At 71.6% G+C, this 55978-nt stretch carries 54 protein-coding genes and 1 pseudogene (2 of these 55 only partly in view); 19 read left to right on the top strand and 36 right to left on the bottom strand.

The features are described 5' to 3' along the window. The 4 genes in view from whiA to uvrC are tightly spaced (each overlapping or abutting the next) and all read right to left on the bottom strand, a layout consistent with a single transcriptional unit that may run on beyond the window. Positions 1-131 carry the 5' end (the start) of a DNA-binding protein WhiA gene (gene whiA, locus ACFVQG_RS15795; RefSeq protein ID WP_383382214.1) on the bottom strand. 859 nt of this gene lie to the left of the window's left edge, so only the first 131 of its 990 coding nucleotides appear in the window; the start codon lies at positions 129-131; its stop codon lies off the left edge, out of view. Further along, a complete protein-coding gene (yvcK, locus tag ACFVQG_RS15800) occupies positions 122-1213 on the bottom strand; it encodes a uridine diphosphate-N-acetylglucosamine-binding protein YvcK (RefSeq protein ID WP_383382217.1) in 1092 nt (363 codons plus the stop codon). The genes whiA and yvcK overlap by 10 nt, the downstream gene beginning before the upstream one ends. Beyond that, complete coding sequence (gene rapZ, locus ACFVQG_RS15805; RefSeq protein WP_383382220.1) at positions 1210-2349, bottom strand: RNase adapter RapZ; 1140 nt, start codon at positions 2347-2349, stop codon at positions 1210-1212. Before rapZ ends, yvcK begins: the two co-directional genes overlap by 4 nt. Then, positions 2346-4526: an excinuclease ABC subunit UvrC gene (gene uvrC, locus ACFVQG_RS15810; protein ID WP_383382223.1), complete on the bottom strand. Its 2181-nt coding sequence runs from the start codon at positions 4524-4526 to the stop codon at positions 2346-2348. Before uvrC ends, rapZ begins: the two co-directional genes overlap by 4 nt. Positions 4527-4875: 349 nt before the next feature. On the opposite strand from uvrC, the gene ACFVQG_RS15815 reads away from it, so the two are divergent. Further along, a complete protein-coding gene (locus ACFVQG_RS15815) occupies positions 4876-5823 on the top strand; it encodes a hypothetical protein (protein WP_383382226.1) in 948 nt (315 codons plus the stop codon). 78 nt (positions 5824-5901) lie between these two features. On the opposite strand, the gene ACFVQG_RS15820 is transcribed toward ACFVQG_RS15815, so the two are convergent. Further along, positions 5902-6327, bottom strand: coding sequence for a Rieske (2Fe-2S) protein (locus ACFVQG_RS15820; protein WP_383382229.1), 426 nt, complete (start codon positions 6325-6327; stop codon positions 5902-5904). A 161-nt stretch (positions 6328-6488) separates the two neighbouring features. Between ACFVQG_RS15820 and ACFVQG_RS15825 the strand changes: the two genes are divergently transcribed. Together ACFVQG_RS15825 and ACFVQG_RS15830 are read left to right on the top strand one after the other, a co-directional pair. Beyond that, a complete protein-coding gene (locus ACFVQG_RS15825; RefSeq protein ID WP_383382232.1) occupies positions 6489-7637 on the top strand; it encodes a LacI family DNA-binding transcriptional regulator in 1149 nt (382 codons plus the stop codon). Next, positions 7634-8545 carry a carbohydrate kinase gene (locus tag ACFVQG_RS15830; RefSeq protein ID WP_383382237.1) on the top strand — a complete coding sequence of 304 codons (912 nt, stop codon included), beginning with the start codon at positions 7634-7636 and terminating at the stop codon, positions 8543-8545. Before ACFVQG_RS15825 ends, ACFVQG_RS15830 begins: the two co-directional genes overlap by 4 nt. 40 nt (positions 8546-8585) lie before the next feature. On the opposite strand, the gene ACFVQG_RS15835 is transcribed toward ACFVQG_RS15830, so the two are convergent. Then, positions 8586-9446 carry a helix-turn-helix domain-containing protein gene (locus ACFVQG_RS15835; protein WP_383382242.1) on the bottom strand — a complete coding sequence of 287 codons (861 nt, stop codon included), beginning with the start codon at positions 9444-9446 and terminating at the stop codon, positions 8586-8588. A gap of 100 nt (positions 9447-9546) precedes the next feature. Here ACFVQG_RS15835 and ACFVQG_RS15840 point away from each other — a divergent pair, with 100 nt between their 5' ends. Then, complete coding sequence (locus ACFVQG_RS15840) at positions 9547-10119, top strand: YceI family protein (protein ID WP_383382245.1); 573 nt, start codon at positions 9547-9549, stop codon at positions 10117-10119. Between the two features lie 71 nt (positions 10120-10190). On the opposite strand, the gene uvrA is transcribed toward ACFVQG_RS15840, so the two are convergent. Next, a complete protein-coding gene (gene uvrA, locus ACFVQG_RS15845) occupies positions 10191-13151 on the bottom strand; it encodes an excinuclease ABC subunit UvrA (RefSeq protein ID WP_383382248.1) in 2961 nt (986 codons plus the stop codon). A 224-nt stretch (positions 13152-13375) separates the two neighbouring features. On the opposite strand from uvrA, the gene ACFVQG_RS15850 reads away from it, so the two are divergent. Both ACFVQG_RS15850 and ACFVQG_RS15855 read left to right on the top strand, forming a co-directional pair. Beyond that, positions 13376-14062 carry a maleylpyruvate isomerase family mycothiol-dependent enzyme gene (locus ACFVQG_RS15850; RefSeq protein WP_383382251.1) on the top strand — a complete coding sequence of 229 codons (687 nt, stop codon included), beginning with the start codon at positions 13376-13378 and terminating at the stop codon, positions 14060-14062. Positions 14063-14141: 79 nt separating this feature from the next. Continuing rightward, positions 14142-14798: an MBL fold metallo-hydrolase gene (locus tag ACFVQG_RS15855; RefSeq protein WP_383382254.1), complete on the top strand. Its 657-nt coding sequence runs from the start codon at positions 14142-14144 to the stop codon at positions 14796-14798. Between the two features lie 222 nt (positions 14799-15020). Here the strand turns inward: ACFVQG_RS15855 and aroQ are convergent, their stop codons facing one another. Then, positions 15021-15479 (bottom strand): type II 3-dehydroquinate dehydratase, encoded by a 459-nt coding sequence (aroQ, locus tag ACFVQG_RS15860; protein ID WP_383382257.1) that lies wholly within the window; start codon positions 15477-15479, stop codon positions 15021-15023. A 295-nt stretch (positions 15480-15774) separates the two neighbouring features. Here aroQ and ACFVQG_RS15865 point away from each other — a divergent pair, with 295 nt between their 5' ends. Continuing rightward, a complete protein-coding gene (locus ACFVQG_RS15865) occupies positions 15775-17076 on the top strand; it encodes an MFS transporter (protein ID WP_383383789.1) in 1302 nt (433 codons plus the stop codon). 17 nt (positions 17077-17093) lie between these two features. Here ACFVQG_RS15865 and ACFVQG_RS15870 read toward each other — a convergent pair whose 3' ends face one another. The 7 genes from ACFVQG_RS15870 to ACFVQG_RS15900 form a co-directional block, all read right to left on the bottom strand. Then, positions 17094-18194 (bottom strand): calcium:proton antiporter, encoded by a 1101-nt coding sequence (locus ACFVQG_RS15870; protein WP_383382260.1) that lies wholly within the window; start codon positions 18192-18194, stop codon positions 17094-17096. A gap of 69 nt (positions 18195-18263) precedes the next feature. Next, positions 18264-18566, bottom strand: a complete 303-nt coding sequence (locus ACFVQG_RS15875; protein ID WP_383382263.1) for a hypothetical protein — start codon at positions 18564-18566, stop codon at positions 18264-18266. Between the two features lie 130 nt (positions 18567-18696). Next, positions 18697-19698, bottom strand: a complete 1002-nt coding sequence (locus ACFVQG_RS15880) for a TerC/Alx family metal homeostasis membrane protein (RefSeq protein WP_383382266.1) — start codon at positions 19696-19698, stop codon at positions 18697-18699. Positions 19699-19986: 288 nt separating this feature from the next. Further along, on the bottom strand, positions 19987-21969 hold the full coding sequence (locus tag ACFVQG_RS15885) for a TerD family protein (protein ID WP_383382269.1): 1983 nt from the start codon (positions 21967-21969) through the stop codon (positions 19987-19989). Positions 21970-22033: 64 nt separating this feature from the next. Beyond that, entirely contained in the window at positions 22034-22612 is a 579-nt protein-coding gene (locus tag ACFVQG_RS15890; protein WP_383382271.1) for a TerD family protein, read from the bottom strand. Between the two features lie 198 nt (positions 22613-22810). Continuing rightward, positions 22811-24946: an excinuclease ABC subunit UvrB gene (gene uvrB / locus ACFVQG_RS15895; protein WP_383382274.1), complete on the bottom strand. Its 2136-nt coding sequence runs from the start codon at positions 24944-24946 to the stop codon at positions 22811-22813. A gap of 40 nt (positions 24947-24986) precedes the next feature. Beyond that, positions 24987-25856 carry an MHYT domain-containing protein gene (locus tag ACFVQG_RS15900; RefSeq protein WP_383382279.1) on the bottom strand — a complete coding sequence of 290 codons (870 nt, stop codon included), beginning with the start codon at positions 25854-25856 and terminating at the stop codon, positions 24987-24989. Between the two features lie 302 nt (positions 25857-26158). Here ACFVQG_RS15900 and ACFVQG_RS15905 point away from each other — a divergent pair, with 302 nt between their 5' ends. Beyond that, entirely contained in the window at positions 26159-26725 is a 567-nt protein-coding gene (locus tag ACFVQG_RS15905; protein ID WP_383382282.1) for a methylated-DNA--[protein]-cysteine S-methyltransferase, read from the top strand. Between the two features lie 36 nt (positions 26726-26761). Here ACFVQG_RS15905 and ACFVQG_RS15910 read toward each other — a convergent pair whose 3' ends face one another. Further along, positions 26762-27190 (bottom strand): VOC family protein, encoded by a 429-nt coding sequence (locus ACFVQG_RS15910; protein ID WP_383382285.1) that lies wholly within the window; start codon positions 27188-27190, stop codon positions 26762-26764. Between the two features lie 99 nt (positions 27191-27289). On the opposite strand from ACFVQG_RS15910, the gene ACFVQG_RS15915 reads away from it, so the two are divergent. Next, positions 27290-28198 carry a pseudouridine-5'-phosphate glycosidase gene (locus tag ACFVQG_RS15915; protein WP_383382288.1) on the top strand — a complete coding sequence of 303 codons (909 nt, stop codon included), beginning with the start codon at positions 27290-27292 and terminating at the stop codon, positions 28196-28198. Positions 28199-28395: 197 nt separating this feature from the next. Continuing rightward, positions 28396-29298: a carbohydrate kinase family protein gene (locus tag ACFVQG_RS15920; RefSeq protein WP_383383792.1), complete on the top strand. Its 903-nt coding sequence runs from the start codon at positions 28396-28398 to the stop codon at positions 29296-29298. A 162-nt stretch (positions 29299-29460) separates the two neighbouring features. Here ACFVQG_RS15920 and ACFVQG_RS15925 read toward each other — a convergent pair whose 3' ends face one another. Continuing rightward, entirely contained in the window at positions 29461-30255 is a 795-nt protein-coding gene (locus tag ACFVQG_RS15925; protein ID WP_383382291.1) for a methyltransferase domain-containing protein, read from the bottom strand. A 207-nt stretch (positions 30256-30462) separates the two neighbouring features. On the opposite strand from ACFVQG_RS15925, the gene ACFVQG_RS15930 reads away from it, so the two are divergent. Further along, complete coding sequence (locus ACFVQG_RS15930; protein WP_383382294.1) at positions 30463-31590, top strand: magnesium and cobalt transport protein CorA; 1128 nt, start codon at positions 30463-30465, stop codon at positions 31588-31590. 30 nt (positions 31591-31620) lie between these two features. On the opposite strand, the gene ACFVQG_RS15935 is transcribed toward ACFVQG_RS15930, so the two are convergent. After that, entirely contained in the window at positions 31621-32049 is a 429-nt protein-coding gene (locus ACFVQG_RS15935; RefSeq protein ID WP_383382297.1) for a CBS domain-containing protein, read from the bottom strand. 119 nt (positions 32050-32168) lie between these two features. After that, the gene (locus ACFVQG_RS15940) at positions 32169-32801 is read right to left on the bottom strand and encodes a uridine kinase (protein ID WP_383382300.1); all 633 of its coding nucleotides are present in this window, start codon (positions 32799-32801) and stop codon (positions 32169-32171) included. Between the two features lie 167 nt (positions 32802-32968). On the opposite strand from ACFVQG_RS15940, the gene ACFVQG_RS15945 reads away from it, so the two are divergent. Next, the gene (locus tag ACFVQG_RS15945; RefSeq protein ID WP_383382303.1) at positions 32969-33448 is read left to right on the top strand and encodes a DUF1772 domain-containing protein; all 480 of its coding nucleotides are present in this window, start codon (positions 32969-32971) and stop codon (positions 33446-33448) included. A 131-nt stretch (positions 33449-33579) separates the two neighbouring features. Beyond that, on the top strand, positions 33580-35067 hold the full coding sequence (locus tag ACFVQG_RS15950) for a glutamate synthase subunit beta (RefSeq protein WP_383382306.1): 1488 nt from the start codon (positions 33580-33582) through the stop codon (positions 35065-35067). 109 nt (positions 35068-35176) lie between these two features. On the opposite strand, the gene ACFVQG_RS15955 is transcribed toward ACFVQG_RS15950, so the two are convergent. The 3 genes from ACFVQG_RS15955 to ACFVQG_RS15965 form a co-directional block, all read right to left on the bottom strand. Then, positions 35177-35980: an SAM-dependent methyltransferase gene (locus ACFVQG_RS15955; RefSeq protein WP_383382308.1), complete on the bottom strand. Its 804-nt coding sequence runs from the start codon at positions 35978-35980 to the stop codon at positions 35177-35179. Between the two features lie 104 nt (positions 35981-36084). After that, complete coding sequence (locus tag ACFVQG_RS15960) at positions 36085-36339, bottom strand: DUF397 domain-containing protein (RefSeq protein ID WP_194047442.1); 255 nt, start codon at positions 36337-36339, stop codon at positions 36085-36087. Further along, complete coding sequence (locus ACFVQG_RS15965) at positions 36340-37200, bottom strand: helix-turn-helix domain-containing protein (protein WP_383382311.1); 861 nt, start codon at positions 37198-37200, stop codon at positions 36340-36342. A 269-nt stretch (positions 37201-37469) separates the two neighbouring features. On the opposite strand from ACFVQG_RS15965, the pseudogene ACFVQG_RS15970 reads away from it, so the two are divergent. The 3 genes and pseudogenes from ACFVQG_RS15970 to ACFVQG_RS15980 form a co-directional block, all read left to right on the top strand. Continuing rightward, positions 37470-38132: pseudogene (locus tag ACFVQG_RS15970) on the top strand (ATP-binding protein); the annotation flags it as partial. 281 nt (positions 38133-38413) lie between these two features. Continuing rightward, on the top strand, positions 38414-38848 hold the full coding sequence (locus tag ACFVQG_RS15975; protein ID WP_383382314.1) for a hypothetical protein: 435 nt from the start codon (positions 38414-38416) through the stop codon (positions 38846-38848). A gap of 242 nt (positions 38849-39090) precedes the next feature. Further along, the gene (locus ACFVQG_RS15980) at positions 39091-41094 is read left to right on the top strand and encodes an ABC transporter ATP-binding protein (protein ID WP_383383794.1); all 2004 of its coding nucleotides are present in this window, start codon (positions 39091-39093) and stop codon (positions 41092-41094) included. Between the two features lie 6 nt (positions 41095-41100). Here the strand turns inward: ACFVQG_RS15980 and ACFVQG_RS15985 are convergent, their stop codons facing one another. From ACFVQG_RS15985 to ACFVQG_RS16010, 6 genes are all read right to left on the bottom strand, one after another. Further along, positions 41101-41274 (bottom strand): hypothetical protein, encoded by a 174-nt coding sequence (locus tag ACFVQG_RS15985; RefSeq protein WP_381606300.1) that lies wholly within the window; start codon positions 41272-41274, stop codon positions 41101-41103. Between the two features lie 191 nt (positions 41275-41465). Next, complete coding sequence (locus tag ACFVQG_RS15990; protein WP_383382317.1) at positions 41466-42155, bottom strand: DUF899 domain-containing protein; 690 nt, start codon at positions 42153-42155, stop codon at positions 41466-41468. Positions 42156-42254: 99 nt separating this feature from the next. After that, complete coding sequence (locus ACFVQG_RS15995) at positions 42255-43610, bottom strand: amidohydrolase (protein WP_383382320.1); 1356 nt, start codon at positions 43608-43610, stop codon at positions 42255-42257. Continuing rightward, positions 43607-45472, bottom strand: a complete 1866-nt coding sequence (locus ACFVQG_RS16000) for an FUSC family protein (RefSeq protein WP_383382323.1) — start codon at positions 45470-45472, stop codon at positions 43607-43609. Before ACFVQG_RS16000 ends, ACFVQG_RS15995 begins: the two co-directional genes overlap by 4 nt. Before the next feature lie 140 nt (positions 45473-45612). Next, entirely contained in the window at positions 45613-46722 is a 1110-nt protein-coding gene (locus tag ACFVQG_RS16005) for a hypothetical protein (RefSeq protein WP_383382326.1), read from the bottom strand. A gap of 133 nt (positions 46723-46855) precedes the next feature. Continuing rightward, on the bottom strand, positions 46856-47626 hold the full coding sequence (locus tag ACFVQG_RS16010) for a nucleotidyltransferase family protein (RefSeq protein WP_383383797.1): 771 nt from the start codon (positions 47624-47626) through the stop codon (positions 46856-46858). 148 nt (positions 47627-47774) lie between these two features. Here ACFVQG_RS16010 and ACFVQG_RS16015 point away from each other — a divergent pair, with 148 nt between their 5' ends. Both ACFVQG_RS16015 and ACFVQG_RS16020 read left to right on the top strand, forming a co-directional pair. After that, positions 47775-48188 (top strand): RidA family protein, encoded by a 414-nt coding sequence (locus ACFVQG_RS16015; RefSeq protein WP_383382329.1) that lies wholly within the window; start codon positions 47775-47777, stop codon positions 48186-48188. 11 nt (positions 48189-48199) lie between these two features. After that, positions 48200-48643 carry a GNAT family N-acetyltransferase gene (locus ACFVQG_RS16020; RefSeq protein ID WP_383382332.1) on the top strand — a complete coding sequence of 148 codons (444 nt, stop codon included), beginning with the start codon at positions 48200-48202 and terminating at the stop codon, positions 48641-48643. A gap of 16 nt (positions 48644-48659) precedes the next feature. Here the strand turns inward: ACFVQG_RS16020 and pip are convergent, their stop codons facing one another. Next, complete coding sequence (gene pip, locus ACFVQG_RS16025) at positions 48660-49622, bottom strand: prolyl aminopeptidase (RefSeq protein WP_383382335.1); 963 nt, start codon at positions 49620-49622, stop codon at positions 48660-48662. 9 nt (positions 49623-49631) lie between these two features. Next, complete coding sequence (locus ACFVQG_RS16030) at positions 49632-50477, bottom strand: uracil-DNA glycosylase (protein ID WP_383382337.1); 846 nt, start codon at positions 50475-50477, stop codon at positions 49632-49634. A gap of 84 nt (positions 50478-50561) precedes the next feature. On the opposite strand from ACFVQG_RS16030, the gene ACFVQG_RS16035 reads away from it, so the two are divergent. Beyond that, positions 50562-51140: an RNA-binding S4 domain-containing protein gene (locus ACFVQG_RS16035; RefSeq protein ID WP_383382340.1), complete on the top strand. Its 579-nt coding sequence runs from the start codon at positions 50562-50564 to the stop codon at positions 51138-51140. A 2-nt stretch (positions 51141-51142) separates the two neighbouring features. On the opposite strand, the gene ACFVQG_RS16040 is transcribed toward ACFVQG_RS16035, so the two are convergent. From ACFVQG_RS16040 to rpsA, 6 genes are all read right to left on the bottom strand, one after another. Further along, the gene (locus ACFVQG_RS16040; protein WP_383382343.1) at positions 51143-51613 is read right to left on the bottom strand and encodes a DoxX family protein; all 471 of its coding nucleotides are present in this window, start codon (positions 51611-51613) and stop codon (positions 51143-51145) included. 66 nt (positions 51614-51679) lie between these two features. Next, the gene (locus tag ACFVQG_RS16045; RefSeq protein ID WP_383382349.1) at positions 51680-52363 is read right to left on the bottom strand and encodes a class I SAM-dependent methyltransferase; all 684 of its coding nucleotides are present in this window, start codon (positions 52361-52363) and stop codon (positions 51680-51682) included. Between the two features lie 284 nt (positions 52364-52647). Next, positions 52648-53028 carry a tetratricopeptide repeat protein gene (locus ACFVQG_RS16050; RefSeq protein WP_383382352.1) on the bottom strand — a complete coding sequence of 127 codons (381 nt, stop codon included), beginning with the start codon at positions 53026-53028 and terminating at the stop codon, positions 52648-52650. Between the two features lie 50 nt (positions 53029-53078). Then, the gene (gene coaE / locus ACFVQG_RS16055; RefSeq protein WP_383382355.1) at positions 53079-53699 is read right to left on the bottom strand and encodes a dephospho-CoA kinase; all 621 of its coding nucleotides are present in this window, start codon (positions 53697-53699) and stop codon (positions 53079-53081) included. Between the two features lie 66 nt (positions 53700-53765). Then, entirely contained in the window at positions 53766-54704 is a 939-nt protein-coding gene (locus ACFVQG_RS16060; RefSeq protein WP_383382358.1) for a PAC2 family protein, read from the bottom strand. A gap of 214 nt (positions 54705-54918) precedes the next feature. After that, positions 54919-55978, bottom strand: the 3' portion of a protein-coding gene (gene rpsA, locus ACFVQG_RS16065; protein ID WP_383382361.1) for a 30S ribosomal protein S1. It continues 434 nt past the right edge of the window; the window shows 1060 of its 1494 coding nt (coding positions 435-1494); the start codon falls outside the window, past its right edge — the gene reads right to left on this strand; its stop codon occupies positions 54919-54921.

Genomic DNA, 55978 nt, shown 5'->3' on the forward strand with positions numbered 1-55978 from the left:
ACGATGCGCCCGCTGACCAGATGGAGGCCGCCGGCGAACCGCAGAATGGCGGAGACCTCCGCCTTCCGACAGCAGGTCCGGGTGACGGGGAGCCGGGAGATCTCGTCCTTCACCGCTGCCGTCATCGCCATGGGCCGATCCTTCCATGCATCCGAAAAATACGGTCGTACGCGGCGGCCAGCAGCTCCGGGTCATGCCGCGGAGTCCCGTCCGTCCTGGCCACCGGGGCCAGCTCGACCGCGGCCCCGAAACGCCGGGCGGCGTCGGTGAGTGAGTCGCGGTCGGGCACGGCGGCCTCGTCGGCCAGCACCACGTCCAGGGCGAGTTTAGGGGCGTGTCGTCCCAAAACCTCCAAATGACGCTGCGGGGAGAAGCCCTCGGTTTCTCCGGGCTGCGGGGCGAGGTTCAGGGAGAGTACCCGGCGGGCCTTGGTCTCCATGAGGGCGCCCAGCAACTCGGGCACGAGCAGATGCGGGATGACCGAGGAGAACCAGGAGCCGGGACCGAGCACCACCCAGTCCGCGTCCAGCACCGCCGCCACGGCCTCCGGGACCGCGGGTGGGTCGTGCGGCACCAGGTGCACCGACTGCACCTCGCCCGTCGTGAGGGCGACGGTCGCCTGGCCGCGGACGGTGTCGGTGTCCTCGGGCCGGTCCGGGTCATGGCCCCTGACCAGGGCCTGCAGCTCCAGCGGCACGGCCGACATGGGCAGCACCCGCCCGTGCGCGCCGAGCAGCTTGCCGACCAGGTCGAGCGCCTGGACGTGGTCGCCGAGCTGCTCCCACAGGGCGACGATCAGCAGATTGCCGACCGCGTGGCCGTGCATCTCGCCGTGGGACTGGAAGCGGTGCTGGATGACCCGGGCCCAGGTCTGGCCCCAGTCGTCGTCCCCGCACAGCGCGGCCAGCGCCTTGCGCAGATCGCCGGGCGGCAGCACGCCCAGCTCGTCCCGCAGCCGCCCGCTGGAGCCGCCGTCGTCGGCGACGGTGACCACGGCGGTGAGGTCGCCGGTGATCCGGCGCAGCGCGGCGAGCGAGGCGGACAGGCCCATGCCGCCGCCGAGGGCGACCACCTTGGGCTGGGCGCCGCGGCGGCGCGGACGGCCACCGCGGCCCTCGGCGGGCTTGGCCCGCCCCCCGTCCGACGACCTGCCGCCGCGTCCCTCGGGGGTGATCCGGCGCAGCCTGCTCAGCCGCAACGTACGTCCTGTCATTCGCGTCCCATGTCCCGGTGCACGACCACCGTCTCCACACCCTCGGCCGCCAGGCGCGCGGCGAGCTTCTCCGACATGGCGACCGAGCGGTGCTTGCCGCCGGTGCAGCCGACCGCGATGGTCACATAGCGCTTGCCCTCACGGCGGTAGCCGGTCGCGATCAGCTGGAGCAGCTCGGCGTAGCGGTCGAGGAACTCCTTGGCGCCGGGCTGGTTGAAGACATAGCCCGACACCTCTTCGTTGAGGCCCGTGAACGGGCGCAGTTCCGGCACCCAGTGCGGGTTGGGCAGGAAGCGGCAGTCGACGACGAGGTCCGCGTCGACCGGCAGGCCGTACTTGTACCCGAAGGACATCACCGTGGCCCGCAGCTCGGGCTCCTCCTCGCCCGCGAACTGGGCGTCCATCTTGGCGCGCAGCTCGTGCACGTTCAGGCTGGAGGTGTCGATCACCAGGTCCGCGTCACCGCGCAGCTCGCGCAGCAGTTCGCGCTCGGCGGCGATCCCGTCGACGATGCGGCCCTCGCCCTGGAGGGGGTGCGGGCGGCGCACCGACTCGAAGCGGCGCACCAGGGCCTCGTCGGAGGACTCCAGGAAGACGATGCGCCGGGTGACGTGCTTCGCCTCCAGGTCGGCGAGTGACTCCCGGAGGTTGTCGAAGAAACGGCGCCCTCGTACGTCGACGACGACCGCGATCCGCGCCACGTTGCCCTGGGAGCGGGCGCCCAGCTCCACCATGGTGGGGATCAGCGCGGGCGGGAGGTTGTCCACGACGAACCAGCCGAGGTCCTCCAGGCACTTCGCGGCGGTGGACCGGCCCGCGCCGGACATCCCGGAGATGATCACCAGCTCGGGGATGGCGGCCTCGGGGACGCCGCTGGAGGCGCCCGGGGTGGTGTCGGAGATGGTGTCGGGGGTGGTGTCGGGGGTGGTGTCGGGCGTTCCGGATGTGCTGGGCGTCTCTGGTGCCTGGGGTGTCGGGCGCGCTTCGGGTGTCGGGCGCGCTTCGGGTGTCTGGGGTGCCTCGGGCGCCTGTGGCGTCTTTGGCGTCTCTGGCGTCTCTGGCGTCTCTGGCGTCTCTGGCGTCTCTGGCGTCTCTGGCGTGGATTCTGTCGCGTGTTCGGACTCGTGCTCGGTCATGTCTCCTGCCCCCGTCGCTCGTCAGGGGATCCCGCGGTTACGGGGTCCCCCGGGGCTCCCGCCGTCGTCTCGGGCGCCCCGTTGTCCATGTCCTCCATGATCTCTCCAGTCGCCGTGTTCACGGCGGGTGCGGCCGGTGCCGCCTGGGCGAGGGCCACGGCGATCGTCTCGGCCGTCTTACGACCGATACCCGGAACCTCACAGATCTGGTCAATTGTCGCGGATCGCAGCTTCTTCACCGAACCGAAGTGCTTGATCAACGCCTGTTTGCGTGTCTCGCCGAGCCCCGGTACGTCGTCCAGGGGGCTCGACCGGAAGCGCTTGGCCCGCTTGGTGCGCTGGTAGGTGATGGCGAACCGGTGCGCCTCGTCACGGACGCGTTGCAGCAGATAGAGGCCCTCGCTGCTGCGGGGCAGGACCACCGGGTCCTCGTCGTCGGGGAGCCAGACCTCCTCCAGCCGCTTGGCCAGGCCGCAGACGGCGATGTCGTCGATGCCCAGTTCGTCCAGCGCCCGCTTGGCCGCCGCGACCTGCGGCTTGCCGCCGTCCACGACGACGAGCTGCGGGGGGTAGGCGAAGCGCTTGGGGCGGCCGTCCTCGTCGAGGGGGGCGGCGGGGACCTCGACGGCGGCGGGGATGGCCGGGGTCTCGCCGGTGCCGTCCGGGGTCTCATCGGTGCCGTTCGGGAGGCCGGTGCCGTTCGCGGCGCCGGTGCCGCCCGCGAGGCCGGGGTCGCCCGCGAGGCCGGGGTCGCCGTCGGCCCACTCCCCCGTGCGCTCCTTCTCGGCGAGATAGCGCCGGAAGCGGCGGGTGATCACCTCGTGCATGGACCGGACGTCGTCCTGCCCGGCGAAGCCCTTGATCTGGAAACGGCGGTATTCGCTCTTGCGCTGGAGCCCGTCCTCGAAGACGACCATGGACGCCACCACGTCGTCGCCCTGGAGGTGCGAGATGTCGTAGCACTCGATCCTGAGCGGCGCGCTGTCCAGGCCGAGCGCGTCGGAGATCTCCTCCAGCGCGCGCGAGCGGGTGGTCAGGTCGGAGGCGCGCTTGGTCTTGTGCAGGGCGAGCCCCTGCTGGGCGTTGCGCTGCACGGTCTCCATCAGCGCCTTCTTGTCGCCGCGCTGCGGAATGCGCAGGGAGACGTTGGCGCCGCGGCGGTCGGTGAGCCACTGCTGCACCGGCTCCACCGGGTCGGGCAGCGCCGGGACGAGCACCTCGCGCGGGACGGCGTCGCCGGTCTCCTCGCCGTAGAGCTGCTGGAGGGCGTGCTCGACGAGGGCGCCGGTGGTGATCTCCTCCACCTTGTCGGTCACCCAGCCGCGCTGGCCGCGCACGCGTCCGCCGCGGACGTGGAAGATCTGCACGGCCGCCTCCAGCTCGTCCTCGGCGACCGCGATCAGATCGGCGTCGGTCGCGTCGGCGAGGACGACCGCGTTCTTCTCCATGGCCTTCTTCAGGGCCTCGATGTCGTCGCGCAGCCGGGCCGCGCGCTCGTACTCCAGCTCCTCCGCCGCCTCGGTCATCTGCCTCTCCAGGCGGCGCAGATAGGTACCGGTGCGGCCCGCCATGAAGTCGGAGAACTCCTCGGCCAGCTCCCTGTGGTCCTCGGCGGAGATCCGGCCGACGCAGGGCGCGGAGCACTTGCCGATGTAGCCGAGCAGACAGGGGCGGCCGGTGCGGGCGGCGTTCTTGAAGACGCCGGTCGAGCAGGTGCGTACCGGGAAGACGCGCAGCAGGAGGTCGACGGTGTCGCGGATCGCCCACGCGTGCGCGTACGGCCCGAAGTAGCGCACGCCCTTCTTCTTGTGGCCGCGCATCACCTGTACGCGCGGGAACTCCTCGTTCATCGTCACCGCGAGATAGGGGTAGCTCTTGTCGTCGCGGTACTTGACGTTGAACCTCGGGTCGAACTCCTTGATCCAGGAGTACTCCAGCTGGAGGGCCTCGACCTCCGTGGACACCACCGTCCACTCCACCGACGCGGCCGTGGTGACCATGGAGCGGGTGCGCGGGTGGAGCCCTGCCAGGTCCTGGAAGTAGTTCGCCAGGCGCTGGCGCAGACTCTTCGCCTTCCCGACGTAGATCACCCGGCGGTGCTCGTCGCGGAACTTGTAGACCCCGGGGGAATCCGGGATCTGTCCCGGCCTGGGGCGGTAGCTGGAGGGGTCGGCCATGTCTCACACCCTACTGGCGTGGGCTGACAGTCCGGCGGGCCTGTGGATAACCCTCGCCAAACCCTGGTTACCGACGGTAAGGGGGTTGCCGGGAGAAGGCGACCGGGTCCGTCTCGTCTCGGCCAGGAGTACGCCGCTGTTGGGCATCAGGTGTTGTCCGGACTTGGTCAACACGCTTCAATGCGGGGGAACTCGGGACCGGAGCGACAGCGTACGAATGTGCCCGCCCGCGCACTGTGCATGCGCGCGCGAGGCACGGGCGTGCGGGGGGCCGCCGCCGACCGGGAGGTCCCGACACCGCGTGAACGGTCTGACCAGCCGTTGTGAACCAGCAGAGAAAGGCCCCTGCATGCCGCACGCCACACAGCCCGCGGACCTCGCCACCGCGGAACTGGACACGGCCCTGCGCGGCGGCCCGTTCCATGTCGCGCTGCGCGCCGCGATAGCCGCCCGCGGACTGCCCCTCCAGCGAGTGCAGCACCATCTGTCGCGCCACGGCGTCAAAGTCGGTGTCACCAGCCTGAGTTACTGGCAGCAGGGCGCCCGGCGCCCCCAGCGCCCCGAGTCGCTGCGGGCCGTGCGCGCGCTGGAGGAGATACTCCAACTGCCGGACGAGTCACTGATCCGGCTGCTCGCCGACGGTGACGAGCGCCCAGGGGGACGGCAGCCCGCCACCCGCACCTACCGCTCCCTCGTCGCGGCCTCGGGCGTCCTGGAGGAGCTGCTGGCCGACCTGGACTGCCCGCCCGACGCCGGGCTGCACATGCTCGGGCACCACGAGCGGGTGCGGATCGGGGCCCGACGGGAGCTGCTGGGCCGCGACTCCCACCACATCGTGCGCGCCCACCGCGACGGCGTGGACCGCTTCGTCGCCGTCCACCACGGGGACCCCGGCTGCGCACCCGAGCACATGGCGGTGCGGGCCCTCGACAACTGCCGCACCGGGCGCGTGCTCCGGGACGACGCGACGGGAGTGCTCGTCGCCGAGCTACTCTTCGACACCCGGCTGCGGGCCGGGGACACCTTCCTGTTCCGCTACGGCGTCCAGGACGGCACGGCCGGTGTCTCGCGCGAGTACGTCCGCGGCTTCGGCCCCGCGGGCGGCCAGTACGCGCTCCAGGTGCGCTTCGACGAGAACGCCCTGCCCGTACGCTGCCACCGCTTCACCCAGCACTCCGCGGCGGCGCCGCGCAGTGGCCGCCAGGAACTGACCATGACCGGCAGCCACCACTCCGTGCACCTCGTCGAGCCCCGGGTGCGGTCGGGGATCGTCGGGATCGGCTGGGACTGGGAGTGAGCGGAAGCGACCCCAAGGGGTGCGGGCAGGACGTCGGGAGGGCATGGGGAAGGGCCCGGCGAGGGCCTCGCGTCTGCATCAGGCGACCGGCCCCGCAACGATCTTGCCGCCCTCGGCCCTGACCGGCAGTTCCGTGAGCGGCTCCGTGGCCGGGGGCACCACCGCCTCCCCGGTCATCGCGTCGAACTCGCTGCCGTGGCAGGGGCAGATCAGCCTCGTCCCCTCCAGCTTGTTCGCGGAGCACTGCGCGTGCGTGCAGACCGTGCTGTACGCCTTCAGGGTGCCGTCCTCACCCCGGCCCACCACCATGTTGTGCTCCGCATAGAGCTTGGCGCCGCCCTTGGCGACCTCGCCCTCCGCGCCCAGCTCCACCGGCGCGGTCGGCAGCGCCCGCGTCGCCCGGTCCGGTCCCGGTGAACAGGCGGCGAGCCCTGTCCCCGCCACGGGCGTGAGTGCCACCCCTCGCAGGACGGTACGGCGGCTGGGGGTGGGGCGGGCGGACATGCGGTGCTCCTGTTCCGGTGGGCTGCGTGCCGACGATAGCCGGGGGGACGGCGCGGGAGCGGGGCGGGTGGCGGTTGGTGACGTACACGCTTGCGCAAGCGTTTACGCGCGGTCCGGAATGGGATACCTTCCCCGCCAGACGACTCAGGAGGGGGATCGCGTTGGCGACCATGGCCGATGTCGCCCGGAGCGCCGGTGTCTCCGTGGCGACGGTCTCGCACGTGCTCAACGGCACCCGTCCCGTGCTCCCCCGCACCCGTCAGGCCGTCCTGGACGCCATCGACGAACTCGGCTACACCCCCAACACCCTCGCCCGCTCCCTGGTGACCTCGCGCACCCGCTCCATCGGGCTCGCGGTGTCGGCCATCAGCAACCCCTACTTCACGGAGATCCTCCAGGGGGTCGAGGCGAGCGCCCTGGAGAGCGGCTACAGCCTGCTCATCGCCGACCCGCACGACGATCCCCGGCATGAGCGCAAGGTCGTCCAGCTGCTGCACGAGCGGCGCGTGGACGGCATGATCGTCGCGCCCTCCGCCGAGCCCCGCGAACTCCTCGCCTACCTCGGCCGCCACAAGGTGCCGACCGTCCTCCTCGACCGGCTGGTGGACGCCGCCGCCGACGGCGCGCCCCGCTTCGACCAGGTCTGCGCCGAGAACGCCGAGCCGACGGCCCGGCTGGTCACCCATCTCGCCGGGCTCGGCCACCGCCGGATCGCGCTGGTCGCCGGTCTGGCCGGGCTCAGCACCACCAGCGAACGGATCTCCGGCTACCGGCACGGCCTGGCGGCGGCCGGGCTGCCCGTCGACGAGCGGCTGGTGGTGCACGGCGACTCCGAGGCGGCGGGCGCCGAGCGGGCCACCGCGGCGCTGCTGTCCCTCGCCGCCCCGCCCACCGCGCTCGTCACCGCCAACAACGCGATGACCATCGGCGCCCTGCGTGCCCTGCGCGACCACGGCCTGGCCGTGCCCGGCGACATCGCCCTGTGCTGCTTCGACGACTTCGCCTGGGCCGACCTGTTCTCCCCCCGGCTGACCGCCGTGGCCCAGCCCAGCAAGGAACTCGGCGCCCTGGCGGTCCGGGTCCTCCTGGAACGGCTGGCGGCGCCCGACCGGCCCACCCGGACGGTCCGCCTGCCCTGCGCCTTCGTCCACCGCACGTCGTGCGGCTGTCCCGACCAGCCGCCCCCGGCCGGACCGCGGCCGGAGCGGCCCGCGCGGCACCAGCCCGAGCAGCGAACTGTGCGGCCCCAACCCGCACAGCAACCTGTGCGGCCAAAGCCCGCGCAGCACCGGAAAGGAACCGCCCCATGATCGTCGTCGCCGGTGAGGCCCTGATCGACCTGGTACCGCAGGGCACGGGCGCCCTGGCGGGCCTCCAACCGGCGCTCGGCGGCGGCCCGTACAACACCGCCGTCGCGCTCGGCCGCCTTGGCTCCCCCACCGCCTTCTGCTCCCGCGCCTCCCACGACGCCTTCGGCGAGGCCCTGCTCGACGGGCTGCGGGCGGCCGGGGTGGACGTCTCGAGCGTGCAGCGCGGCCCGGAACCCACCACCCTCGCCGTCGCCACCCTGGACGGCGACGGCTCGGCCGCCTACTCCTTCTACGTCGACGGCACCGCCGACCGCCTGTTCACCGCCCCCGACCGGCTGCCCCCGGCGACCCGCGCGGTCTCCTTCGGCACCTGCTCACTCGTCCTGGAACCGGGCGCCAGCGCCTACGAGCGGCTGATGCGCACCGTCTCCGCCGAAGGCGTGTTCACCGCGCTCGACCCGAACATCCGGGCCGTGCTGATCCCCGACCCGGACGCCTACCGGGCCCGCTTCGAGAGCTGGCTGCCGTCGATATCCCTGCTCAAGCTCTCCGAGGAGGACGCCCGCTGGCTCGGCGGCACCCCGCGCGAGTGGCTGGCCGCGGGTCCCTCCGCCGTGGTGATCACCCGGGGCGGCGACGGGCTCACCGTCTTCACCGCGGGCGGCGCGGAGCACTCCGTGCCGGGCGAGAAGGTCTCGGTCGTGGACACCATCGGGGCGGGCGACACCGTGAACGCCGCCCTGCTGCACGGCCTCGCCGCCTGGGACGCCCTGTCCCCGGACGCCGTGGCGGGCCTGGACGCCGCCCACTGGACACGCCTGCTGCGCTTCGCGGCCCGCGCGGCGGCGATCACCTGCTCACGCGCGGGAGCGGAGCCGCCGTACGCCGACGAGCTGGGTGACATCTAGCGGCGGCTGACGCAGCGGCGGGCGGTCGGGGCGCCACCGGTCAGCGTCGGCCGCCGACCGCGCGCAGTGCGCCCGGGGTTCGGCCGTTGAGGCGGTCCAGGGCCGTGGCGGTGGCCTCGTCGGCCGGAAGGTGGACCAGCAGACGCAGCCCCTCGTCGGGCAGGGCGAGTGTCTCGAAGGCGAGCCGCAGCCGCCCGGCCTCCGGATGCTCCACGAGATCCGTTCCGGCCTGGGCGGGCATGGTCGGCACGGCGGCCAGCCGCTCGGCGAACACCGCACCCGCCGTCACCGTCAGCTCATCGGCCAACGCGGTCACATGGGGGTCCTGAAGCGGGGCCTCTTGGCGCAACTGCGCGATCTGCTCGTCGGCGAGCCGCTCCCAGCCGGGGTACACGACGCGGGCGCGCTCGTCGGTGAACAGATACCGCAGGACGTTGGGCGGGTCGCCGTCGAGCAGGCCGAGCGGCCGGGCGAACCGCTCGTAGCCCGAGGTGTACGTCACGATGTCGCTGATCCGGTTGAGCAGCACGGCCGGGGTGGGCTCCAGACGGTCGAGCAGCGCCTGGACGGTGGCGCGCACGGTGCTGACCGGTGGGGTGGCCATGGAGCAGAGCACATGGTCGTCGCTGTGCGCCTTGGCCAGGCGGCGCATCAGGAGGCGGTCCGGCAACGGCAGGCGCAGGGCGTCGCCGAGGGCGCCGAGAACCTGGGGTGAGGGGTTGCGGTCGCGGCCCTGCTCCAGGCGGGTGAGGTACTCGACGCTGATCCCGGCGAGCGTGGCCAGCTCGGACCGGCGCAGCCCCGGGGTGCGGCGGCGCGGGCCGGTGGGGAGGCCCACCTCGGGCGGTGTGATGGCTTCCCGGCGGGTGCGGATGAAGGTGCCCAGCTCGTTGTCGCTCACCCAGCGAACGTACAACGCGTGCCGCGCGGGATGGTGTCCCTGTCACTACCACCCTTGGCCCGGTCTCCCTACCGCCCGCCCGGACGCCGAGGGTGGAGGCATGACTCAGGACGACCTTTCACAGACCACTGCCGTTGCCCCTCTCCCGCTGGCGCCCGGCGAGTGGGAGATGGACCCGCTGCACTCCGCCGTCAACTTCACCATCCGCCACCTCGGGATCGCCAAGGTGCGCGGACGCTTCGCCGATGTGCGGGCCGGGCTGTACGTCGGTGAGTCGCTGGAGGAGGTGCGGGTGACCGCCGAGATCGCGCTCGCCTCCATCGACACCGGGAACGCCGACCGGGACGCGCACACCCGCTCGGCCGATCTGCTGGACGTGGAGAAGCGTCCGACGATGGCCTTCCGCTCGACCCGCGTCTTCGGGGAGGGCGAGGACTGGACGATGGAGGGGGACCTGGCCATCGGGGGCGTGTCCCGCCCGGTGGCGCTCGCCGTCGACTTCGGCGGGGTGATGGAGACTCCCGGGGACGGGCGGAGGCGGGCCGGGTTCGAGGCGACGGGCGAGATCCGGCGCAGCGACTACGGGATGGACTTCGGGGGCTCGCTCCTCGGTGATGTTGTCAAGGTTCAGCTGGACATGCAGTTCCTCGAGCCGCAGGGCCAGGGCGGCTGACTGTGCAACGAGCGGCGCCCCGCGGGGAGTTCCCGCGGGGCGCCGGTCCTTCTCGCTGTCCCTGTTCGCCGTCAGGCCTTGCGGGCCCGGGCCGTCCGCTTGGCGGGCGCGGCCTTCTTGGCGACGGCACCGGCGGTCTTCTTCGCCACCGCCGTCCGGCGGGGAGCCTTCACGGGCTCGGCGTCGCTGATCCGGTCACCGAGGATCTCCCTGAGGAACTTGCCGGTGTGGCTGGCCGGGACCCCGGCCACCTCCTCCGGCGTGCCCTCGGCGACGACGAGGCCGCCGCCCGCGCCGCCCTCGGGGCCCATGTCGACGACCCAGTCCGCGGTCTTGATCACGTCGAGGTTGTGCTCGATGACGATCACCGTGTTGCCCTTGTCGACCAGGCCGGACAGGACCTTCAGCAGCTTGCTGATGTCCTCGAAGTGCAGACCGGTGGTCGGCTCGTCCAGGACGTAGACCGTGCGGCCGGTGGAGCGCTTCTGCAGCTCGCTGGCGAGCTTGACGCGCTGCGCCTCACCGCCGGAGAGGGTGGTCGCGGCCTGGCCGAGGCGGACGTAGCCGAGACCGACGTCCTTCAGCGTGTTGAGGTGGCGGGCGATCGCGGGGACCGCCTCGAAGAACTCCGTCGCCTCCTCGATCGGCATGTTCAGGACCTCGGCGATGGACTTGCCCTTGTAGTGGACCTCCAGGGTCTCCCGGTTGTAGCGGGCGCCGTGGCAGACCTCGCACGGGACGTACACGTCCGGGAGGAAGTTCATCTCGATCTTGATCGTGCCGTCGCCCGCGCAGTTCTCGCAGCGACCGCCCTTGACGTTGAAGGAGAACCGGCCGGGCATGTAGCCGCGGACCTTCGCCTCGGTCGTCTCGGCGAACAGTTTGCGGATGTGGTCGAAGACGCCGGTGTAGGTCGCCGGGTTGGAGCGCGGGGTGCGGCCGATGGGCGACTGGTCGACGTGCACGACCTTGTCGACGAGGTCGTCACCCTCCACGCGCGTGTGCCGCCCGGGCACGCTGCGGGCGCCGTTCAGCTCACGGGCCAGGTGGGTGTAGAGGATGTCGTTGACCAGCGTCGACTTGCCGGATCCGGAGACACCGGTGACGGCGGTGAACACACCCAGCGGGAAGGACACGTCGATGTCCTGGAGGTTGTTCTCCCGGGCGCCGTGCACGGTGAGCTGCCGGGACGGGTCGTGCGGGCGACGGATGTCCGGCAGCGGGATGGCCTTCTTGCCGGACAGGTACTGACCGGTCTGCGACTCGGCGTTGGCGAGCAGTTCCTTCAGGGAGCCGCTGTGCACGACCTTGCCGCCGTGCTCGCCCGCGCCGGGGCCGATGTCCACGATCCAGTCGGCGACCTTGATGGTGTCCTCGTCGTGCTCGACGACGATCAGGGTGTTGCCCATGTCGCGCAGCCGGACGAGGGTCTCGATCAGCCGGTGGTTGTCGCGCTGGTGCAGGCCGATGGACGGCTCGTCGAGGACGTAGAGGACGCCGACGAGTCCGGAGCCGATCTGCGTGGCCAGGCGGATGCGCTGGGCCTCACCACCGGAGAGGGTGCCCGCCGCGCGGTTCAGCGAGAGGTAGTCCAGGCCGACGTCGACCAGGAACCGCAGCCGTTCGTTGACCTCCTTCAGCACCCGCTCGGCGATCTTCTTGTCCCGCGCGGTGAGCTTCAGCTCGCCCAGGAAGTCCGCGCAGTCGCTGATGGACATCGCGGAGACCTCGGCGATGGACTTCCCCATGACCGTGACCGCGAGGACGATCGGCTTCAGCCGGGTGCCCTCACAGGTGGGGCAGGGCACCTCGCGCATATAGCCCTCGAAGCGCTCCCGGCTGGCGTCGGACTCGGCCTCGCTGTGCCGCCGCTTGACGAACGGCACCGCGCCTTCGAAGGGCGTGGTGTAGACGCGCTCCCTGCCGTACCGGTTGCGGTAGCGGACCTCGATCTGGGTCTTGTGGCCGTGCAGGAGGGCCTTCTTGGCGCGCTGGGGCAGACCGGCGAAGGGGATGTCCGTCCGGAAGCCGAGGGCGTCCGCGAGAGCGCCGATCAGCCGGCCGAAGTAGTCCTTGGTGTGTCCGTGCGACCAGGGGTGGATGGCGCCCTCGTCGAGGGTCTTGTCCGGGTCCGGGACGATCAGCTCCGGGTCGACCTCCATGCGGGTGCCGATGCCGGTGCACTCCGGGCAGGCGCCGAAGGGCGAGTTGAAGGAGAAGGAGCGCGGCTCCAGCTCCTCGAAGGACAGGTCGTCGTACGCGCAGTACAGGTGCTCGGAGTACATGCGCTCGCGCTCGGGGTCGTCCTCGGGGAGGTCGACGAAGTCGAGCACGACCATGCCGCCGGACAGGCCGAGGGCGGTCTCCACCGAGTCGGTGAGACGCCGCTTGGCGGAGTCCTTCACCGTGAGGCGGTCGACGACCACCTCGATGGTGTGCTTCTCCTGCTTCTTCAGCGTGGGCGGGTCGGAGAGCTGGATCGTCTCGCCGTCCACGCGCGCGCGGGAGTAGCCCTTGGTCTGGAGGTCGGCGAAGAGGTCGACGAACTCGCCCTTGCGCTCGCGGACCAGCGGCGACAGCACCTGGAAGCGGCTGCCCTCCGGCAGCTCCAGGACCTTGTCGACGATGGCCTGCGGCGACTGGCGGGAGATCGGGCGGCCGCACTGGGGACAGTGCGGCTTACCGATGCGGGCGAACAGCAGCCGCAGATAGTCGTAGACCTCGGTGATGGTGCCGACCGTGGAGCGCGGGTTGCGCGAGGTCGACTTCTGGTCGATGGAGACCGCGGGCGAGAGGCCCTCGATGAAGTCGACGTCCGGCTTGTCCATCTGGCCGAGGAACTGGCGGGCGTACGAGGAGAGCGACTCCACGTAGCGCCGCTGGCCCTCGGCGAAGATCGTGTCGAAGGCCAGGGAGGACTTGCCCGACCCGGACAGGCCCGTGAAGACGATGAGCGAGTCACGAGGCAGGTCGAGCGAGACGTTCTTGAGATTGTGCTCGCGCGCGCCACGGACGATGAGACGGTCGGCCACGCCGGTCCGCACCTTTCTTGAGAGAAGTGACAGGGGCGGGGCCCCCGTCTTCCTCAGACTAGGGGGAGCCACTGACAACGCCGGTCGGATCCCCCGGGTTGCACAACAATCCCCGGCCATCCAGCATGCCCGACGCCACGTCCGACCTTATAGCACGTGCATTCGATTTACGGCCCGGGTTCACTACCTTCACCCGAAGGTGTGGCCGGACTACTGTCAGCACCATGATTGATCACGCTCGTGACCTGGCCTCTGTACAAGAAGCGACCGAACGGCTGCTCAACGCAGCCGCCAAGCTGGACGACACGGCAGTGACGCAACCGTCACTCCTGCCCGGCTGGACCCGGGGGCACATCCTCGCCCACCTCGCCCGCAACGCCGACGCCCTGGTGAACGTCATGGAAGGGCGTCCCATGTACGCCTCGGCCGAGGCGCGGGACGCCGACATCGAGCGCGACGCCCCGCGCCCCCTCGACGTCCAGCTCGCCGACGTCCGCGAGACCGCAGCCCGTCTCCAGGAGGCGGCGGCCGTGCCCGCGGACTGGTCCCGCACGGTCACCCTGCGCAACGGCGTCACCGACACCGCGGCCCGCGTGCCCTTCCGCCGCTGGGTGGAGGTGGAGCTGCACCACGTGGACCTCGGGATCGGCTACGGGCTGGAGGACGTCCCGGAGGAGTTCGCGGAGCGGGAGACGGCCTTCCTCGCCGAACGCTTCACCGGCAATCCCGACGTCCCCGCGACCCGCCTGACGGACGGCACGCGCGCGTGGACGACGGGACGCACGGCCACGACGCCCGAGGTGACCGTCTCCGGCACGCTCCCGGACCTCTTGGGCTGGCTGTCCGGCCGCCGCGACGGCTCGTCCCTGACGGTGACCGACGGCGCCCTTCCCGCTCTGCCTCCGCTGTAGGCGCGGGGACTCGCACGAGTCCCGCCACGACGCACCACCGACGAACCACGCGCCCAGCGGAGCGCATAGGCTGACGAGCATGACGTACAGCGGAGCGGTGAAGGTCGGCGGCCCGGCCGATGTGCACGAGCTGCGGGACCTGATGATCACGAAGATCGCGGTCGGCCCGATGGACAACAACGCCTATCTGCTGCGCTGCCGGGCCACGGACGAGCAGTTGCTGATCGACGCGGCGAACGACGCCGACGCGCTGCTGGGCATGATCGGTGACGACGGCATCGCCTCCGTCGTCACCACGCACCGGCACGGCGACCACTGGCAGGCGCTCGCCGAGGTGGTCGCCGCGACCGGCGCCCGTACCTACGCGGGCCGCGACGACGCCGAGGGCATCCCCGTGCCGACCGAGGTCCTGGTCGACGACGGCGACACCATCCGGGTGGGGCGCGTGGAACTGACCGCGCGCCATCTCGTGGGCCACACGCCGGGCTCGATCGCCCTCGTCTACGACGACCCGCACGGGCATCCCCATGTGTTCACCGGGGACTGTCTCTTCCCGGGAGGTGTGGGCAACACCCGTAAGGATCCGGCGGCGTTCGCCAGTCTGATCCACGACGTGGAGACCAAGATCTTCGACGTGCTCCCGGATGAGTCCTGGGTCTACCCCGGACACGGCAACGACACCACGCTGGGCGCCGAGCGACCGCATCTGCCGGAGTGGCACGCGCGCGGGTGGTGAGCACACTGCGCGCGGGCGGTGCGCCGAGGGCGCGAGTCGACATGTTCGCGCCCCGTGTGAAACCTCTGCACACGCCGGTGTTCCACGCGCACTCCCGGCGCACGCTGCTGCGCGGTCAACTGGTGACAGCCCCGCGCGGGTGACGGCTCCCGCGCGGTACGGGCCGCCGGTCCCTCACATCCCCGCCCTCGGCCGGCGGCCCCGGCAACAGCCGCCCAAGGGCTACGCCCCCAGCAGCGCCGCGACCCGCTCCACACCGAACACATAGCCCTGCACCCCGCACCCCGCGATGACTCCGTCCGCGCGCAGTGAGACATAGGAGTGGTGCCGGAACGACTCGCGCTGGTGGATGTTGGAGATGTGGACCTCCAACACCGGCATGCCGTCACAGGTGTTGAGCGCATCCAGGATGGCGACGGAGGTGTGCGAGTAGGCCCCCGGGTTGATGACGATCCCGCAGTGGTTGAGCCGCGCCTCGTGGATCCAGTCGACCAGTTCGCCCTCGTGGTTGGACTGCCGCAGGTCCACCGTGCCGCCGTGCGCCGCCGCGGCCTTGGCGCACATCGACTCGACGTCGGCGAGGGTGTCGGAGCCGTAGATCTCGGGCTGGCGCTGGCCGAGGAGGTTCAGGTTGGGCCCGTTGAGGATCATGATCGGGGCGTTGGCGAGGGTGCGGGGCACGGTTCCTCCGGGTCCGTCGGGGGCGGTCCGCCAGGACCGCTGCTCGCACCCGGTCTATCACGGCGCACCACCGCGACGACCCCTCGTATCCTCGCGCAGGTCCGACATGGGCCTCGGCCACACCGACCCCCAGTTCGTCATCCCCTACGACGGCACGATCCGCGTCGACGGCTCCACCCGGCGCGTCACGATCACCTACTGACACAGACCGCACCTCCGCACGCCCCCGTAACCCCTTGTCACTGTGGGTAGTTGACGCAGCATGCACGATGTACAGACCGTGAAGACACCTGGCATGCTGCGCATCGCCGCCGCCGCACTGGCCGGAACGGCCATCGAGTTCTACGACTTCTTCGTCTACGGGACCGCGGCGGCGCTGGTGCTGGGGCCGTTGTTCTTCCCGACCTTCTCACCGGTGGCGGGGACGCTGGCGGCCTTCGGCACGTTCGGGGTGGGGTTCTTCGCGCGGCCCCTGGGTTCGGTGCTGTTCGGGCACATCGGGGACCGGCACGGGCGGCGGCCCGTCCTGGTGATCTCGCTGCTGCTGACCGGCGCCTCGACGGTCGCGGTCGGCTGTGTACCGACGTACGACACCATCGGGGTGGCCGCTCCGGTGCTGCTGCTCGTCCTGCGCTTTCTGCAAGGTCTGGGGCTCGGTGGTGAGTGGGGCGGGGCCGTGCTGCTGACCGCGGAGCACGCTCCGGAGGGGCGGCGCGGGCTGTGGTCGAGCTTTCCGCAGGTCGGGCCCGCGGTGGGCTTCCTGCTCGCCAACGGGGTGATGCTGGGACTGTCGGCGGCCCTGACCGACGCGCAGTTCTCGGCGTGGGGCTGGCGGGTGCCTTTCTGGGCGGCCGGGGTGCTGGCGCTGCTCGGGCTGTGGCTGCGTTCCTCGCTCGCGGAGAGTCCCCGCTTCCTGGAGATCGACGACCACGCGCGCGTGCCGCTCGTCGAGGTCTTCCGCGACCACTGGCGGCTGGTCCTGCTGACCGGCGGGGCCCTCTCGGCGGGCTACGCGATCTTCTACGCCGTCACCACCTGGTCCCTCGCCTATGCGACCGAACGGCTCGGGGTGGGCCGTACCGTCATGCTGTCCTGCATCATGGCCGCGATCGTGGTGAAGGGCGCCCTCACTCCGGTGGCGGCGGTCCTCGGTGACCGTTACGGGCGGCGTCCGCTGTGCCTGATCGGGTGCTCGGCGTCGGCCCTGTGGATGTTCCCGATGATCGCGCTGCTCGCGACGGGGGCGCCGCTGCTGATGTTCACCGGCTTCCTGGGCTCGATGCTCGCCTTCGTCACGATGTTCGCGGTGATCGCCGCGTATCTGCCGGAGCTGTACGAGCCACGGGTGCGCTGCACGGGCGCCGCGGTCGGCTACAACCTGGGCGGGGTGCTCGGTGGCGCCCTCACCCCGATCGTGGCGACGGCGCTCGCGGATCAGGGTGGCCGGGTGCCCTGGGGTGTGGCCGCCTATCTGACCGGGGTCACCCTGTTCAGCCTGGCCTGTTTCGCCCTGCTGCCGGACACCCGCCCGGTGCGGGTGCCGGTGGCTGAGCGGGAGCCGGAGCCGGGCGCAGTGGCGAAGGCGACGACCGGCTGAGCCCGGGGTGCGTGCGGCTAGGGATTGATGGCGAGTTCGAGGTAGGCCGCGAACAGCACCAGATGGACACCGCCCTGGAGCGGTGTGGCGCGGCCCGGCACCACCGTCAGGGAGGCCACCACCACGGTCAGCGCGAGCAGCACCATGTGGGTGGCGCCGAGGCCGAGGAGCAGCGGGCCGGAGAGCCAGACGGAGGCCAGGGCGACCGCGGGGATGGTCAGGCCGATGCTGGCCATGGCGGAGCCGAGCGCGAGGTTGAGGCTGGTCTGCACCCGGTCGCGACGGGCGGAGCGCACCGCCGCGATGGTCTCCGGCAGCAGCACCATCAGCGCGATGATCACGCCGACGACGGCGTGGTGCAGCCCGGCCGCCTCGACGCCGGACTCGATGGTCGACGACACGCCCTTGGCCAGGCCGACCACGCCGATCAGTGCCGTTGCCAGCAGTGCCAGGCTGATCAGCGCGGTGCGGCTGGACGGCGCATGCGCGTGATCGTCCACGCTGATCACCTGTCCTTCCCGGGTGAGCGGCAGGAAGTAGTCGCGGTGCCGGACGGTCTGGGTCGCCACGAACAGGCCGTAGAGGACGAGTGAGGAGAGCGCGGCGAAGGTGAGCTGTACGCCGGAGAACTCCGGGCCGGGCGCGCTCGTGGTGAAGGTCGGCAGGACCAGGCTGAGCGTCGCCAGGGTGGCCACGGTGGCGAGGGCGGCGCCGGTGCCCTCGGCGTTGAAGACGGCCGTGCCGTGGCGTAGGGAGGCCACCAGGAGGCTGAGGCCGACCACGCCGTTGCAGGTGATCATCACCGCGGCGAAGACCGTGTCCCTGGCCAGTGTGGAGGTCTTGTCGCCGCCGTCCGCCATCAGGGTCACGATCAGGGCGACCTCGATGATCGTGACGGCCACGGCCAGCACCAGGGAGCCGAACGGCTCACCGACCCGGTGTGCGACGACCTCGGCGTGGTGGACGGCGGCCAGGACGGCCCCGGCGAGCACCAGGGTGGCCAGGGCCACGACCGCGCCCGGCAGATCACGTCCCCAGGTGAGGGCCAGCAGGACGACGGCGAGCACCGGGACGGCGGAGGTCCACCGGGGAATGAGCGACCGGAGCCGAGCGATCATGCCGCGATCCTCGCAAGGGCGACCATGCCCCGCACGTCGGCCGCACGGGGCACGCTCACCCGGGGACGGCTACATCAGCTCGCGCGCGTCCAGCAGATCGCAGTTGGTGTAGCGGGGCTCGCGGCTGCACAGGGCGCCCAGTTGCTCCGCCAGCTTGGTGGTCTCGGGGTCGTCGCTGTTGCGCATGGCCTCGTCGTACGACTCGAACTCGATCAGCGCAAGATAGCGCCCCGGGTTGTCCCGGTCCTTGAGGAGCATGCGGTGGGTGGGGCCGCCCTCCCTGCCCGCCATGCGCTGCCTGGCCTCCTCGAGCAGCTGCTCCATCTCCTCGATCCGCTCGGTCTCGAAGTCGACGATCTGCGTGAACTTCATGGGTGCCTCCGCCGTTCACGGCGCCCCCGAGGCGGGGTACGCGCTCAGAGACCAAGCAAGCACCGGGAGCGGTGGTCGGCAATTCGCCGCGCACCGCTCCCGATGCCTGTTGTTCCTACGCCGGAAGGCGTCAGCGCTTGATGCTGTCCTGCGGAGCGCCTTCGGTCTCCTTGCGCGCCGCCTCGGCCGCCTCCTGCTTGCGGGAGGCCCACAGGCTGGTGATCGTGGTGACGATCAGGACGGTGCAGATGACGCCGAGCGAGACCGGGATGCTGATCTCGGGGACATGGACGCCCGACTCGTGCAGGGCGTGCAGGACCAGCTTGACGCCGATGAATCCGAGGATGATCGACAGGCCGTAGCTGAGGTGGATCAGCTTCTTCAGCAGACCGCCGATGAGGAAGTACAGCTGTCGCAGACCCATCAGCGCGAAGGCGTTCGCCGTGAAGACGATGTACGGGTCCTGGGTGAGGCCGAAGATCGCGGGGATCGAGTCGAGCGCGAACAGGACGTCCGTGGTGCCGATCGCCAGCATCACGACCAGCATCGGGGTCATGACCCGCTTGCCGTTCTGCTGGATCCACAGCTTGGTGCCGTGGTAGCGGTCGGCTACACCGAAGCGGCGCTCGGCGGCCTTGAGCAGCTTGTTCTCCTCGTACTCCTCGTCGTGCTCCTCGGCGCGGGCCTCCTGGATGAGCTTCCAGGCGGTCCAGATCAGGAAGGCGCCGAAGAGGTAGAACACCCAGGAGAAGCTGGCGATGATCGCGGCGCCGGCGGCGATGAAGATCGCGCGCAGGACCAGCGCTATGAGGACACCGACGAGCAGGACGCGCTGCTGGTACTGCGAGGGCACGGCGAACTTCGCCATGATCAGGACGAAGACGAAGAGGTTGTCGACGCTCAGCGACTTCTCGGTGATGAAGCCCGCGAAGAACTCTCCGCCGGCCTGGCCGCCGCCGAAGACGAGCAGGCCGAGGCCGAACAGCCCGGCCAGGACGATCCAGACGACCGTCCAGATCCCGGCTTCCTTGATCGAGACGTCATGGGGTTTGCGCCCGATGAAGAAGTCGACGGCGATCAGGGCACTCAGGCCCACGATGGTCAGGACCCATAGGGTCAGGGAAACATCCACTGCGCCTCCGGCAGTACGTAACGGCAAACAGTCAGTCAGCGTCGTCGCTGCCGGAGGTCTCTTCCACCCGGGTGTCCGATGCGCTCACGCGCCCGGAACCACGGGCCGACGCCCCGGGATCTGGCCTGATCCGTATTGACGGGTACGCCGCAGCAGATAGGGAGTACTCCCCTCCGTGCGCACTACAGTAACCCAATCCCCAAGGAAAGGTAAAGTGTTCAGTAAAAGAAAGCCCAAAGACGCAGGTCAGTCGCTTTTACCTGCGCTTTATACAGAGAGAAGGCCTGGTCAGCGGTTCCAGCCGCGGCGGGCCGCCGCCACTTGGGTGAGCACCTGCTGGAGCACCTGGCTGCCGGGCGGGACGAGCGGGGGCTCATAGGTCCAGGCGTGGCCGACCCACGGGTCCGCGAGGTGGTCGTCGGGCACCGGGGTCAGTCGCAGCAGCGAACGCCACAGCGGATCGAGGAGCGGCCCGTACCCGGCGGCGTCCTCCCGGTCGGCGACCATCATCAGGTGGACGCCGACGTCCGGTCCCTCGTCCGCGAGATAGCGCAGCTGGGTCACCGCGCGGTCGTCGAAGCCGTGCGGGAAGTCGTTGACCACGAGCAGTTGCTGGGCCGTGTCGAGGTCCGGCGGGAGGGCGTCGGCGGCGCCGCCGCGCAGCGCCATCTGCACCAGGTCCACCCGCTGGGTGAGCCGGGCGAGGACCTCCGTGACACCCGCCGCGCCGACGGCGGGCGGGGCGGCGAGCACACCGGTCTGCACCAGCGGTGCGAGCGCCTGCGCGCCCGAACCGGCCGGGTCGACGACATGCACCGTGAACTCGCCCGCCGGGTGGATCGCCAGCAACCGGGCGGCGTGCGAAGCCGCCGACTCCATGGCCAGGCGCCGCAGGTCGTGGGAGTCGGTGTAAGAGCCGTCGAGCGACCCGGCGCGTCCGCTGTCGATCCACAGACCGCGCTCCAGCGGCAGCCGGACCAGCATCGGGACGCGCAACTGGGCGCACTCGGGCAGATGGAGGTCGCCCAGGCGCACGGCCATGGGAATCTCCATCGGGACGCGGTAGGCGTGCCACACGGGGTTGTCCCAGTTCGCGAACATCGGCGGCAGCGCCGGTTCCACGACACCCGCCTCAGCGGTGAGGTGGGCGAGGTCACGGTCCAGGGCCTGCCGGGCCTGGTCGACGAGCTGGGTGTGCCGGGCGCGGGCCGAGGCCCGGGCGGCGTCGGCCTGGCCGCCGATCCTGCTGCGCGGGTCGGACAGGACCTGCTCCAGCTCCTTCTCCATCCGGGAGTCGGCGAAGTCGACGGCGCTGCGGTACGCGGCCGTGGTGCGGGCCAGGTCCTCGAACATGCCCCACACCTGGTTGTAGAGCCGCTCGTCCATGGACCAGCCGGTCGCGTCGCCCGCGACGGGCTGGGCGGGCTGTCCGGGCTGGGCCGGGGGTGCGGTCGGCGGGGGCGGCGGGGGCGCGGCGTTCTGGCGGCCCGGGTGGGTGTAGTTGATCGGGCCGCCGGTGGGCTGCGCGGCGGGCGGGGCGGGGTCGGCCGGGGTGCCGCCGTTCGGCGGGTAGCCCGGGCGGGGGCCCGTGGCGCCCTGCGGGCTCTGGGTGCCGTACGGAGAGCCGGTCTGGTCGGGGCCGTACGTCGGTGCGGCGGGCTGCCGGGAGCGGTCGCCGTCCGCCGTACGGGGCGGGGGTGCCGCCACCGAGCGGGCCATGCCCTGGCCCACCGCTTCGAGGATGGCGTTCGCGAGCTGGTGGGACTGGAGCAGGCCCTGGTCGGCGAGGAGTTCCGAGAGTCCCCCGGCGTAGCCCTGGCCGACGGCGCGCACCTTCCAGGCGCCCTGCCGCCGGTACAGCTCCAGCGCGACGACGGCGGACTCGGCGTCCAGGCCGGTGAGGGTGAAGCTGGCGATCTCGGTGCCGTCGAGGCCGGTGACCGCGACGAAGGGGGCGGCGACGGCCCCGAAGCGGACCGGGCCGCCGCCGTGGCCGACGGGCAGGGCGAGCAGCACGTGCAGGCGGTGCACGGCGTCCGGCATGGCGTCCAGGTCCACCGCGAGGCGATGGTCGGCCGCCGCCTGCCGGGACACCTCGAGACCGGCCAGGGTGGGTGTGCCCGGGTGGGCCACCCACTCGGTGCCGTGCACCGTGCCCTGCTCGTCGCCGAGCGTCGCGGCGGCCACGATCGGCGTGCCGGCCGAGACCCTGATCTCCAGACGGGTCTGGGTGAGCGGGTGGTTCTGTCCCCGCGCCAGCTCGGCCGTCATCGCCTTCTTCCCCCTGGGTCGCTGTGTCGCTCGTCGCTGTCGGGTACCGCGCTGCCGCGCCTGCTCAGAGGTGCGGCAGGATGGACGGCATCAGGTCCTGGAAGGTGCGGCCGTTGGCCGGGGTACCGAGGGCCGTCATCGTCCAGCCGGGGCCGTTGCGGTGCACCTTCGCCATGATCTGGGCGGTGTAGGCGCCGCCGCCGGCGAGGGTGTAGCGGGCCAGCTCCTGGCCGTTGGTCTCGTCGACCAGACGGCAGAAGGCGTTCTGCACCTCCTGGAACGTCTGGCCCGTGAAGGAGTTCACGGTGAAGACGATCTGGTCGATGTGGACCGGGATGCGCTGGAGGTCCACGAGGATCGCCTCGTCGTCGCCGCCCTGGCCGACGCCGCCGACGAGGTTGTCGCCGGTGTGCCGGACGGAGCCGTCGTCGCTCACCAGGTGGCGGAAGAAGACGACGTCGACGGGCTGCTTGTCCGCGAACAGCACGGCGGAGGCGTCGAGATCGATCTCCCGGGTGCGCGAGCCGAACAGGCCGCGCCGGGGGGCCGCCTGCCAGCCGAGACCCATGCGCACCGCGGTCAGGCTGCCGCCGTCGTTCTTCTGAAGACTGATGGCCTGACCCTTGGTCATGTTGACGGTCACGCGCTGATTCCCCTCTCGAACGTCCCCTGTTGACCGCGAAACCGCGGATGACCAGAACCCTACGCAGGGGCACTGACAGTGCCGTACCCCGGTCGGGACTTTGTGTCGGTCTTGCAACACTGCGCGTCCCGGCGAGGTCACAGGGGCGCTTTCGGGGAGCACCGGCCCCACGTGTGGGCCGGTGCTCCCGCGGGCCCGTCAGGCCAGGCCCGCCTCCCGCATCTGGCGCAGTTCCTTCTTCATCTCGGACACCTCGTCCCGCAACCGGGCCGCGATCTCGAACTGGAGGTCCGCCGCAGCGGCCCGCATCCGCTCGGTCAGCTCCTCGATCTGCTCGGCCAGTTCGGCCGCGGGCCGGTCGGTGGGCACGGTCTCCTTCGCCTTGCCCCTGCCCTTCGCGCCCTTGGCCGCCTTGTCGCCCAGCGAGGGCACCGGGGCCTTCGGGCCGCCGCCGTCCTTCTTGGCGCGGTAGCCGCTGCCGAGCAGCTCCGCGGTGTCGATGTCCTCGCGCGCGATCTGCGCGACGATGTCGTTGATCTTCTTGCGCAGCGGCTGCGGGTCGACGCCGTTCGCCGTGTTGTACGCGACCTGCTTCTCCCGGCGCCGGTTGGTCTCGTCGATGGCCTTCTCCATCGCCGGGGTGATCTTGTCGGCGTACATATGGACCTGGCCGGAGACATTGCGCGCGGCGCGGCCGATGGTCTGGATCAGGGAGGTGCCCGAGCGCAGGAAGCCCTCCTTGTCGGCGTCGAGGATCGCCACCAGGGACACCTCGGGCAGGTCGAGTCCCTCGCGCAGGAGGTTGATGCCGACCAGCACGTCGAACTCACCGGAGCGCAGCTCGCGCAGCAGTTCCACGCGGCGCAGGGTGTCGACGTCGCTGTGCAGATAGCGGACCTGGATGCCCAGCTCCAGGAAGTAGTCAGTGAGGTCCTCGGCCATCTTCTTGGTGAGCGTGGTGACCAGGACGCGCTCGTCCTTCTCGACGCGCTGCCGGATCTCGTGCACCAGGTCGTCGATCTGGCCCTCGGTCGGCTTGACCACGACCTCCGGGTCCACCAGACCGGTGGGGCGGATGATCTGCTCGACGACGCCGTCCCCGCGGGACAGCTCGTACGCGCCCGGGGTGGCCGACAGATAGACCGTCTGCCCGATGCGCTCCTGGAACTCCTCCCACTTCAGCGGCCGGTTGTCCAGCGCGGACGGCAGCCGGAAGCCGTGGTCGACGAGGGTGCGCTTGCGGGAGGCGTCGCCCTCGTACATGGCGCCGATCTGCGGCACGGTGACATGCGACTCGTCGATGACCAGGAGGAAGTCATCCGGGAAGTAGTCGAGCAGGGTGTTGGGCGGGGAGCCCGGCAGGCGGCCGTCGAAGTGCATCGAGTAGTTCTCGACGCCGGAGCAGGTGCCGATCTGGCGGAGCATCTCGAGGTCGTACGTGGTGCGCATCCGCAGGCGCTGGGCCTCCAGGAGCTTGCCCTGCTTCTCCAGCTCGGCGAGGCGCTCGCCCAGCTCCTTCTCGATGTCGTTGACGGCCCGCTCCATGCGCTCGGGACCCGCGACGTAGTGGGAGGCCGGGAAGACGTACAGCTGCTGATCGTCGCTGATGATCTCGCCGGTGAGCGGGTGGAGCGTGGACAGCGCCTCGATCTCGTCGCCGAACATCTCGATGCGGACGGCCAGCTCCTCGTAGACCGGGAAGATCTCGATGGTGTCGCCGCGGACGCGGAAGGTGCCGCGGGCGAAGGCCATGTCGTTGCGCGTGTACTGGATGTCGACGAAGCGGCGCAGCAGCTGGTCCCGGTCGATCTCGTCGCCGACACGGAGGGGGACCATGCGGTCCGCGTACTCCTGCGGGGTGCCGAGGCCGTAGATGCAGGAGACCGAGGCGACCACGACGACGTCACGGCGGGTGAGCAGTGAGTTGGTCGCGGAGTGGCGCAGCCGCTCGACCTCCTCGTTGATCGAGGAGTCCTTCTCGATGTAGGTGTCCGACTGCGGGACGTACGCCTCGGGCTGGTAGTAGTCGTAGTACGAGACGAAGTACTCGACGGCGTTGTTCGGCAGCAGCTCGCGGAACTCGTTCGCCAGCTGGGCGGCCAGTGTCTTGTTCGGCGCCATCACCAGGGTGGGCCGCTGGAGCTTCTCGATCATCCACGCGGTGGTGGCGGACTTGCCTGTGCCGGTCGCGCCGAGCAGGACGACGTCCTTCTCGCCGCCTTCGATGCGCCGCGCGAGGTCGGCGATGGCCGTCGGCTGGTCGCCGCTCGGCTGGTAGGGGCTGACGACCTCGAAAGGCGCCACCGTGCGTTCGATGTGGGAAACGGGCCGCATGTCATCCACCGTACGACCCACCACTGACAACCGGCCCGGATCAGCGGTTCTGCGGGGCGCGCGAGCCTCGCTGGGCGACGTAGCGACGTTGGCTGAGCGGGCGGCGGGGGGCGGAGTGCGACACGGTGGTGTGCGCCGGGACGCCCGGCTTCTCCTCGATCGGGGGCCAGACGGGCTTGCCCGTGATCAGCAGCGGGTCGAAGACCACCACGACACCAGCCAGGCAGAGGAAGGCCAGCGGGCCGATGAGCATGGGCCCGAGCACGGCCGCGTGCGAGTCCCCGACGACGGGAGCGGCGGAGTCGCCGTGGAGGTGGACGCTGAGGGCGGCCATGCCCGTGTAGTGCATGCCGGAGACGGCCACCCCCATGACGAGGCTTGCGCCCACGCTCCACAGGAAGCCCTTGACCTGCCCGGCAGCCCACAGGGCGGCGGTGGCGGCGGCCATGGCTATGACGACGGACACGGCGACGGTGAGGGTGTTGTACTCGAAGGTGCCGTTGAAGCGCATGCCCGCCATGCCCAGGTAGTGCATCGTGGCGATGCCCAGGCCGGTGACGGTGCCCCCGGTGAACAGGGCGGCTCCCCGCGCGCCCTTGTAGCCGACGATGAAGATCCCGATGCCGACCATGACGATGGTGACGCCGAGGCTGGCGAACGTCATGGGCTTGTCGAAGTGGATCGGTGCCTCTTCGATGGTGAAGCCCATCATCCCGATGAAGTGCATGGTCCAGATCCCGGAGCCGATGGCCGCCGAGCCGAGGGCGAGCCAGCCGGGGCGCCAGGAGCGGGTCACCAGCATGGATCTGGTGGTACAGCGCAGGCCGAGCGCCCCACCGAGGCAGGCCATGAGAAAGGCCACCAGCGGGGTGACGAGGCCGTAGCTGAATCCGTCGACCGTGCCTTGCATGCGCGGCTGCCCTTCCGCCCTCTCGCGTCCCGAGATCTCCTGATCTTCGCCCCCTCCCCAGGACCGCCGAGCGGTCAGGGTTGAGGCGAAGAGTATGACCCCCATCGGACTGGTCGAACGATTTTCCGGCAAAGAAACACGGTCTTACCCCAGTTGTGCCGCCTTGGTGACCACCCACGGGTCGCCCCTCGCGTGCGCTGGTCCCCCCGGAGATCGGCGCCGCCACCGACCGCGCCTGCCGGTCGCCCCTCGCGTGCGCTGGTCCCCCGGCGTTGTCAGTGGCAGGTCGTACGGTGGGGCGCATGAGCAGCGAGGGGCAGTACGAGCGGCAGGGCGAGCAGCAGGTCGTATGGACCGTCGTCGGCACCGACATCGGTCCGCTGCTGCTGGCCGCGACCCGCGAGGGCCTGGTCAACGTCGTGTTCCACGCCACCGACGCGGTGCGCGAGCAGGCGCTCACCCGGCTCGCCTCGCGGCTGGGCGCCGAGCCCGTAGAGGCCCCCGGCGCCCCGCCGCTGGCCGAGGCGATACGCCAGGTCGAGGCGTATTTCGCGGGGACGCGCAAGGACTTCGAGCTGCCCCTGGACTGGGCGCTGATCTCCGGCTTCAACCGGCAGGTGCTGCGCGAGCTGGCCTCCTCGGTGCAGTACGGCACGGTCGTCGGCTACGGCGATCTGGCCGACCGGGTCGGCCAGCCGGGCGCGGCCCAGGCCGTCGGGGCGGCGATGGGCGCGAACCCGCTGCCGGTCGTCGTGCCCTGTCACCGGGTCGTCGAGAGGGACGGCGGCATCGGCGGCTTCGGGGGTGGTCTGGAGACCAAGCGGACGCTGCTGGCCCTGGAGGGTGTGCTGCCGCAGCCGCTGTTCTGAGACCGCCGCGCTTGCGAGACGGCCGCCGCGCGTGCGCTACGCGTAGTGACGGACTTCGAGGACGTTGCCGTCCGGGTCGCGGAAGTAGAAGCTGCGCCTGGCCAGGCCGCGGGCGCCGGACAGGTCGGGGACGATCTCGGAGACGGGGACGGCGTGCTCCTCCAGGCGGGCGCGGAGTGTGGCGAAGTCCGCCTCCGGCATCGCCAGGCAGACGTGGTTCACGGGGTGTCCGGCGCTCTCGGCGGCGCCGGGGACCATGGTCATGTGCTCCGCCATGGTCAGCGGCGCGAGATCGAAGACCGTCTCGTCGTTGAGCCGTACCGAGGGGAAGGACACCTGCCCCGCGGCGTACTCGGTGACTCCCAGTGCCTCCAGGCCGACCGCCTTCTCGTAGAACCCGGCGGCGGCGACCGGGTCGCGCACCCAGAGGACGACATGGTCGAGTCGTGTGGTGTTGTCCGTCATGCACCCAAGGCTGGTGGCGACCTTCACGGACGGCAAGGGTTTGACCGGGCGCGCCGCCCGCCAGGGATGAGGGAAGACCGACAGACAGGAGGCACGCGCGTGTCGCTGGTGGTGTCCGGGGAAGTGCGGGAGGCGGTCGACGCGGGTCGGCCCGTGGTGGCGCTGGAGTCCACGATCATCGCGCACGGGCTGCCGCGCCCCCGCAATCTCGAGGTGGCGCTGGAGCTGGAGGAGGCGGTTCGGCGGGAGGGCGCCGTACCGGCGACGATCGCCGTGCTGGACGGGCGGCCCCGGGTGGGTCTGGACAAGGAGCAACTGGAGCGGATCGCGAACGAGGACGGGATCCGCAAGCTGGGCCATCGCGATCTGCCGCTGGCCGTGGCCGACGGGGCGAGCGGCGCGACCACGGTGTCCGCGACGGCCCTGCTGGCGTCGCTGGCCGGGGTGCGGGTCTTCGCGACGGGCGGTCTTGGCGGGGTGCACCGGGAGTGGACGGTGACACAGGACGAGTCGGCCGACCTGGGGCTGCTCGCGCGGACGCGGATCACGGTGGTGTGCGCGGGGGTGAAGTCGATCCTGGACGTGCCCGCGACCCTGCAGCGGCTGGAGACGCTGGGTGTCGCTGTGGCCGGATACGGCACCGACCGCTTCCCCGGCTTCTATCTGTCGGACTCGGGCCACCCGGTGGACTGGACGCTGCGGACGCCCCGGGAGGTGGCGGACGTCATGCGGGCGCAGGACACGCTCGGCGGGCCGGAGTCGGCGCTGATCGTGGCCAACCCGGTGCCCGAGGCGGAGCAGCTGGATCCCGACCTGCACGCGCGCGTGCTCGACGAGGCGCTGCGGGCCTGCTCGCGGGAGGGGATCACCGGGCAGGCGGTCACGCCGTTCCTGCTCGACCACCTGGTGCGGCACACCGACGGCGCCTCGCTGAGCGCCAATCTGGCGGCGGTGCGGGGCAACGTACGGCTGGCGGGGCGGATCGCGGCGGCCTGGGCCGGGGTGTGAGCGGCGCGGCCGGAAGGGGGCCAGGCTCGGGGGTTCCGGGCGGTGTGGCCGAAGGCGACCCCGACCTGGGGGTTCCGGACGGTGTGACCGAAGGCGACCCCGACCTGGGGGTTCCGGACGGCGCGGCCGGAAGGGGTCCCGACTCGGGGAGGGCGCCCGGGAAAGCCCCCGGCGCGAGCGGTCCGGATGACGGGGCGCTGCTGGTCGTCGGGGACGTGGTCACGGATGTCGTGGCCCGCCACCGGGGCCCGCTGGCGCCGGGCACCGACACGGCCGCCTCGGTGCGGACCCTGCCGGGCGGCGCGGGCGCCAACGTGGCGTGCTGGGCGGCGCACTGGGGATGCGCGGACGTACGGCTGCTCGGCAGGGTGGGCGCCGACGCGGCGGCGTGGCACGAGCGGGAGCTGACCGCTTCCGGTGTACGGGCCCGGCTCGTCGTCGACCCGGCGGCACCGACCGGCACGGTGATCTGTCTGGTGGACGCGGACGCCGCGGCCGAGCGGACGTTCCTCACGGACAGCGGCGCCTCGATGCGGCTGGAGCCCGCCGACTGGTCGCCGACGCTGCTCGACGGGGTGGCGCGGCTGCATCTCTCGGGCTATCTGCTGTTCTCCGGGCCGAGCAGGGCGCTGCTCTCGGTCGCCCTGGAGTCGGCACGCGCGCGTGGTGTGCCGGTGAGCCTGGATCCGGCGTCGACCGGCTTCCTCACCGAGCTGGGTGTCGACCGTTTCCTGGACCTCGTCGCCGGTGTGGACGTCCTGCTTCCCAGCCGGGACGAGGCGTGCCTGCTCACCGGGCTGCCCGACGCGGCGGACGCGGCGGCCAAGCTGAGCCGCCACGTCCCGCTGGTCGTCGTCAAACAGGGAGCCCGCGGTGCGCTGGTGGCCCGGTCCGGCACGGTGGGCGCCCGGGTACCCGCCGTCCCCGCCACACCCCGGGACACCACGGGCGCGGGCGATGCCTTCACCGGCGCGTTCCTCGCCGCGCTGCTCACCGGTGCCACGCCCGAGAACGCGGCGGCCGAGGGGTGCCGGGCGGGGGCGCTGGCGGTGGAGCGGGTGGGCGGGAGGCCGCCGGGGCTTGGCCCGAGGGGGGCCTGACGGGGTTTCGAGGGCGGAAGGCGGGCCCGCTATGGGCCTGAGACCGGGGGGGCCGCTGGCTACCCGCCGCCCCACACTGGCTACCGCCACACACACACCGGCTACCCGCCGCCCCACACCGGCTACCCGCCGCCCCACACCGGCTACCCGCCCCCTCCCCGGCTATCCCCTGCGCCCCCAAGCCGAGATCATCGGGGCGATCGCCAGGTCCATGCTCCCGGAGGCGAGGTTCTCCAGGTGGCGGTCGATGTCCTGGCCGGTGCCGAAGCCCGCGGTGACGAGTTCGTCGCGGAACTGACGGATCGTCGCAGCCTCCAACGCGGCGCAGGTGGGCGAGGCGAGGGGGAAGTAGGCGTCGGCGCCCACCCGGCGCAGCCCGGCCGCACGGAGCTGACGCGGGAGCCTGCGGCCGTGGGAGAGGTCGTGGCCGTGGCTGATGAGCAGGCGGAGGAGTCCCTTGCGGAGCCGGTTCGCCAGTTGCTGTTCGGGGCCGTGCTCGTCGGGGCAGGCGAGGTGCTGCAGGGCGGGGTCGGCGTCCTCGACCAGGAGCCGCCCGCCGGGGCGCAGCGCTCCCGCCATGGACCGCAACGCCCGTTCCCGGTCGGGCACATCGACCAGGGTGAGCCGGGCGTGCACCAGGTCGAAGCCGTCGCCCGGCGGTTCTTCGGCGCCCACGTCGTGGACGCGGACCTCCACGGGCGGGCGGGCGGCCGACGCGATCCACGAGACGTCCGTGGCGGTCGCGATGACCTTGCCGGTCGGGCCGACCTTCTTGGCCAGCCAGGACACGACGGAGGTGCCGTCGACACCGACCTCCCAGCAGCGCCAGCCGGGACCGACCCCGAGGCCTTCGAGGTGCCGGAACGTCGTGGGGTTGAACAGGGCAGCGAGAGCGTCGGAGCGCGCCGCCGCGTCGGTCTGCCGGTTGTCGAGGAGATGACCATCGGTTCGCATCATGCCGCGATCATCCCAGTTGTCCGGCTTGTCGGGAGTGGTCGACGCTCCGGTACGACGAGATGCGCGGTGAAGTCCCGTTGTCCACAGGCGGGAACCAAGCGGAACCGGCTGTTTCCACAGGCTTTCCCGCCGTGCTGGCCAGACTGGCAAACTGGCGCGACAGGGCGCAGGGACGCGTCGCAGGGGGAGCCACGCAAGGAGAACCAGATGTCCATGGCAGGGAATCTGCGGAAGGTCAGGAGCCTCGGCAGGGTCGGCGGCCTCCGCAAGGTGGCACGGCTGGCCCGGCGACGGCCCCGCGTCGACCTGAGCCACCCCGCCCGGTCCCCGCTGGGCTCCTCGGTGGTCAACTGCGTGGCGTACGAGACCGGGGTGCGGATCCCCGTGGAGGGCGATCTCGCCGACGCGGTCCGCCAGGTGCGCAAGAGCGGCGACGGCTTCGTCTGGCTCGGGTTGCACGAACCGACGAACGCCGAGTTCGCGGGCATCGCCGAACTGTTCGACCTGCACCCGCTCGCGGTCGAGGACGCGATCGAGGCCCACCAGCGCCCGAAGCTGGAGCGGTACGGCGACACACTGTTCGCGGTGTTCAAGTCAGTCTGCTACGTCGAACACGAGGAACTCACCGCGACCAGCGAGGTGGTGGACACCGGCGAGATCATGGTGTTCCTCGGCCAGGACTTCGCCGTCACCGTGCGGCACGGACGGCACGGCTCGCTCGGCCCGGTCCGCGAGGAGCTGGAGTCACATCCCCAGCACCTCGCCAAGGGCCCGTCTGCCGTGCTCCACGCCATCGCGGATCACGTCGTCGACGAGTACCTCACCGTCATCGACTCCGTGCAGGCCGACATGGACCAGGTGGAGACGGACGTCTTCGCGGAGCACGGCGCACGCGTCGACCCCGGCCGCATCTACCAGCTCAAGCGCGAACTCCTCGAACTGAAGCGCGCCGTGGTCCCCCTCGGCCGTCCCCTCCTGGAACTCGCGGACCGGCCGATACGGGTGGTGGACCCGGAGATACAGGCCTACTTCCGTGACGTCGCCGACCACCAGCTGCGGGCGGCCGAGCAGATCGCCGCCTTCGACGAACTGCTCAACTCGATCCTTCAGGCCCACCTCGCCCAGGTCACGGTCGCGCAGAACGAGGACATGCGGAAGATCACGGCATGGGCCGCGATCGTCGCCGTGCCGACCATGGTCTGCGGGGTGTACGGCATGAACTTCGACTACATGCCGGAGCTGGGCTGGAGATACGGCTACCCGCTGGTCATCGGCGTCATATCCGTGGCCTGTCTGACCCTGTACCGCGGCTTCAGGCGCAACGGCTGGCTCTGAGCACAGCCGGTCGGCGCGCCGACGGGCGGGTCAGCGGGCGGTGGTCTCGGCGTAGACGCGTCCGGCGAAGGAGGCGATCTGATCCTGCGTCAGGTGCCGGGCGATATCGGCCTCGCTGATCATGCCGACCAGACGCTTGTTCTCGATGACGGGGAGCCTGCGGATCTGGTGGGACTGCATCTCGCGGAGGACCTCGCCGACATCGGCGCCCGCGTCGATCCAGCGGGGAGTGCCCTGGGCCATCTCGCCCGCGGTGACCTTGGCCGGGTCGTGACCCATCGCCACACAGCCGACGACGATGTCCCGGTCGGTGAGGATGCCGCAGAGCCGCTCGTTCTGGTCGCTGATGGGCAGGGCCCCGACGTTCAGCTCACGCATCAGCTGAGCGGCGCGGTCGAGGGTTTCATGAGCGGGGATCCACTGGGCGCCCCGGTGCATGATGTCTCCGGCTGTGGTCATGGAGTACCTCCCGGTGCCGGACGGCCGGCGCGGCACGGGGGGCACCGCTAGTCCCGGCGTCCCTCATTCTCGCCGTGCCTCCCGGCACCCGCACCCGGAGGCACCCATGGGTGGCCGGGTCAGCCGCGCCACGCCGGATGGCGCGGATCGTCGGCCCGCACCAGGACATCGGCCGCGGCGGCCGGGTCGGTCTCGTGCTCGTAGCGTTCGAAGGCGGGGAGGGTCCAGTGGTCGGCCTCCGGGGTGCGGCGGCGCAGGGCTCCCGGTGAGAGGAGGAGATGGACGGAGAGGTCGAAGGGGAACCAGTGGCGCAGCAGAAGGGGGCCATGGAGCAGGAGCAGACCGCCGGGCGGGAGTGGGACGTAGGGGCTGCGGGTGGCGCGGTCGGTGACCGGGTCCCGTAGGTCGGGCAGGATCCGCCCGTCACCGCCGGGTTCGAGCGGGCCGAACACCTCGCGCCACAGCGCGCCGGTGTCGAACCAGCCGTCGTAGTAGGAGTCGATGTCGTGGCGGCCGTGTTCGAGACGGAGCGAGGCGGGGCGCAGGAAGCCCTCGGTGCTCACGACGAGCGACGGGCGGCCACGTATCCGCAGCGCCTCGTGGACCCGTTGGGCGAGGTCGCCGGGGCGGGCCGCGGGGGCGCCGTCGAAGGCGACGCGCGACCAGGGGCTGCCGTCGCTCGGCTCGAGGTCGAGCAGGCGCTCGGCGAGCAGGTCGCCGAGCCGGTCCCAGGTGATCGCTTCGAGTCGCACACCGCCATGATGCCGCGCGGGCCCGGCCGGACCACCCGAGGATCCCGTGGACGCTCACGTATGACCGCGCGCCCTTCGGCCATGGTCACGGGGCCCTGCCGGGCCTTCACTGGTGGTGGCGGAGAACAGCCGGGCGCGGGCCCGGCCGGACGATGAGGGGAGAGGGCATGATCGACGGGCCGTACCTGGTGCTGACGGTGCTCGGTGTGGTGGGGACCGGCCTGGTGGCCGGAGTGTTCTGCGGCTTCTCGACCTTCGTGATGCGAGGGCTCGCGGACCTGCCGCCCGCGCAGGGTGTGGCGGCGATGAAGGCGATCAACGGGGCGGCGGTGCGACCGGCCTTCATGCTGGTGTTCCTCGGGACGGCGCTGCTGTCCGTGGCGATCGCGGTGGTGACGTTCGCGGTGTGGCCGGACGAGGGGCGGGTGGCGGCGCTGACGGGGAGCACCCTGTATCTGCTGGGGTCCTTCGGGGTCACCGCGGGCGCGAACGTCCCCCGTAACGACAGACTGCTCGGCCTGGAGCCGGGTACGGCGGAAGCGGAGGCTTACTGGCCCACGTATGTGCGCCAGTGGACGATATGGAACCACGTCCGGACGGTCGCCTCGGCCGCGGCGGCGGTGGCCTACGTGCTGGCCATCACCTGAGCCCACGCCCAGGATGCCCACCCCACGCCGTCGCCTCCCGCACCCCCGGAAAGCGCTGTCGGACCCTCTGCGCACCTGGCCGAACAGACGTATCGTGGCCGAAAGCACGCCGGAGACGTAGGAAGACGGCCATGGCCGATCCCAGGGGTTTCATGACCACTCCCCGCCAGGACTGGCCCCGGCGGCCCGTCGAGGAGCGGGTCCGGGACTGGGACGAGGTGTATGTCCCCGGTGCGCTGCTGCCGATCATCAGCAAGCAGGCCGACCGCTGCATGGACTGCGGCATCCCGTTCTGCCACGAGGCCTGTCCGCTGGGGAACCTGATCCCCGAGTGGAACGACCTGGTCTCCCGCGACGACTGGCGGCGGGCGAGCGACCGGCTGCACGCCACGAACAACTTCCCGGAGTTCACGGGACGGTTGTGTCCGGCACCGTGCGAGGCGGGCTGTGTGCTCGCCATCAACCAGCCCGCGGTCACCATCAAGAACGTCGAGTGCGCGATCGCCGACCGCGCCTGGGAGGAAGGTCTGGCACCGCCCCGGCCGCCGGACCGGCTGTCCGGGCGGACGGTCGCGGTGATCGGGTCGGGTCCCACCGGGCTCGCCGCCGCGCAGCAGCTGACCCGGGCCGGGCACACGGTCGCCGTGTACGAGAGGGACGACCGGCTCGGCGGGCTGATGCGCTACGGCATCCCCGAGTTCAAAATGGAGAAGCACCATCTGGAACGGCGGCTGGAGCAGATGCGGGCCGAGGGGACGAAGTTCCGGGCATCGACGGCGGTCGGCCGGGACATCGAGGCCGCCGAGCTGCGGGCGCGCTACGACGCGGTGGTGCTCGCCACCGGGGCCACGGCGTGGCGCGAACTGGACGTGCCGGGGCGGGAGTTGCGGGGCGTCCAGCAGGCGATGGAGTACCTGCCGCTGGCCAACCGGGTGTGCGAGGGCGACCTGGAGACCTCGCCGCTCTCCGCCGCGGGAAAGCACGTGGTCATCGTCGGTGGCGGTGACACGGGAGCCGACTGTCTGGGCACCGCCGTACGGGAGGGCGCCGCGTCCGTCACGCAGTTGGACATCTACGCCCAGCCGGGCGCGGAGCGCGACGAGGACACCGACCCCTGGCCGACGTACCCCCGGATCTACCGGCTCTCGGCCGCGCACGAGGAGGCGCGCGAGCTGGGGACGGCCCCGGCGGCGGACGCGGACGCGCGGCTGTTCGCGGCGTCGACGCTGCGGTTCACCGGCGACGCTGACGGGCGGGTGCGGTCGCTGCACCTCGTCGAGGTGGACGCCCGGCGCCGCCCCCGGCCCGGCACCGGCCGGGCGCTCCCCGCCGACCTGGTCCTGCTCGCCCTGGGCTTCTCCGGCCCGGACCGGACGGACGGGCTGGTCGACCAGTTGGGCCTGGAGCTGAACGCGCGCGGCACGATCGCCCGGGACGCCTCCTTCGCCACGAACGTGCCCGGGGTGTTCGCCGCGGGGGACGCCGCGCGGGGGCAGTCGCTGATCGTGTGGGCGATCGCGGAGGGGCGGGCGGTGGCAGCGGCCGTCGACCGCCATCTGACGGGCAGTTCCCGGCTTCCGGCGCCGATCGGGCCGTACGACCGCCCGATGGCCGTATGACGGACGGGGCCCCCACTCCATGGCCGAATGACAACGGTCGGCCGCGGTCCGGCTGTGCAAGGCACGCGCCGGGCCGCCGCCGACCGGTCGGGGTCCGGGTGCGGTTGCCTCAGAGCTTGCGCCCCACTGCCCCGTATCCCGGGATGATGCCGTCGTCCTGGCCCGGCACCGGCTCGCCCAGTTCCGGACGCCACTCGGGGACCACGACGACGCCGGGCTCGATGAGGTCGAGGCCGTCGAAGAAGCGGGCGAACTCGGTGCGGGAGCGCAGGGCGAGGGTGATGCCCGCCGACTTGAGCCGCTCGGTCGCCGCCGCCGACTCCTCGGGGGTGAAGTCGGCGGTGGCGTGGGTCATCATCAGGTAGCTGCCGGAGGGCAGTTCGGCCAGCAGCCGGTTCACCAGCTCGTGCGCGCCGTCCTCGTCGGAGACGAAGTGCAGCAGCGCGATGAGGGAGAGCGCCACCGGGCGGCTGAGGTCCAGGACCTTCTTCGCGCCCTCGACGATGGCGGCCGGGTCCCGTACGTCAGCCTGGAGGTACTCGGTCACGCCCTCGGGCGTGCTGCGCAGCAGGGCCGCCGCGTGGGCCAGCACGATCGGGTCGTTGTCGCAGTAGACCACGCGCGCGTCGGCGGCGACCTCCTGGGCGACCTGGTGCAGGTTCGGCTGGGTGGGGATGCCCGTGCCGATGTCCAGGAACTGCCGTATGCCCTGCCCGGCCAGCCAGCGCGTCGCGCGGTGCATGAACGCCCGGTTGACCCGCGCCATCACCGGCACGCGCGGGTCGATCGCCAGCATCTGGCGCCCCATCTCCTCGTCGACGGGGTAGTTGTCCTTGCCGCCGAGATACCAGTCGTACATCCGTGCGGGATGCGGCTTGCTGGTGTCGATCTCGACGTGGGGCTGCCCGGTCATGACGCACTCCATAAGGGTCTCAAGCAGTTAATGATCAACTTGATCAACTCAGTACCAACGTACGGGACTTGCGGTATTCGGCTGAACAACAAGCAGGGGCGGGATCAGGACAGCAGGAAGTCCGCCTCCCCCGCCTTGGCACCCTCGATGAAGGCCGTCATCTCGTCCGTCGTGTAGATCAGCGCCGGACCGTCCGGATCGGTGGACTGGCGGACGGCGATCCGGCCGTCGGCGAGCTTCATCGCCTCCAGACAGTTGCCGCCGTTGCCGCCGCTCCACGGCTTGTGCCAGCCTTCGCTGCCCAAGTCCCGCGCGGGCATGCCGTTGTAGACGCGTATGCGCGGCCTGATGCGATCCATTCACAGCTCCTTGCGGAGATCCCGGAGGATCTCGTTCGTGCGATGTGCCGTAGCGGCCTGTGCCGCCATGCGGTCCATGACCTCGAGGTAGGTCGCCACCTCGGAGCGCGCGTCGAGGTAGACGGCGCCGGTCAGGTACTCGCTGTAGACCATGTCCGGCAGTTCGGGCATGGCGAATCGGAACAGCACGAAGGGCCCGTACGTGCCGGGATGCGGCCCCGTGGCGAACGGGACGACCTGCAACGTCACATTGGGCAGCTTCGTGGTCTCGAGCAGTTTGTCGATCTGGGCGCGCATCACGTCCGGGCCGCCGACCTGGCGGCGCAGCGCGGTCTCGTCCATCACGACCCACATCCGCGGCGCGTCCTGACGGGTGAGCAGTTCCTGGCGCTGCATCCGCAGCGCGACATGCCCCTCGATCTCCTCGGGAGCCGCCTGGCCGACGGCGCCCGAGGTCAGGACGCCACGGGCGTAGTCCTCGGTCTGCAGCAGTCCGGGCACGAAGTGGGGTTCGTAGCTACGGATCAGGGCGGCGGCGCCCTCCAGGCTGACGTACATCGAGAACCAGCCGGGAAGGATGTCGTGGTAGCGCTGCCACCAACCGGGTTTGTTGGCCTCCTCGGCCAGTTGGACGAAGTCCTCGGCCTCGTCGTCGGGGACGCCGTAGGCCTTCAGGAGGAGTTGGAGGTACGGGATCTTGAACGCGACCTCGGCCATCTCCATACGCCGGACCGTGGCGGGGGCGACGCGTAGCACACGGGCAGCCTCCTCACGCTTGAGACCCGCACGTTCTCGCAGGTCCAGCAGGCGTCGGCCGAGGACGACCTGGCCGACCGTCGGCGCGGACCGCGGTTCACTCACGCTCCACCTCCAGCAGGGATTTCCACACAGCCCGACGGCGCCATTCGAAGACCCTTTCGAAGACCTGACCTCATACGTGACCTCAACATGCGGTCCGGTTCCCGTGGAAGCCCATGAAAGTCCATGGAAGCCCATGAAAACGGACCGATCGGACACCTTCGGCCAGACCTTCGGCGATCCCAAGTGGCGCCGCTCGACGTGCTGTTGCGAGCAGTGTGCCACGCCGTTCCACTACGTCACACCGCACTCTGCATTTTTCATAGTGACACTTGCCAAGTGTTCCCGACGGGGAGATAGTGGCAAGCGTGATTCCGTCCGCGCCCTTAGGAACAGACGCCGCCATGGGCCCTTCCGGCCTCGGCGCCACTCCGGGAGCCGGTCCCGCCGGGGCCCCTCCCGAGCGCCGGTTCCGCTTCGAACTGGCCGCCCATCCGGGCTCCCCCGCTCAGGCGAGACGCCTGACGCGCGCCCGGCTGACCGGCTGGTCCGTGTGCGAGGACACCTGCGACACGGCGGCACTGGTCGTATCCGAGCTGGTCACCAACGCGATCGTGCACACCGCGAGCGCGACCGTGGTGTGCGAGCTGCACGACAGCGACGACCTGGTGCGGATAGCCGTGCGTGACGAGGGATGCGCACCGGGAGAGCCCCACCCGTCACCGAGCCGACCCGAGGAGGAGCACGGGAGGGGACTGCTTCTCGTCGACGCGGTGTGCCGGGCCTGGGGCGCCCTGGAGCACGGCCCTGGCCTGCTGGTCTGGGCCGAGCTGTCCCGGGGTGCGGAGGCGGCCGACGCCGCGTCCGCGACCGAGGCGGGCATGCCCCGCGGCGACCTGGGCTGGAGCGCCCGCCCGAAGCCGGGTGAGTCCGGCGGCTCGGGCGAGGAGGACGAGGCGGAACCTTCCGCCCGCCACGGCGAGAGCGCCCCCAGGCGCTCAGCGCCCCGTCATGGCGAGAGCGACACCGGGGCAACGCCCGGAGCGACGCGTCCAGACCGCCGTACGCACCACCACGCCGGGAGCGAGCCCCACCACGGCGAGAGCGCCCCCCGGCAGGCGGCCGCCGAGCCCGCCAGGCCGCTCCTCCCCGGTATCCCCCCGGCCCCGAGCCACCCCCAGCACCACCACGCCGTGCACCACCACACGCACCACGGGCACCACGAGCACCACCACCCGCACCACCCACACCCCACCCACCCGGAAAGGCCCCGCCCATGACGGCTGCCCCCGGCGGCAGCCCGGTGCTGAGCCTGAACACGCTGGTCCGTCTCGGACGCGGGCAGCACACCACGGACGCGGAACCGCCCCGGCGGCTGTCCCTGCCCGACGGCATGACGGCCCCCCTGGGCTGTGACGCGGTGGCGGTGCCCGCTCACCTGGGTCCGCTGATCACGCCCCGGCTGCCGCGCGTGGGGTGCGTGTACGCCGACAGGGCGCACTGGTGGCTGCTCGTGCCGTCCGACTCCGACTACGCCATGGACTGGCCCGCCCCCGCCCAGTACGTGACCGACGCCCTGGTCCCGGACGTCACGCATCTCATCCACCGACCGGACGGCACGGTTCCGTACACCCCGCCGATACCCCTCTACCTCAACCTGTGCAGGGTCATCGGCGCCACTCCGACCTGGTCCCACCCGATCACCGCCTGACCAGGAACCGATCAAGGCCGTAAGAGCCGGAATCGCAGACAGGCGCACGCCCGCGCACCCACCCCCACCCGCCCTGCGCCCTGCCCACCCCCCGACCCACCCCGCGATAGTGGCCGTCCACCACGGTCGGCGCGGAGGCGGGGGAGGTCTCGGTGGGAGGAAAGAAGGACGACGGCGGACCGGACCAACCGCACGTCTCCGACTCCGAGCGGCTGCTTTTCGGCGGCCCCCTCCGCTACGACATGGGCTGGAACCAGCACTCGGACGCGTTCCTGGAGCTGAACTTCCGCGCCATGATCGCGAGGCTCCCCGCCCTGCTCACCGCCAGCCTCCGGCTCGCCCGGCAGGCCGACCCACGGGCCACCCGGACCGTGGTCGCCGCCGAGACCGGCCGGGGTGCGGCCCAGGCGGTGAGCCTCCTGGCGGTGAACAGCGTCCTGGGCAGGCTGCTCGCGGGCGGCCCCATCGAGGACCGGCTGCGCGACGCGGCCCCGGCGCTGGCCACGATCGCCGCCGTGGCGCTGCTCTCGGCGCTGCTGCGCGCCGCCTCGACGTATGCCACCGGGCGGCTGGAGCCCAAGGTCGAGCGGGTGGCCACCGAGCAGTACCTGGAGCGGGCGGCGACGGTGGAGCTGTCGGCGATCGAGGACCACGCCTTCCACAAGCTGCTGGACACCGCGCAGTACGGCGCCGCCTCGGCCCGCCGCATGATCTCGTACGCCACCCGCGTGGTGAACGCGATGATCTCGCTGGTCGCGGCGGCGAGCGTACTGACCGTGCTGCACCCGGCGCTGCTGCCGCTGCTGGTGACGATGACCCTCCCGAGCGCGTGGAGCGCGCTGACCATCGCACGGCGCCGGTACGAGTCGTTCCACGCGTGGGTGCAGCACGAGCGGGCGGGGCGGCTGCTCGGCTCGCTGCTGATCGAGCCGGAGGCGGCGCCGGAGGTCCGGGTGCACGGCGTGGGCCCGTTCCTGCTGCGGCACTTCCGGGCGATGTCCGAGACGGCGGAGGCCGAGCAGGCCCGCCTCGCCCGGCTGGCCGCCCGCACCGGTCTCATCGCCGCCCTGTGGACGGGCCTGGCGACCGTGGCGACGTACGCGACGCTGGGCGGACTGCTGCTGACCGGTTCGATGGCGCTGTCCGTCGCCGGTACGGCGGTGATCGCGATCCGCACCGGCTCGGCGAACCTGGACACGCTCGTGGTCGAGGTGAACGCGCTGCACGAGGAGGCGCTGTTCGTCGGCGACCTCCAGCGGCTGCACTCCGAGGCCGCGACCCGGCTGATCCCGGCGGGCGGCACGGCCCTGCCCGCCGCCCCGCGCGAGATCCGCTTCGAGAACGTCACGTTCACCTACCCGGGTGAGCACCCGGAGAACGGGGCCGCGCCCCCGGGGAACGGGGCCGCGCACTCGGAGAACAGGGCCGCGCACTCGGAGAACAGGGCCGCGCACTCGGAGAACGGGACCGCGCCCCCGGAGACCAGGACCGCCGGAAAGCCCCGCCGCCCCGCCCTCGACGACGTCACCCTCACCATCCCCCTCGGCAAGATCGTCGCCCTGGTCGGCGAGAACGGCTCGGGCAAGACCACCCTGGTCAAGCTGCTGGCCGGGCTCTACACCCCGGACCGCGGCCGGATCCTGTGGGACGGCGTCGACGCGGCGGGCGCGGACCGGCACCGGCTGGCCGAGCGGATCGCGATGGTGGCGCAGGACTTCAAGCGCTGGCCGTTCACCGCGCGGGTGAACGTGGCCGTGGGACGGTCCTCGGCGCCGCTCACCGAGGACCGGCTGACCGCCGCCGTACGGGAGGCGGGCGCCAAGGGCGTCGTCGCGGATCTGCCGCGCGGCCTGGACACCCTGCTGGCCCGCAACTTCAGCGGCGGGCACGCGCTGTCGGGCGGGCAGTGGCAGCGGCTGGGGATCGCGCGGGCGGCCTACCGCCAGGGCAGCGTCCTGATCGTGGACGAGCCGACGGCGGCGCTGGACGCCCGAGCCGAGCTGGAGGTCTTCGAGAAGATCAGGTCCCTCGCGGGGACCGGCCAGACGGTCGTCCTCATCACGCACCGGCTGGCGTCCGTACGCCACGCGGATCTGGTGTACGTGCTTGACCGGGGGCGGCTGGTGGAGTCCGGAACCCCCGACGAACTGCTGGCCAAGGGCGGGGTCTACGCGGAGCTGTACTCGCTCCAGGCGCGGCAGTTCACCACGGCCGCCGAGCCGCTGCCCACGTCCGAGGCGAGCTGACCCACGTCAGTCGGTGGCGTCGCCGCCCCGCACGATCACCAGGAACGTGTCCGTGGCGAGGTCCATGACCACCTCGGCGGGCAGCCCTTCCAGACGCCGCGCGTGCGCGAACTCCTCCGCGGGCCAGGATCCTCTCGGCCCGCCCGCGGGAAAGCGTTCGAGCACTGTTCGCCCGTTCACCACCCTGCACCTCCAGAAAGCGTCGCACTCACTGCCGTATGACGCAGGAGTTGTCGTAGGAGTTAACGCCTTCCGGTGCCCGAACGCCTCGCCGGGTGGCGTGACTGAGACGTACTCGACACACGTTCATCGCGAAAACGTGAAGAAGATCACTCTCCGCCACTCCCCCCTCACTCGCCCGTCGCTCCCCCTCACTCCCCGTACTCGTCGTGATAACGGATGCGTTCACTTCCCGCGGGCGCCCCGAACGCCGACGCGCGCCCCTGGGGTTCCTCCCACTCCTCCTGCCGTCCCAGGGCGGTCAGATCGAGGAGGCTGGTGGTGGAACCGAGCCCGTCCAGGCCGCGTTCGTACGTCGAGTAGGTGTGGAACACCCGGTCGAAGTCCCGCAGGAAGCAGCTGAGCCCCGGCCGCTCGACCGGCTCCCCCTCGTGCTCCAGGGTCACCCCGAAGTCACGGTTGAAGTCACTCCCGTACGACGAGTACCAGGGCACCGTCCAGCCCATCCGCGCCTTGAAGGGCAGGATCTTCGTGTACGGCGCCCTGGACACCGCCGCGAACGTCGTGCCCCGCGCGTGCAGATGGGCGAGATGGCCGATCTGGTCCAGGAACGCCGAGCAGCTGCGGCAGCCCGCGGCCCAGTCGGGCGCGAACATGAAGTGGTGGACGACGAGTTGCCGCCGCCCTTCGAAGAGGTCCAGGAGGGTGCCCTTGCCGTCGCCGCCCTCGAAGACGTACTCCTCCTCGACCTCCACCATCGGCAGACGGCGCCGTTCGGCGTTGAGCGCGTCCCGCGCGCGTGTGGCCGCCTTCTCCCTGACCAGCAGTTCCTCACGCGCCCTGCGCCACTGAGCGCGCGAGACGATCTCCGGCAACGACATGTGCCCTCCCGTGCAACGGTCCCGTTGCGGTTGGTGACCGGAGGGCGGGGCGGAACTCATCGCTGCCGCGCGAAGATTCTTCACCGCACTCGCGTACCGCTACGTGTCGTACCTCTGAATCCGCCGCGCATGGCTCCGGTCGAGCAGCGCGGGCAGCCGCTCCCCCAGTTCCCGGACGATCGACGGTACGTCCAGGGTGCGCAGTTCGCGGTCGTGCATCAGGATCCGACCGTCGACGATCGTGGTGCGTACGTCAAAGGCGCGGGCGCTGTGCACCAGGGTCGCGGCGAGGTCGTGCACGGGCTGGGTGTGCGGGCCGCTGAGGTCGACGAGGACGAGGTCGGCCCGCGACCCCGGCGCGATCCGGCCGACGGTGTCGCCGAGCCCGACCGCGCGGGCGCTCTGCACGGTGGCGTGGTGCAGCGCCTGCCGCGCGGTGAGCCACCGTGGGTCGCCCTCGACCGACTTCTGCACCAGGGAGGTGAGCGCCATCGACTCCCACACGTCCAGGGAGTTGTTGGAGGCGGCCCCGTCGGTGGCGAGCCCGACCGGCACCCCGATCGCGTTCAGCGCGCGCACAGGTGTCGTACCCGGCCAGCCGAACTTCAGATAGCCGCGCGGCGCGGTCGCCACCGCCACCCGCCCGCTCGCCCGCTCAAGGACCGGCAGGTCACGGTCGACGTCGATCCCGGTGCCATGGGCGATGAGCACCTCGGTGTCGAGCAGTCCGGTCCGTGCCAGCACCTCGATGGGCGTACGGCCGTGGCGGGCGAGGCTGGCTTCGGTCTGGTCGCGGTTCTCGGCGGCGTGCAGATGCACGGGCAGCCCGTGCTCATGGGCGAGGGCGGCGGTCGCGGCGAGGTCGGCGTCGTCCACGGTGTAGGGGGCGTGCGGGGCGAGCGCGGTGGTGATCCGGCCGTCGGCCGCCCCCCGCTGCCGTAGCGCGAACTCCAGCGACCGCTCGCGCCCTTCGCGCCCCTGCGAGGAGAAGAACGCCTCGCCCAGATGGGCACGCATCCCGCACTCCGCGACGACGGCGGCGACCGCGTCCATGGCGAAGTAGTGGTCCGCGAAACAGGTCACGCCACCTCGGATCATCTCGGCGCAGGCCAGCCGCGCGCCCAACGCGACGTCCGTGGGCGTCAGATTGGACTCGATCGGCCAGACGACGTCGTTGAACCACTCCTCGGTCGGCAGGTCCTCCGCGACCCCGCGCAGCGCGACCATGGGCGCGTGGGTGTGGCAGTTGACGAACCCGGGCATGGCGACCTGCCCGCGCGCGTCGATCCGCTCGACGGCGGCCAGCTCCCCGGCGTCAGCGGCATCGACGACGGCCTCCACCACCCCACCCCGCACGACGATCGCGGAGTCCTCCCGGAACCCGATGAGTTCCCGTTCGTCGGGGACCAGGACGGCGCAGCCACTGATGAGGAGATCGGCGCGAGAAGACGTCATGCGCTCAACGTACGACGGTGAGGTCCCGGCGGGCCGACGGTCGCGGGCATTCCCGGCTGCCCGGCCAGCTCGGTCAGCAGCTCGTCCAGGCGTTCGAGGTGCCGGGGCGTGAGCCGCCCGGTGTCGTCGAGGTGCACGGCGCAGGCGGTGGTCGTGTCGACGAGCCGCTCCAGCAGCACCGCGACCCGGTCGGTGCCCTCGGTGTGCCGGGCGAGCGCGGGCAGTTCGGCGGCGGCCAGCGCGATCGCGGTACGGGCCTCGGCGAGGGCGCGGTAGGCCTCGCGGCGCAGTATCCAGCGGCGGGCCCGGTCGTCGGGCTGGTCCATGACGTGCGCGAGATAGGCGTACGCGGCGCCGCCCGCCGCCGCGAGCCGGGCGTGCACGGTCCCGCCCCGCCGCCCCGGCACCGGCAGATGCCCCACGATCAGCACGATCGCGCAGGCCAGCAGCGTCTCCCCGATCCGGCTGACGGAGGCCTGCGGCTCCCCGCCGACCATGACGAGCGCCAGGACCAGCACGGTGACGACGGCGGTCTGGGCGGCGAAGTGCCGGGTGGCGACCGGTATCAGCGCACCGCTGAGGGCGACCAGCGCGAGCAGCCCGGCCGGGTCCGGCAGCACCGCCGCGCAGACGGCGAACAGCAGCGCGCCGAGCACGGTCCCCGCGGCCCGGCTCAGCACGCGCGAGACCAGCGGGCCGAGGTCGGGCTTGACCAGGAACACAGCGGTGGCGGGCAGCCAGTACCAGTGGGTGTGGTGCAGCGCCTGCGCGACAGCACCGCTGGCCCCGAAGGACAGGGCGACCCGGAACCCGTACTCGCGCCCTCCGTCCCCGAACACGATCCGCGCCAGCTCCCGGCCGCTCCGCCGCCGGGTGTGCAGGTCGCCCCCGTCCGGCTGGTCGAACGCCTCCGCGGCGTGCAACAGCGCGTCGTCGAGCGCGCGCAGCGCGGGCACCGACCGGCAGGGCGCGGGCAGCGGCCCGGTGTGCCCGCCCCCGCGCACGGCGGCGGCCAGGCGCCGGGGCCCCTCACCGGCCCGCGCGGACACGGCGTCCCCCGCCCAGGCCAGCGCGGTCGCGGCCTCGGCGAGCGGCAGCGCGGCGGCGTACTGCGCGTGCAGCCGCCGCTCGGCCGCGGAGCTGGCGTACCGCCGCAGCCGGGGCCCGGCGAGGACGTCCTGCGCCTGATCGAGCGCGGCGGTCAACGCGGCCCGCCGCCCCAGAGCCCGCTCGGTCCCTACGGCGTCCAGCAGCGCGGCGATGGCGTCGTACACGGCGGCCACGGCGTCCCGCTCCCCGTCGAACCGGTAGTCACCGGCTCCCGCCCCGAACGAACCGGGCGAGGGCAGCACCACCCGCAGGGCGAGCAGCCACCCGGCCCCGGCGAGGAAGGCGAGCGCCCGCACCCACCCGGTCTCGGGCAACGGCATCCCCGCCCCGACGGCCGAGGCGACCAGCAACTGCGTCCCGGCCCCCGAGGCGACGGGCCCCACGGCACTCACCCCACCGGCGACCAGCCCGAGCACGGTGAACACCGCCACCAGCGCGACGGCCCCGAGGTGCTCCCCGGCCACGGTCCCGGCGAACATCCCGACCGCTCCGGCGACGGCGGGCACCCCGATCCGCCGCACGGAGACCCGCCGCCCACCGGGCCGGTCGTTGATCCCGGCCAGCATCGCGGCGATCGCCGCCACGACCCCGACCGAGGGCCTCCCCGCCACCACGGCCACCAGCGCCAACGGCCCGGCCGCCAGCGCGCCCCGGATCACGGCGCTCCAGGGCACGGGGCCGCGCTGGGTGCGCAGGGCGTGGGACAGCCACAGGGGGAGCGGGGGCGGTACGGACTTCACACGGCGCGGCAAGAAGGCTCCTGTCGGTCGAGGGCGGATGCGCCTTCGGACGACGGTGGCCGGGCTGTGGGCTGTGTGATCCAGGGTAAGCGGGATTCCTGGAGAGGATGGAACGGGCGTGTTGCCGGGATGTGACGGGCCCCGTGGGCGGGTCACCCCAGCCCGGCGGCGGACGCGAGGGCCTTGCCCCACTGACCGGCGGGGCCGGGCGAGGTGAGGGGGGTGAAGAATCCGGCCACGAGCAGCGCGAGGGAGCCGACGAGCATGGCTCCGATGGCCAGGTCCGCGGGCATCTGCTCCGACGCCCTGGTCACCACCCCCTCGGCCAAGTTGCCCACCAGACCCACGGTGAGCAGGTACACCACCGCTCCCAGGACGACCACCGCGACGGTGAACGCGACTCCCGCGCCCAGGCTCACGTCCGACGCGTAGGCGGCCCGGTTCGCCGTGACGACGAGCATCGGCACCACGGGCGGGACGGCGCACAGCGACCACAGCACGCCGAGCAGCAGCCGCCGGGGTGGCTCGGCCGGGATCTTCCGCCGCCGCGGGGCGGTCGACGGGCGCGCCTTGGGGACCACGACCACATCGGCGGGCCGCTGTTGCTGCCGTATCCGCTCCCCCGCGATCACCTTCGGGGTCATCCCCTCCCCTAGCAGCCTCAGATCGTCCCTTACGGCGCCCAGTTCCGCCTCGGCCCGCTCCAGGAAGTAGGCGAACTGCTCGCCTTCCTCGTCCGGGCGGGCGGGACGGGGCGCCTGTGCGGCCCGGTCGGCGGCGGCTGCCGCGGCACGCCGCTCCTCGGCACGCCGCCGCTGGGCGAGTTCCTCCCGCGCCTGGGTGAGCAGTTCCTCGGCCTTCTCCCGCTCACGCACCGCTTCCCGCATCATCCGCTGGGCCTTCATCACGCGCAGCTCCGCCGCGTGCAGTTGCTCCTGCGTCTCGGCCAGCGCCTCCGCGCGCCCTTCCGCCCTCGCCCGCCGGGCCTGCGCCTCCAGTTCGGCGCAGCGAGCCTGCCACTCGGCCTCCGTCAGGCTCAGGGCCTGGATCAGCAGGTTGACGCGCTGCTGGGTGCGCTCCAGGGCTTCACCGCGTATCCCGGGTTCGACCGGTGCGACGCCCGCGGAGGCGGATCCATGGAGGTGCACGTGCGAGATGTACTGGCTGCCCCTGGCCTGGTACACGTGGGCGCTGTCCGAGGCCCTGCCCCACAGGTCGGCCCGTTGCCCGTGGTCCCGCCCGGGGCGTTCCACATCACTCATCGCGCGGTGAGGTGCTGGCGGCTCATGATGAGTTCCCCCGAGATGTCGTACCACCGGAACCCGCGACGCCTTCGGCTACCGTCGCACGCTCCACAGTAGCCCAACGCCCGTACCCCACAAGGACGTTGTTCCCTCAGACCTCGTACACCCGAGCGAGCAGCGCCTCGGCCTGCCGGACCGCGCCGACCAGCGCGTCAGGGTCCGCCGTCAGCCGCCCCACCAACTCGTCCACGTCCCCCAGCCCGGCCCGCGCGATCAGCCCCTTCTCATTGGTGACCCACTCCCCGCGCGCCGCCAGCACCGCGTGCGCCGTCTGCGTCGCGGCGAGCGCGACGGCCCCGGCGACCTGGGTCACGGCGCCCCTGGGGGCATGGCCCGCCTTGGCGTAGGCGAGGGTCGCGGTCGCCGTGCCGTACCAGCGTTCGGGCGCGGTCCTGCGCAGGGCGTCCGGATACCCCTCCGGGCGGGGCAGCTCACCGCGCAGCACCTGGTTGATCGCCAACTCGGCGACCAGCAGGTACGTCGGAATCCCCGCCAGGTGGAACATCAGCGGCTCCACCCCGAACCGCCCCTCCTCCGCGTCCGCCCTCACCCGCTCCACCACATCGAGATCCCGGTAATGAACGTCCACGCGGCGCCCTTCGATGCTCAACCAGGCCCCACCGTTGAACACCCCACCGCCCCACGCGCCAACCTCCGACACCTCACCGTCCCAGCCGACGGCACGCAGGTCGTCGGGGTCGAAGGCCCCTCGGTAGTACACCGCCATGTCCCAGTCACTGTCCGGCCCATGGGTCCCCTGCGCACGCGAGCCACCGAGGGTGACACCCCGCACTCCGGGAAGCGCGGCGAGACGGTCGGTGACGGCACGGAGGAACTCGGCTTCTTCGCTCCGCGGGTCCATGGGCTGCATGGACCGCATGGGCTGCACGGACTGCACGGGCTGCACAGGCTGCATGGGCTGCATGGCCTCATGAAATACGGATGCGTGGGCCGCCGCCATCTTGTTTGATCGGCGGGTTGTCCCTCCATGAAGGAGAAGGAGTTGCCCCATGATCCACCGGGTCACCGTCCCCACCCTCTTCCCTCCCCCCACCTACTCCCACGCCTCCGTCGTGGAGGCCGGTACCAAGCTGGCCTTCCTCGCCGGGTCGGTGCCGCTGGACGCGGACGGGAAGCTCGTCGGCCCTGGGGACGCCGTACGGCAGGCGGAGCAGGTGGTCGCCAATCTGGAGGAGCAACTGCGCGCGGTGGGCAGCGACCTGTCGCATGTCGTGTCCACCGAGGTGTACGTCGTCAGTACGGAACCCGCCGTGCTCTCCGCCGTCTGGGACGTCGTCGAGGCGTCGGGGCTGAGCGTCGGGCCGCACTCCTCGACCCTGCTCGGCGTGGCCTGCCTCGGGTACACCGGGCAACTGGTCGAGATCACGGCCACGGCCGTCGTGCCCGAGGGGGAAGGGTCCTGACCTCCCGCCCCGTGGTCGGCCTGCGCCGGGCCACCGCCCGCGATGCCGCCGCCGCGGCCGACGTATGGCTGCGTTCCTTCGCCGCCGCGCTGCCCACGGTCGTACGGCCGCGTACCGACGACGAGGTGCGCGCCTACTTCCGGGAGGTGGTGGTGCCGCTGCGTGAGACCTGGGTGGCGCAGGCCGGGGTGGGGGTCGTGGGGGTGATGGTGCTCGACGGGGGCTTTCTCTCGCAGCTCTACCTCGACCCGGACTGGCGCGGGCTCGGCATCGGTGACCGGTTCGTCGCCCTGGCCAAGGAACGCCGTCCGGAGGGTCTCGCCCTGTGGACCTTCGAAGTCAACAAGCCCGCCCACCGCTTCTACGAGCGGCACGGGTTCGTCGCCGTGGAGCGCACCGACGGCCGCGGCAACGAGGAGCGGGAGCCGGACGTGCGGTACGTGTGGCGGCCCTGAGGGGCTGACCCGGCGCTCAGGCTCGGGCGTACTTGTCCGTCGCCGCCACCAGCGCGTCCCCCATTCCCGGCGCTCCCGCGTCGTGTCCCACCTCGTCCACCATCACCAGCTCACTGCCGGGCCAGGCGTGGTGGAGCCGCCAGACGATGCCGAGGAGGTTGCCGAAGTCCAGGCCGCCCTGGACCAGGGTGCCGGGGATGTCCTTCAGCAGATGGGCGTCGCGCAGCACCACGCCGTCGTCGTTGTCCTCGCCCAGGAAGTGGTCGTTGCCCCAGTAGTGCGTGACCGTGCGGGCGAAGCGCATACGGAACTCCGGGTCCTCGTAACGCGGCACCGAACGCGGCGGCAGGGCAGCCGCCGCCGTCTCCCAGTCCGTCCAGGCCCGCGCCGCCCGCTCCCGCACGCCGGGGTCGGGCGATTCCAGCAGCCGGTTGTAGGCGGCGGCGAGATTCCCCTCCCGCTCGCCCTCCGGAAGCCCGGCGAGGAACTTCTCGAAGGCCTCCGGATAGAGCTTCCCCAGTCCCCTGGTCAACAGCGCGACCTCGGCGTTCGAGCCGGTCGCCACGCCGGTCAGCACCAGCTCCGACACCGACCCGGGGTGCGTCTGCGCATACCGCAGCCCGAGCACCGACCCCCACGACACTCCCCACACCAGCCACCGCCCGATCCCCAGGTGCCGCCGCAGCAGCTCCAGGTCGGCGATCAGATGCGCCGTGGTGTTGACGCTCATGTCCGTCTCGTACGCACTCGCCGACGGTGTGGAACGCCCGCACCCACGCTGATCCAACAGCACGATCCGGTACGCCGCGGGGTCGAAGAGTCTCGGGAAGTACGCGTTGGCGTGGGAACCCGGCCCGCCGTGCAGCACCACCGCGGGCTTCCCGCGCGGGTTCCCGCAGGTCTCCCAGTACACACGGTTGCCGTCGCCGACATCCAGCATGCCGTGCTCGTACGGTTCGATCTGTGGGTAGAGGGGCATCCCGTGACCCTAGCCCCCGTCTCCGGGCGCCCGCAGCCCTATTAGGCCCGCCGCACCGGCCGCGTCGCGCAGTACGTCCCGCAGCATCTCCGGGGTGAGCCGACCGGTGAAGGTGTTGCGCTGGCTCACGTGGAAACAGCCGAAGACGTCGATGCCACTATGCCTGTCGGGGGTGCCTGGAACATCAAGGCCGCCAGAGGCATCGGGACCGCCGGGGGCATAGGGACCGCCAGGGGCATCGGGACCGCCAAGGGCATCAGGAGCGTCGAGGGCGTCCAGCCGCACCCGCGCTCCGTGCGCGAACGCCGGTCGCGGTCTCGGCACCGTCCACCCCGCCGTCGCGAACGCGGGCAGCGCGGCCTGCCAGCCGAAGGCCCCGAGGACGACCACCGCCCGCAGCGTCGGCCGCAGCAGCCGCAGCTCCCGCACCAGCCAAGGGCGACAGGTGTCCCGTTCCTCGGGCGTCGGCTTGTTGGCGGGCGGCGCGCAGTGCACGGGCGAGGTGACCCGCACGCCGTACAGCTCCAGACCGTCCCCGACGCTCACGGACGCGGGCCGCGAGGCCAGCCCCACGTCGTACAGCGCCCGGTACAGCACGTCCCCGGACCGGTCGCCGGTGAACATCCGCCCCGTGCGGTTGCCCCCGTGCGCCGCCGGTGCCAGACCGACGATCAGCAGCCGGGCGTCCGCCGGGCCGAAGCCGGGGACCGGCCGCCCCCAGTACGTCCAGTCCGCGAACGCCGCCCGCTTGGTGCGGGCCACCTCCTCACGCCAGTCCACCAGGCGAGGACAGGCCCGGCATCCGGCGATGCGCTCGTCCAGCCCCGCGAGGCCACTGCTGGTGCCGCTGTCCATGGCTCAACCGTAGAGCCACGTCTCACCAGGCCCCACCCAGAAAACCCGGCCGCCCCCTCCCCTCCAGGGAGCTAAGGTCGACCCATGGCTTCCGAGGTTGCGGACCACCAGGATCCGAAGGACACGCACAGCGCACCGCACACGCAGAGCGCGGAGGGCACGCCTGGCGAGGGCGCCACGGCGCCGAGCACCGACCCCAAGGACGCCGCCGCGGTCACCGCCGCCAAGGCCGCCGGGCCACAGAGCGGTGAGAGCGTGCGCATCGACAGCTGGATCTGGTCCGTACGTCTGGTGAAGACCCGCTCCATCGGCGCCGCCGCCTGCAAGGGCGGCCATGTCCGGGTGAACGGCGAGCGGGTCAAGCCCGCCCACTCCGTACGCGTCGGCGACGAGGTGCGCCTGCGGCATGAGGGCCGAGAGCGGATCGTCGTCGTCAGGCGCCTGATCCGCAAGCGCGTCGGCGCCCCGGTGGCCGTCCAGTGCTATGTCGACAACAGCCCGCCGCCCCCGCCCCGCGAGGCCGTCGCCCCGCCCGGCATCCGCGACCGTGGCACCGGCCGCCCGACCAAGCGCGACCGCCGCGAGCTGGAACGCCTGCGCGCGCTGCGCGGCCTCGGCGGTCCCCCGAAGCCGCCCGGCACCGGTGGGTCAGGCGGACGGTGACCTCAGGCTCGGCGCAGTAGCCGCAGCAGCTCCGCGTTGTGGGAACGCCGCGCCCAGGCTATGAGGGCGAGTGGCACGATCAGGATCAGCGGTGTCGCCGCGTACTGCCCGTCGAAGACGGTGAGCTGGACGATGAACGCGCCCACCATCAGCGCGCTCAGCGCCATCGCCGACACCGACTGAAGCGCTGGTATCAACAGCGCGGCGGCTCCCGCCAGTTCGAGGACGCCGATGGTGTACATCCCCGCGCCGCCCCAGCCGATGTCGTCGAAGGTCTCCATGGCCGACGAGTGCGCGATCAGCTTGGGCAGCGCGCTCGCGACCGCGAAGAACAGCGCGAGCAGCACCTGGAGCGCGCGCAGTGCGATACGGGCGCGTCGGCCACGGGCGGTCGCGGACTCTCCGATGACCGTGCCGGTCGAGGCGGAGGTGAGGGAGGCGGCGGAAGCAACGGATGCGGTGGTCTCGGCCATCGGGGTCTCCTGTGTGAGGGGTGGTGCGTGGTCCGTCGTGCGTCACAGAGGTAAACCCCGGAGCGGTCACGAACTCATCGCCCGCGCCCTCACCCAGATCCCGTCCTCCGTCAGATATCTGTCGACCGTCAGCCCTGCCTCGCCCAAGGCCTGCTCGAACTGGTCCTTCGTCAGCGGTCGCGCCCGGAAGGTCTGCGTCCATATCGCGTCCGGGAACACATACTCCGCGTGCACCGAGTTCACCCCGTCCCCGACCGGCTCGGACGACAGGATCCGCACGGTGTAGCCGCTGGGGTCGACCCGCTCACGCGGGAGATCGCTGTGGTAGTCCGCGCCCTCCCGCTGGATGAGCACACAGCCGCCGTCGGCGACATGCCGCACACAGGTGCGCAGCAGCCCGCGCCGCACCTCGGGGTCCCCGGTGTGCACGAGGAACGAGGCGAGCAGCACGACGTCGAACGTCTCGCCCAGGTCGAGGTCCTCGATGGGGCCGCATATCGTGCGCGCGCCGCGCACTCGGTCGAGCATCTCCGGGGATTCGTCCACCGCGGTGACCGTGAAACCGCGCTCCAGCAGGGGATGGGTCATCCGGCCCACTCCACTGCCCAGTTCGAGGATGTGCGCGCCCGGTGGTACCGCTGCGGCGATGATGTCCGGCTCCGTCCCGATGGACAGTCGTGCATACAGCTCCACCGCGCAGCCGTCCGGGGTGATGGCCCCGGGTCCCGTCCCTTGATGTCCCGCCCGCATCTTCAGCTCCATGCCCGTCCAACGGCCCGCCTCCGCACAGCCGTTCCCACCCGCCCCCACTTCACCCGTTCGAGTGACGGAGGTGGTGTGCGAGCACCACGAGGGTCAGGAGCAGGCACCGCGGAGGGTCAGGAGCAGGCACCGCGGAGGGTCAGGAGCAGGCACCGCGGAGGCACAGAAGCAGGCACCGCGGAGGCACAGAAGCAGGCACCACGGAGGCACAGAAGCAGGCACCGCAGCGCCAAGACCGGGCCCCGCAGCGCCAGGACCGGGCCTCACCGGGGTCAGGAGTCGAACCGCGCCGCCTTCAGGTACTGCGGCTTCGGATCCAGCGCGGCAGCCAGCCGGAAGTGGCGTATGGCCTGGTCAGGGCGCCCCTGACGCTCATACGTGCGGGCGAGCGCGAAGTGCGCGTAGGCGTTGTCCGGCTCTCGCTCCAGGACCACGCTGAACTCGAGTTCCGCGGGCCGCAGTTGCGCCGCGGCGAAGAAGGCGCGCGCACGCAGCAGCCGTGCGGCGGTGTTCTCCGGGTGAGCGGCGATGACCTCGTCGAGCAGCTTCACCGCGCCCCGCGGGTCCCGCGCGGCGAGCAGTTGCTCGGCGGCGCGGTAGTCGATGACATGCGTCTCCGGAGTACGTCCGGTCGAACCGCTGGTGTCGGGCACAGCAAAGTCCTTCCCTCACTGACCGGGTTCAACGCCCGCACCACGCTCCGTTATTCCTGGCGCGGCGCGCGGGACGCCTGTGCCCTGTGGACGAGATCGGCCCATACGTCCTTCACCCGCCGTTGCAGATCCGCGAGCGGAACGTCGTTGTCGATCACGATGTCCGCGATCTTCAGGCGCTGTTCCCGCGTCGCCTGGGCGGCCATCCGCGCGCGGGCGTCGTCCTCGGTCATCCCGCGCAGCCGGACGAGCCGGTCGAGCTGGGTCTCGGGGCTGGCGTCGACGACCACCACGAGGTCGTACAGCGGGGCGAGGCCGTTCTCCGTGAGGAGCGGCACGTCGTGGACGACGACGGCGTCCTCGGCGGCAGCGGACTCCAACTCCTTGGAACGGGCGCCGACCAACGGGTGCACGATCGAGTTCAGCACCGCGAGCCGGTCGGGGTCAGCGAAGACGATCGAGCCCAGCTTGGGCCGGTCGAGGCTGCCGTCCTCGGCGAGCACCTCCTCGCCGAAGGCCCGTACAACCTCGTCGAGGCCGGGAGTGCCGGGCGCGACGACCTCGCGCGCGATCCGGTCCGCGTCGATGAGCACGGCGCCGCACTCCACGAGCAGCCGCGACACCTCGCTCTTGCCCGCGCCGATCCCTCCGGTCAAGCCCACTTTCAGCATGAACGGCAGCTTAGGCCCTGCCACCGACAGCCGGGAGGCACACCCCGGACCGGCGGACGGGCGGCCCTAGTTGTCGCCCTCGCGCTCCGCCAGGAACCGCTCGAACTCCTGCCCGATCTCGTCGGCCGACGGGATCTCGACCGGCTCGGCCAGCATGTTGCCCCGGGACTCGGCGCCCGCCACGGCGTCGTACTGGTGCTCAAGGCCCTGGACCAGGGCGGTCAGCTCGTCGTCGCCCTCGCGGATCTGGCGTTCGATCTCCGTCTGGGTGCGGTAGGCGTCGGTGCGCAGGGCGTGCGCGATGCCGGGGAGGACCAGTCCGGTGGCGGCCGTGATGGCCTCCAGGACGGTCAGGGCCGCGTCCGGGTAGCCGGAGCGGGCGATGTAGTGCGGTACGTGCGCGGCGACGCCGAGGACGTCGTGGCCCGCTTCCATCAGGCGGTACTCGACGAGCGCCTCGGCGCTGCCGGGCACCTGGGCCTCCTCGAAGGGGCTGCGGTGGCCGGGGACCAGGTCGGTGCGGTTGCCGTGCGGGGTGAGGCCCACGGGGCGGGTGTGCGGGACGCCCATGGGGATGCCGTGGAAGTTCACGGCGAGACGCACGCCGAGCCGCTCCACGATCTGCTCGACGGCCGCGGCGAACCTCTCCCACTCCACGTCCGGCTCGGGGCCGGACAGCAGCAGGAAGGGGGCTCCGGTGGCGTCCTGGACGAGCCGCACCGCGAGCGTGGGCTCCTCGAACGACGTCCAGCGGTCCCGCCGGAACGTCAGCAGCGGGCGCCGGGCGCGGTAGTCCACGAGCCGGTCGTGGTCGAAGCGGGCGACGACCTGGTGGGGCAGCGAGTCGAGCAGGCCGTCGACGATCTGGTCGCCGGTCTCGCCCGCGTCGATGTATCCGTCGAAGTGGTAGAGCATGACAAGACCGGCCGATTCCTGGGCCAGCGCCATGTCGACGACGGCCAGGCCCTTCGGCTCCCACGTGTACAAACCCTGCGGATCAAGCACGGTGACCGCTCCTCCTCGTGTTCACAGTCAACAACGAGGCGCGACCCGTGCTCATTCCCGAGATCGACGACAACGCCCAAAGGGGCGCGGGGAACTGCGGGATCAGCCGGGGACGGCCCGCGGACGACCGACAACCGCCAGAGGGCACGGCCAAGGGGCCGCACCCCGAAAGGTACGGCCCCTTGGCCAACTGCTAAGCCTCAGCGGCGAGCGTTCAGCTCTGGCCGCCAGCCAGCTTCTCGCGCAGCGCGGCCAGCGCCTCGTCCGACGCCAGGGCGCCGGAGTTGTCGCTGCCCTCGGACGAGTACGAGCCACCACCGGACGCGGCCGGAGCGGCGGCCTCGCCACCCTCGGCAGCGGCCTGGGCGTCCGCCTCGCGGGACTTGATGACCTGCTGCTGGTGCTGCTCGAAGCGGGACTGCGCCTCGGCGTACTGGCGCTCCCACTCCTCGCGCTGCTTCTCGTAGCCCTCGAGCCAGTCGTTGGTCTCGGGGTCGAAGCCCTCGGGGTAGATGTAGTTGCCCTGGTCGTCGTAGGACGCGGCCATGCCGTACAGGGTCGGGTCGAACTCGACCGACGCCGGGTCGGCACCGAAGGACTCGTTGGCCTGCTTCAGCGAGAGGCTGATGCGACGGCGCTCGAGGTCGATGTCGATGACCTTGACGAAGATCTCGTCGTTGACCTGGACGACCTGCTCCGGGATCTCCACGTGGCGCTCGGCCAGCTCGGAGATGTGGACCAGACCCTCGATGCCCTCGTCCACGCGGACGAACGCACCGAACGGAACCAGCTTCGTGACCTTGCCGGGCACGACCTGGCCGATCTGGTGGGTGCGGGCGAACTGCTGCCACGGGTCTTCCTGGGTCGCCTTCAGCGACAGGGAGACGCGCTCGCGGTCCATGTCGACGTCGAGGACCTCGACCGTGACCTCCTGGCCGACCTCGACGACCTCGGAGGGGTGGTCGATGTGCTTCCAGGACAGCTCGGAGACGTGGACCAGACCGTCGACGCCACCCAGGTCCACGAAGGCACCGAAGTTGACGATCGAGGAGACCACACCGGAACGGACCTGACCCTTCTGGAGGGTCGTGAGGAACGTCTGGCGGACCTCGGACTGGGTCTGCTCCAGCCAGGCACGGCGGGACAGGACCACGTTGTTGCGGTTCTTGTCCAGCTCGATGATCTTGGCCTCGAGCTCCTTGCCCACGTAGGGCTGGAGGTCGCGAACGCGGCGCATCTCGACCAGGGAGGCCGGGAGGAAGCCACGGAGGCCG

Origin of the sequence: Streptomyces sp. NPDC057877 (genome assembly GCF_042796855.1) — a bacterium.
Taxonomy (GTDB): Bacteria; Actinomycetota; Actinomycetes; order Streptomycetales; family Streptomycetaceae; genus Streptomyces.

What these genes read in the sequence shown, in the direction of transcription:
- yvcK (WP_383382217.1), bottom strand. Translation starts at nt 1,213, where the DNA reads ATGACAGGACGTACGTTGCGGCTGAGCAGGCTGCGCCGGATCACCCCC.
- rapZ (WP_383382220.1), bottom strand. Translation starts at nt 2,349, where the DNA reads ATGACCGAGCACGAGTCCGAACACGCGACAGAATCCACGCCAGAGACG.
- uvrC (WP_383382223.1), bottom strand. Translation starts at nt 4,526, where the DNA reads ATGGCCGACCCCTCCAGCTACCGCCCCAGGCCGGGACAGATCCCGGAT.
- ACFVQG_RS15815 (WP_383382226.1), top strand. Translation starts at nt 4,876, where the DNA reads ATGCCGCACGCCACACAGCCCGCGGACCTCGCCACCGCGGAACTGGAC.
- ACFVQG_RS15820 (WP_383382229.1), bottom strand. Translation starts at nt 6,327, where the DNA reads ATGTCCGCCCGCCCCACCCCCAGCCGCCGTACCGTCCTGCGAGGGGTG.
- ACFVQG_RS15830 (WP_383382237.1), top strand. Translation starts at nt 7,634, where the DNA reads ATGATCGTCGTCGCCGGTGAGGCCCTGATCGACCTGGTACCGCAGGGC.
- ACFVQG_RS15840 (WP_383382245.1), top strand. Translation starts at nt 9,547, where the DNA reads ATGACTCAGGACGACCTTTCACAGACCACTGCCGTTGCCCCTCTCCCG.
- ACFVQG_RS15850 (WP_383382251.1), top strand. Translation starts at nt 13,376, where the DNA reads ATGATTGATCACGCTCGTGACCTGGCCTCTGTACAAGAAGCGACCGAA.
- ACFVQG_RS15855 (WP_383382254.1), top strand. Translation starts at nt 14,142, where the DNA reads ATGACGTACAGCGGAGCGGTGAAGGTCGGCGGCCCGGCCGATGTGCAC.
- ACFVQG_RS15865 (WP_383383789.1), top strand. Translation starts at nt 15,775, where the DNA reads ATGCTGCGCATCGCCGCCGCCGCACTGGCCGGAACGGCCATCGAGTTC.
- ACFVQG_RS15870 (WP_383382260.1), bottom strand. Translation starts at nt 18,194, where the DNA reads ATGATCGCTCGGCTCCGGTCGCTCATTCCCCGGTGGACCTCCGCCGTC.
- ACFVQG_RS15875 (WP_383382263.1), bottom strand. Translation starts at nt 18,566, where the DNA reads ATGAAGTTCACGCAGATCGTCGACTTCGAGACCGAGCGGATCGAGGAG.
- ACFVQG_RS15885 (WP_383382269.1), bottom strand. Translation starts at nt 21,969, where the DNA reads ATGACGGCCGAGCTGGCGCGGGGACAGAACCACCCGCTCACCCAGACC.
- uvrB (WP_383382274.1), bottom strand. Translation starts at nt 24,946, where the DNA reads ATGCGGCCCGTTTCCCACATCGAACGCACGGTGGCGCCTTTCGAGGTC.
- ACFVQG_RS15900 (WP_383382279.1), bottom strand. Translation starts at nt 25,856, where the DNA reads ATGCAAGGCACGGTCGACGGATTCAGCTACGGCCTCGTCACCCCGCTG.
- ACFVQG_RS15905 (WP_383382282.1), top strand. Translation starts at nt 26,159, where the DNA reads ATGAGCAGCGAGGGGCAGTACGAGCGGCAGGGCGAGCAGCAGGTCGTA.
- ACFVQG_RS15910 (WP_383382285.1), bottom strand. Translation starts at nt 27,190, where the DNA reads ATGACGGACAACACCACACGACTCGACCATGTCGTCCTCTGGGTGCGC.
- ACFVQG_RS15925 (WP_383382291.1), bottom strand. Translation starts at nt 30,255, where the DNA reads ATGATGCGAACCGATGGTCATCTCCTCGACAACCGGCAGACCGACGCG.
- ACFVQG_RS15930 (WP_383382294.1), top strand. Translation starts at nt 30,463, where the DNA reads ATGTCCATGGCAGGGAATCTGCGGAAGGTCAGGAGCCTCGGCAGGGTC.
- ACFVQG_RS15935 (WP_383382297.1), bottom strand. Translation starts at nt 32,049, where the DNA reads ATGACCACAGCCGGAGACATCATGCACCGGGGCGCCCAGTGGATCCCC.
- ACFVQG_RS15945 (WP_383382303.1), top strand. Translation starts at nt 32,969, where the DNA reads ATGATCGACGGGCCGTACCTGGTGCTGACGGTGCTCGGTGTGGTGGGG.
- ACFVQG_RS15950 (WP_383382306.1), top strand. Translation starts at nt 33,580, where the DNA reads ATGGCCGATCCCAGGGGTTTCATGACCACTCCCCGCCAGGACTGGCCC.
- ACFVQG_RS15955 (WP_383382308.1), bottom strand. Translation starts at nt 35,980, where the DNA reads ATGACCGGGCAGCCCCACGTCGAGATCGACACCAGCAAGCCGCATCCC.
- ACFVQG_RS15960 (WP_194047442.1), bottom strand. Translation starts at nt 36,339, where the DNA reads ATGGATCGCATCAGGCCGCGCATACGCGTCTACAACGGCATGCCCGCG.
- ACFVQG_RS15975 (WP_383382314.1), top strand. Translation starts at nt 38,414, where the DNA reads ATGACGGCTGCCCCCGGCGGCAGCCCGGTGCTGAGCCTGAACACGCTG.
- ACFVQG_RS15980 (WP_383383794.1), top strand. Translation starts at nt 39,091, where the DNA reads ATGGGCTGGAACCAGCACTCGGACGCGTTCCTGGAGCTGAACTTCCGC.
- ACFVQG_RS15990 (WP_383382317.1), bottom strand. Translation starts at nt 42,155, where the DNA reads ATGTCGTTGCCGGAGATCGTCTCGCGCGCTCAGTGGCGCAGGGCGCGT.
- ACFVQG_RS15995 (WP_383382320.1), bottom strand. Translation starts at nt 43,610, where the DNA reads ATGACGTCTTCTCGCGCCGATCTCCTCATCAGTGGCTGCGCCGTCCTG.
- ACFVQG_RS16005 (WP_383382326.1), bottom strand. Translation starts at nt 46,722, where the DNA reads ATGAGTGATGTGGAACGCCCCGGGCGGGACCACGGGCAACGGGCCGAC.
- ACFVQG_RS16010 (WP_383383797.1), bottom strand. Translation starts at nt 47,626, where the DNA reads ATGGACCCGCGGAGCGAAGAAGCCGAGTTCCTCCGTGCCGTCACCGAC.
- ACFVQG_RS16015 (WP_383382329.1), top strand. Translation starts at nt 47,775, where the DNA reads ATGATCCACCGGGTCACCGTCCCCACCCTCTTCCCTCCCCCCACCTAC.
- pip (WP_383382335.1), bottom strand. Translation starts at nt 49,622, where the DNA reads ATGCCCCTCTACCCACAGATCGAACCGTACGAGCACGGCATGCTGGAT.
- ACFVQG_RS16030 (WP_383382337.1), bottom strand. Translation starts at nt 50,477, where the DNA reads ATGGACAGCGGCACCAGCAGTGGCCTCGCGGGGCTGGACGAGCGCATC.
- ACFVQG_RS16035 (WP_383382340.1), top strand. Translation starts at nt 50,562, where the DNA reads ATGGCTTCCGAGGTTGCGGACCACCAGGATCCGAAGGACACGCACAGC.
- ACFVQG_RS16040 (WP_383382343.1), bottom strand. Translation starts at nt 51,613, where the DNA reads ATGGCCGAGACCACCGCATCCGTTGCTTCCGCCGCCTCCCTCACCTCC.
- ACFVQG_RS16045 (WP_383382349.1), bottom strand. Translation starts at nt 52,363, where the DNA reads ATGCGGGCGGGACATCAAGGGACGGGACCCGGGGCCATCACCCCGGAC.
- coaE (WP_383382355.1), bottom strand. Translation starts at nt 53,699, where the DNA reads ATGCTGAAAGTGGGCTTGACCGGAGGGATCGGCGCGGGCAAGAGCGAG.